The sequence below is a fragment of the Bradyrhizobium jicamae genome, from assembly GCF_018130215.1.
Taxonomy (GTDB): Bacteria; Pseudomonadota; Alphaproteobacteria; order Rhizobiales; family Xanthobacteraceae; genus Bradyrhizobium; species Bradyrhizobium jicamae_A.
On record NZ_JAFCKQ010000027.1, the window covers coordinates 53,865 to 101,916 of the forward strand.

Consider the following 48,052-nt stretch of genomic DNA (forward strand, 5'->3'; position numbering starts at 1 on the left):
GGCAAAACTGGTTGCCGAGCAGCCATTCCCGCGGCGGCGGAAGGCCGGCCACGTCGCCGGCGTCCCACTCGCTGAGGCCATCGGCGGGGCGCGGCTGCGGCTCAGCGTCCTCGATCGGGCCCGGCAGCCCATAGTCCTCTGGGCCGCTGACCGGCGGCGGCGCGCCGGTGTGGCGCCAGCGATCGCGTTCGTCGGCCATCTCCATGCGCCTGACGCCTTCGGCCACCTCCAACGCTATGTGCCTCTCGTAGGCCTCGCGCTCGTCGTCCAAATCGGTGTCGTCGCGAAAGGCCGCGTTCATTCGTCACCCCCGATGAGCCCAAGATCGCGAGCGCGCTGCACCGCCTTGTTGACCGCGGCCGCAAACTCCTTGATCCGCGACAGGCCGACGGTGACGCCCTTCCCGGTCGGCACGCTCTGGCCTTCGCTGTTCGTGTCGAACAGGCGGCAATCCAGAAACTCGTGGCCTTCGTATTGTTTGAGACTGATGACGATGGTCTGCCGGCGGTTGCGGGCCGATTTCCAAAGCTTGCCGATCTCGATCGGCTCGGAAATTTTGCTCATGACCGCGCCTCCGAGAAGGCGGCCGCGATCCGGTCCTGCACCGCGGCCTGGCCGTAGGCCTCGATCAGTGCGCAGTGCTCGGCGAGGTACTGAAGGTTGTCGACGGCGATCTGCTTGGAGATCCAGCCCTCGTCGACGAACCAGCGTTGGTATCCGCAGCACTCGGCGAACTCGTCGAGGGGCGGAATTTCGTGCGCCTCGTTGCTCGGCGCAAAGCGTTCGTGATATGTCATCGCGTGTGCTGAAATGTTTGCGGCCGGTCTTCTGGGGTGCCACCCAGGCCGGCCGTTTTTCGTCAGGCTGCGGTTTCAATCAGGCGAGAGGCCTGCCAGCGCCGGTTCTCACCGACCGTGACGCCTTTTCGGCGTGCCGAAAGCTGAATGAAGCGCGGGCCCCTGCCGTTTGCGATGAGCCGCTGGCCAGTGCTGGCGCTGAAGCTGTTGAGCTCGCACCACTCCCCGAATGTCATGATCCGATCGTCATCGATGCCGGCCTGATGCAGCGTGGCGCGGCTTATCTCGCAGTTCATTTGAAAAATCTCCTGACGGCCTGTGACAGTCAGGATGCGGTTTGGTCATTCTCCAGCAACGCACCATCGGGCCAGCGGCAAAATGCGCCCCTAGCCGTCAAATTCCGGATGCTTGCCCTGCCCCGGAGCATCGTTGGTTTAAGCTTAGAAATACTCACACTTTCAGTGACTTAAGGCCCGTCTTGAGAATGCTTGCCGCATGCGGCGCTATCTGCCTTGCGCACATTTCCCTTGTCCGTTCGGTCACTGCTGCTTTGACGACTTCCTCAATGTTTATGGGCGTTTCTTGAATATTTGACTCCATGCTTGCTGCGGCAGCACGGATGCGCCCAATTTTATACTTGCGCTGCAAAAAAGCCCCTGCGGCACAGGGGCTTTCTTGCTTTTGCGACCGATGCCGGCGATCGCTGGTACTAGCGATCGCTTGTTACAATCTCGATCAGATGCGCCTCCCACTTCCGAAGCGCCTCGGCGATCTCCGGCTCGTAATCGTGATGATCATACACGCCGCCGATCCCGGCCTTGTGCCCGGCGTGGTTCAGGACCATCTCGGCGACGTGCGGCAACACGCCGAGCTTCCCCAGACGAGTGCGTACGGTCCGGCGAAGGTCGTGAAGCCGCCACGGCGCCAACGGTTTGCCCTCGGCAGCGGCGATCCGCGCGTTCAGCGTCAGCGAATAATAAGACCAGGCGTTGAAGCCGTTTGCCCCGCCCCCGAACAGCGTTTCGCGACTGTTGCGTCGGCGGACAGTCCTTACGATCTCGATCGCGGTCGCTGGCAACGTGAGCTCGTGCGGGCGCCTGCTCTTGATGCGCTCCTTCGGGATCGCCAGCTTGCCTTGGTCGGCGTCGATCTCGGACCAGCGGAGCCCGCCAATCTCGTCGCGCCGACAAGCGGTCAGCATGAGCAGCCGGACGATCTTCCCGAAGTCGTCGTCGAGGCAGTGGTTCCAGATGCACCGGATCTCCGCGTCCGTCAGAACGCGATCGCGCGGCGGCTTGCCGTATACGGGGTTGTCGGTGCCAATCGTCGGATTGGCCTTCACGCCGAACCCCTGTCTCATGCACCAAGCGAAAAATGATGAAAGCGCCCCACGGGCCCGGGCGGCCGACGTCGGCCCATGAGCTTTGATCAGGTCTCGGAGCAGCGCCGCCACGTCCTCGAATGTGATCTTGGCGACCGGCTTCCGCTGGAGCGGGGCGCAATGCCGGCGAAGGTACCGCTCCTCGGCGATGTACGTGTTCCGCCGCAGGGTGCCATCCTGCAGCCGGGCGTCCTGGGCAGCCAAATAGAGTTCCGCCAGCTTTTCAAAGGTCCGGGCGTTCGCCTCCTGGTCGGCGCGCCTCTGGGCCTCCTCCTCGTCCGGATCGATGCCGAGCTCGACCTGGGCGAAACGCCTCCGGGCGATCGTGCGGGCGTCCTCGACGGTGACCTTCCGGACGTCCCCGAGGCTCTTCCGGCGCTGTTCCAAGCCGACCCGGTATTGGACCACGTAAGAGGCCTTCCCAGGCCTCAAGCGCACGCCAAAACCCGGCAGGTCCGGATCCCACTGGATGTGGTCGGTCTTGCCGGCGGGCACGGTCAGCTTGCGCACGAAGGTGTCGGTGAAGCGGGTTCGATCGTCGGAAATCCTGAGCATGGGAAGCAGTCCATCCTTTTTTTGGAAGCACGGGGTGCGCGTCAACATGACCTAAGGTGAACGGAACTGATGCCGGCAGTCACATGCTGTTACCGGCTAAGCCATTGATATCTGTGGATGTTGAGGCGTCCTGAATGCTCGTGACGCTTGAGGCTATCTGTTAGCCGGAGATCGACAGCACGTGGCCGAGGCCGGAGATGAACATCGCATCATTGACCGGCGTCGTGATCGCATCGCGCCGGCCGGTGAGCAGCGCGGTCGCTATCGCGCGCTTGTCGCCGTCGAGCGTGGTGCGGATACGCGCATCGATGGCGTCGCGGAGGTTCTGCATGACCGCGGCATAGCGCAGCGCAAACCCGCCGCTTGCAGGCGGCTCCCTGCTCCCGATCGCGCCCATCGCGAAGCCGGAGGCACCGATGCCCTGGAAATAGAGATCGCGGCCGAAATCATAAGAGCCCGGACGTTGCGGCCCGAGCGGCGGCATCAGCCGCGCCTTCAGCTCCACGAAACTGCCGACGTCCGGTGCCGTCCCCTTTCTCACCGAGAGCCTGACACGCTCCAGCTTCGTGGCGTCGCGCGGGCTCTCCATCGAGACCACGCGCAGCACGAAGCGGTCGGTTTTCTCCCTGATGTCGCGCGTCTCGACGAAACCCGTCAGCGCCACCGAGAACATCGGCCGCGCCAGCACGCCGTGCGCGACATACGCCGTCCTCCACGTCGCCATCGCAAAGCCGGCAGCAACCGCCGCAATCATGACCATGGCGGGAAACAGCTTGTGCCGCCGCAGCAGGATCGCCAGCGCGCACAGCAGGATCGCGACGGCGGCCGCGACCGGAAGCACCGGCTCGCGCCCGGCACCGAAATAGAACGCGATACCGGTCCCGAACGCCACCGGCACCCACGGTAACAGTCGCCCGGCACCCGCCTCGGCGCAAACCCATTGCCGCAAGGTCTCGGCGAAAGCCGGCCAGACGTTGACGCGCACGGGCATGTAGCCGCCGGCCGGCGTGACCGCGCGCGGCGGCCACGTCCCTGCATAGCCGCGTTTGCCGCCCGGCGTCGTACCCTGCTCAGCCATTCCGCTTGCGATCCCCCAGGGGCGCAAGGCTACCGGAACCTGCAGTTACACGACTAGTGGAACACAACCAGAACGGATCACTGAGCGGCTCGCGCGCCTAGATCAGCGGTGTCTGTGACGAGACGTGATGACAGGCGATCTTCCAGCCACCGTCCTCGCGTACGATCACCCAGGTGATCTTCACGGCGAGCGACGGCGCATCGCTGTCGAGGAAGAACGACGCGATGCCAGCCATGTTGACGAGATCCGGATTGACCCGGCCGGTCCTCACCTCGCTGAACTGCACGCGCGGCGCAGCCCAGCGCGGCAAGCCGTTGAAATAGGCCTTCACGCCATCGCGACCGCGATAGAGCGTCGGGTTGGACCCGAAGAAGAACGCGCCCTGCGAGTAGAGTGCGGCGAGCGCGTCTGCATCGAGCTTGCTGAAATGCGCGGACCATTTGGCGATGATGTCGGAGGCGATGTCATCGGTGTCATCTGGCATCGGTCGTTTCCCCTTCATCGGCCGCAAATGCGCGATCTAGCCCTTCCCGCCAACTTCCTTCGCAAACGTGTCGCGCAGGCCGATGGTGCGGTTGAACACCAGCCTGTCCGCGGTCGAGTCCGCATCGCGCACGAAGTAGCCCTGCCGTTCGAACTGCATCACGTCGGGCGAATTGCTCTCGGCGATCGCGGGCTCGACGCGAGCGTCCGTCAGGACTTCCAGCGACTGCGGGTTGAGGTCGGCGGTAAAGTTGGCCGCGTTCGGGCTCGGATTGGAGAACAGCTGGTTGTAGATGCGGATCTCCGCCGGCTTCGACTGCGCCGCCGGCAGCCAGTGCATCGTCGCCTTCACCTTGCGGCCATCGGGGGCATTGCCGCCCTTGGTCGCGGGATCATAGGTGCAACGCAGCTCGACGACCTCGCCGGCGTCGTTCTTCACCACGCTCGTGCACTTGATGAAATATGCATAGCGCAGCCGCACCTCGTTGCCGGGCGAGAGGCGGAAGAACTTCTTCGGCGGGTTCTCCATGAAGTCGTCGCGCTCGATGTAGAGCTCGCGGCCGAAGGCGATCTTGCGGGTGCCAGCCTCCGGATTGTCGGGATGGTTGACCGCCTCGAGTTCCTCGACCTGCCCTTCCGGATAGTTCTCGATCACGACCTTGAGCGGCCGCAGCACCGCCATGCGGCGCAGCGCGGTGCGGTTCAGCTCCTCGCGGATGCAGAATTCGAGCATGCCTACATCGACCACGCTGTTGGCCTTCGCCACGCCGATACGCTTGACGAATTCGCGCACCGCAGCCGGCGGCACGCCACGCCGCTTCAGGCCGGCAATCGTCGGCATGCGCGGGTCGTCCCAGCCCGAGACATGGCCGTCGCGCACGAGCTGGGTCAGCACACGCTTGGACAGCAGCGTGTAGGTCAGGTTCAGCCGCGCCATTTCATACTGGTGCGGCTTCGACGGCACCGGCAGCTTGTCGAGCAGCCATTCGTAGAGCGGCCGATGATCCTCGAACTCCAGCGTGCAGATCGAATGGGTGATGCCTTCGATGGCATCCGACTGGCCGTGAGCGTAGTCGTAGCTCGGATAGATCGACCATTTGTCGCCTGTGCGCGGGTGATGGGCGTGCAGGATGCGGTACAGCACGGGGTCGCGCAGGTTGATGTTGCCGGCGGCCATGTCGATCTTCGCGCGCAGCACGCGGGTGCCGTTCGGAAACTCGCCAGCCTTCATGCGGCGAAAAAGGTCGAGATTCTCCTCAATCGAACGGCCGCGGAACGGCGAGTTCTTGCCCGGCTCGGTCAGCGTGCCGCGGCTCAGCCGGATCTCCTCCTGCGACTGGTCGTCGACATAGGCATGGCCAGCCTTGATCAGCCCCTCGGCCCAATCATACAGGCGCTCGAAATAGTCGGAGGCGAAGAAGAGGTTGGTTCCCCAGTCGAAGCCGAGCCAATGGACGTCGGCCTGGATCGAGTCGATGAATTCCTGCTCCTCCCTGGTCGGGTTGGTGTCGTCGAAGCGCAGGTTGCACTGGCCCCCGAACTCCTGGGCGATGCCGAAATTCAGGGCAATCGACTTGGCGTGACCGATGTGCAGGTAGCCATTCGGCTCCGGCGGGAAGCGCGTCACGATCCGGTCGTGCCTGTGGGAGGAGAGATCGGCCTGGACGATGTCGCGGATGAAGTCGCGCCCTGCCTCTGCCGTCGCCGTGTCAGTCGTCATCATGGGTTCCCTGGAGGAGTCTAGCGGACCTTCTGCCAAATTCGCCGGATGGAGCCAAGCCCGCTTCGGTCGGTCAAAAGGCCAGCCGAGGCTTTAGTTATGTCCGGTTCCTGCTATACACCACCGCCGTTCCCGCATACGTCTCGCTTGATCATGACCGATTCCGTCGTTACCCGCTTCGCCCCCTCGCCGACCGGCTTCCTCCATATTGGAGGTGCCCGCACCGCGCTGTTCAACTGGCTCTATGCCAAAAAGCGCGGCGGCAAAATGCTGTTGCGGATCGAGGACACCGACCGCGAACGCTCGACCAAGGAAGCGATTGACGCCATCCTCGACGGCCTGAAATGGCTCGAGCTGGATTGGGACGACGACGTCATCTACCAGTTCAGCCGCGCTGCCCGCCACCGCGAGGTCGCCGAGAGCCTGCTGGCCTCCGGGCGGGCCTACCACTGCTACGCCACGGCCGAAGAGCTCGCGGCGATGCGCGAGAAGGCGCGCGCCGAGGGGCGTACCCGCCTCTATGACGGCCTGTGGCGCGACCGCGATCCGGCCACGGCGCCGTCAGGCGTCAAGCCGACCATCCGCCTGAAGGCGCCGCAGACCGGTGAGACCGTGATCGAGGATCAGGTCCAGGGCCGCGTGGTCTGGCAGAACGAGAACCTCGACGATCTCGTCCTGCTGCGCGGCGACGGCACGCCAACCTACATGCTCGCCGTCGTCGTCGACGACCACGACATGGGCGTCACCCACGTGATCCGCGGCGACGACCACCTCATCAACGCCGCACGCCAGAAGCAGATCTACGACGCGCTGGAATGGGACATCCCGAACATGTCCCACATTCCGCTGATCCACGGTCCCGACGGCTCGAAGCTGTCGAAGCGCCACGGTGCGCTCGGCGTCGATGCCTATCGCGCCATGGGCTATCTGCCCGCGGCGCTGCGCAACTACCTCGTCCGGCTCGGCTGGAGCCACGGTGACCAGGAGATCTTCTCGACGCAGGAGATGATCGACGCCTTCGACCTGCCGGCCATCGGCCGCTCGGCCGCTCGGTTCGATTTCGCCAAGCTAGAGAACCTCAACGGCCACTACATCCGCCAAAGCGACGATCAATCCCTCGTGACCCAGTTCGAGCAGGTGCTGGACTATGTTCCCGAGGGCGCCGCGCTGAAGGCCAAGCTGAACGATGCCACCCGAGCACAATTGCTGCGAGCGATGCCCAGCCTGAAGGAGCGCGCCAAGACGCTGATCGAACTGATCTCGGGCGCCTATTTCATCTTCGCCGACCGGCCGCTCGAGATCGAGCCGAAGGCGGCTGTGCTGCTGACGCCGGAGACGCGCACGCTGATAGGCCGGTTGCGCATAGCGCTCGAAGCCGTCACCGACTGGACGGCGGAAACCACCGAGACCGCAATGCGGAATTTCGCCGAGCAGAACAATCTGAAGCTTGGCGCGGTTGCCCAGCCGTTGCGCGTTGCCCTGACCGGACGCACGACATCGCCGGGGATTTTCGACGTCCTGGCCGTGCTGGGGCGCCAGGAATGCCTCGCCCGGCTGGCCGATCAGGCGGCGTGATCGTCCTGCATGGACCCCTCCCCGGGTCCATCTTGCAGCGCACATAGCAATGAGCTACCCATCAGCGGACGCCTTCTAGACAAGCCGTCCCGCCCCGCCATGCGCCGTCACGACGGCGACCGGGCTAGGCCGGTTTTCGCAACGAATTCATCGGGGATTATCGCGATGGACGCAAAATCCAGCAAGACAGCCACACTCACCCTTGGCAACAAGACCTATGATTTCCCGATCCTGAGCGGCACCGTCGGGCCTGACGTTATCGACATCGCCAAGCTCTATGGCCAGGCCGGGGTGTTCACCTATGACCCCGGCTTCACCTCGACCGGCAGCTGCCAGTCCAAGATCACCTACATCGACGGCGACGCCGGCGTGCTCGAGTACCGCGGCTATCCGATCGAGCAACTCGCCGAAAACGGCGACTTCCTCGAGACCTGCTACCTGTTGCTCTACGGGGAGCTTCCGACCCCGGCGCAGAAGAAGGACTTCGACTATCGCGTGATCCATCACACGATGGTGCATGAGCAGATGGCGCGCTTCTTCCAGGGCTTCCGCCGCGACGCCCACCCGATGGCGATCATGGTCGCCGCCGTCGGCGCGCTCGCCGCGTTCTACCACGACTCGACCGACATCAACGATCCGAAGCAGCGCATGATCGCCTCGATGCGGATGATCGCGAAGGTGCCGACGCTGGCAGCGATGGCCTTCAAATATACGGTCGGTCAGCCCTTCGTTTACCCGAAGAACTCGCTCTCGTTCGCCGAGAACTTCCTCAACATGTGCTTCGCGGTGCCCTGCGAGGAGTACAAGATCAATCCGGTGCTCGCCGACGCGCTGGACAAGATCTTCATCCTGCACGCCGACCACGAGCAGAACGCCTCGACCTCGACGGTGCGCATCGCCGGCTCCTCGGGCGCCAACCCGTTCGCGTGCATCGCGGCCGGCATCGCCTGCCTCTGGGGCCCGGCACATGGCGGCGCCAACGAAGCCGCGCTCAACATGCTCTACGGCATCGGTAAGGTCGACAACATTCCGGACTTCATCGCCAAGGTGAAGGACAAGAACAGCGAAGTCCGCCTGATGGGCTTTGGCCACCGCGTCTACAAGAACTACGACCCGCGCGCCAAGATCATGCAGAAGATGTGTCACGCGGTGCTCAAGGAGACCGGTCACGGCGACGATCCGATGCTCAAGGTCGCGCTGGAGCTCGAGAAGATCGCGCTCAACGATCCCTACTTCATCGATCGCAAGCTTTACCCGAACGTCGACTTCTATTCGGGCATCACGCTGAAGGCGATGGGCTTCCCGACCTCGATGTTCACCGTGCTGTTTGCGGTCGCCCGCACCGTCGGCTGGATCAGCCAGTGGAGCGAGATGATCGAGGATCCGCAGCAGAAGATCGGCCGTCCGCGCCAGCTCTACACCGGCGTCGCGCGCCGCGACTATGTGGCGATCGACCAGCGCAAGTAAGCCTCGTCGTCCTGCCTGACAACGAACGGCGCCGTCACCGGCGCCGTTTTCTTTTGCCGCGCGCGGACGGACGAGGCGTTCGCTAAGCCGGCCTTCGCTCCATCGTCGCGAGCACGATATCGGCGGCGCGGACGCTCGGCGGCTGATCGCCGGTCGACATTTTCGCGTCCAGCGTTGCAAACGCGACCAGCTGCCGCAGCCGCTCGGGCGAATCCACCAGCACTTCGGCAAGCGCCTGCGCGAGATTCTCCGGGGTGCAGTTTTCCTGCAGGAACTCCGGGATGATATCGCTGCCGATCACGAGATTGGCGAGGATCACCGACGACACCCGGATCGCACGCCGCAGGATGAATGCTTCGGCGGCGCCAACGCGATAGGCGGTCACCATCGGAATGCCTGACAGCGCGAGCTCCAGCGTCACCGTGCCGGACTTCGCCAACGCCGCGCGCGCGCGACGGAACGCAGCACGCTTCTCGATTTCGCCGATCGCGATCCTGGGCACGACCGGCCAGTCCGCGACGCCCTCCCGCACCATGCTCTCGAGATGGGGCATGGTCGGAAGCACGAGCTCGAAGGTCATCTGCTTGTCGAGTTGGACGAGCGCGGCGCCGAACAGCGCCAGATGATGCTTGATCTCGCTGCGCCGGCTTCCCGGCAACACCAGCAGGAGCGGAGGGGTCGCATCGCGCCGGGCCTGCTCCCGCGCATTCGGCCGCAGCGAAGCCAGCTGCTCGGTCAGGGGATGGCCGACATAGCTGCATGGCGGGCCACCCAGCTTCTGATATTCCTCCGGCTCGAACGGGAGCAGCGCCAGCACGTGATCGACATAGCTTCGCATCGCCCGTGCCCTTCCCGGCCGCCACGCCCAGACCGAGGGCGACACGTAGTCCACGATCGGGATGGCGGGATTGCGCGCACGGACGCGGCGCGCGACGCGATGGGTGAAATCCGGGCTGTCGATGATGACAAGCATGTCGGGCGGATCATCGAGCACAGCATCCGCCGTGCGGCGGATCAATTGCAGGATCTTCGGCAATTGCTTCACGACCGCGGCAAAGCCCATGATCGAGAGCTCTTCGATCGGAAACAGCGGGTCGATCCCCTCGCGGGTCATGGCGCGGCCGCCGACGCCGGAGAACTTCACGGCATCGCCGAGCCGTTGGCGCACCACCTTCATCAGCGCAGCACCGAGCCGGTCGCCGGACTCCTCGGTCGCGATGAGGAAGATCTTTCGCACCGCGCTGGGGTTGCGCGCTGGCATCAGCTGGCCAGACCGATGACGAAGAGACGCTTGGCGTCGGCGGCCTCGATCAGGGCCTGCGGCTCGGCGGCAAGCGTATTGCCGGCGATCACGGCGATGCCGGCGACGCCGGCCGCGGATGCGCCCTCAACGGTGCGCGGGCCGATGGTCGGCAGGTCGAAGCGCAGGTCCTGCCCGCTCTTCGGCGCCTTCACCAGCACGCCGCGGCCGGACTTGGCGCGGATCCGTCCCTCGGCGCGCAAGCGCGCCACGCGCGCCAGCAGCCCGTCGGTGCCTTCGATGTCCTCGACCGCAACCACGTGACCATCGATCACCACAGCAGCCTGGCCGATGTCGAACGGAGCCAGCGCCTCGAGCACGGCCCGTCCTCGCGCAATGTCGGCGAGCGCGTCGCCGTCCGGGACCGTACGCGTGATGGCTCCCTCCGGCATCAAGAGATCGGGAGCGACGTCCTTGATGCCGACCATGCGGAAACCCTGCTGCTCCAGAATGCGGCCGACGCCGGACAACAGATGATCGTCACCGCCGCGGAACGCACGCACCACATGGCCGAGCACGCGCAGCGTGCCCCAGTCGATCCGGATCTCCGACAGCGCGGGGCGCACCAGCGTGCCGATGAAGATCAGGTCGCGGCAGCCCTCGTCGCGGAACAGTTTGGTCGCGCGCCCGAGCTGGCCGACCGAGATCCAGCGATGACGGAAGCGCTGCGCCCGCGCGGGATCGCAGGCGCCGCGCAGCGCGAACAGCACCGGCGTCATGCCGCGCGCAACCAGCGAATCCGCGACTGCAAACGGCATGGCGCCGCCGCCGGCGATCACGCCGACCGGAGATGAAATCGAAGGAGCCGCTGACGTCATGCTGGCGGCGATCCACTTGTCAGTGCGTGTTGGCGGGAAGGCACAGCGCGCGGTGCTTGCCGCCGTCGATGAAGGCAAGGATCTCCGCGATCGCAGCATCCTCGCCGGCAAGCGGCTGCGCGGCGGCGAGCCGCTCGGCGAAGATGCCCGGGCCGTGGAACAGCTTCTGATAGAACGCGCGCACGGTCGCCAGCCGCTGCTTGGTGAACTGGCGGCGCTTCATGCCGATGATGTTCAACCCCTCCAGCACGGCATACTGACCATTGGCGAGACCGAACGGGATCACGTCGCCGCGCACGCCGCAGACGCCGCCGATCATCACCTGCGGGCCGATCCGGGTGAACTGATGCACTGCGGACAGCCCGCCGATGTAGACGAAGTCGCCGATCTCGCAGTGGCCGCCGAGCGTTGCCGAGGTCGCGAAGATCACGTTGTTGCCGACCACGCAATCGTGGCCGACATGGCTGTTGTTCATGAAGAAACCGCGATCGCCGACCCGCGTCAGCCCGCCGCCCTTGACGGTGCCGACGTTCATGGTGACACCCTCGCGGATGGTGCAGGCCTCACCGATCTCGAGCCGGGTCGGCTCGCCGCGGTAGCTGAGATCCTGCGGCGGGCCGCCGAGCGCAGCGAATGGCGAGATGACGCAGCCGGCGCCGATCCTGGTGTGCCCGCTGACCGTGACATGCGCGGTCAGCTTGCAGTTCTCGCCGATCACGACATCGGGTCCGATGATGCAGTACGGACCGATCTCGGTGCCGGCTCCGATCACGGCGCCATCCGCAATCCGCGCGGTGGGATCGATCATGCTCATAAGGGTACGGGTCCGGGATTCACTAACGGCGCCGAGGCGCTAAACTGTCTGGGTTTTCCGGTCGTTAGCGCGACTTTGCCCGGCCTGTCCAGTGACGTATCCTAACGTCATATTGCAATGCAAAGACCGCGTCGAATGCAATGATCGCACGGCTCAATCCGTCAGCATTGCGCCGACATCGGCCTCGGCGACAACCTGCCCATCGACCTTGGCATCGCCGTGAAACCACCACATCGTCTTGCGTCGGCCGATCGAGCGCATGTGGTACTCGATGGTGTCGCCGGGCAGCACGGGCTTCCTGAACTTGCACTTGTCGATGGTGAGGAAGTACACCGCGCGCGGTTTCTCGGTGCCTTCGACCGACTTGATGCCGATCACGCCCGCGGTCTGCGCCATCGCCTCGATCATCATGACGCCGGGATAGACCGGCCGCTCCGGGAAATGTCCCTGGAAAGCCGGCTCGTTGAAGGTGACGTTCTTGATGCCGATGCCGCTGTAGTCGGCGCGGATCCTGACGACCCGATCGATCAGCAGCATCGGAAAGCGGTGCGGCAGCGTCTTCAGGATATCGTTGATATCCACGAGCTCGAACCTGACCGGCGACTCCTCCATCACTCCTGCCCCTCACCCTTGGACTCACCCTTGGCCTCCGCGGCGTTATCGCGCACCAGGCGCTCCACCGCGATGATCTCCCTGAACCACTGCTTGGTCGGCTTGGCGAAATGCCCGCCCCAGCGGCCGTTCGGCGGAACGTCGTCCTTGACCGCGCTCATGGCCGTGATCTGGGCGCCGTCGCCGATGGTGAGGTGGTTGTTGATTCCCACCTTGGCGCCGAGCGCGACATTGTCGCCGATCGTCAGGCTGCCCGCGAGCCCGATCTGGGCCGCGAGCAGGCAATGGCGGCCGATGGTCACATTGTGGCCGATCTGGACCTGGTTGTCGATTTTGGTGCCCTCGCCAATCATGGTGTCGCGTAACGAGCCGCGATCGATCGTGGAGCCGGAACCGACCTCGACATTGTTCTGGATCAGCACACGCCCGGTCTGCGGCACCTTGATGTGCCCCTCCGAGCTGAAGAAGATGAAGCCATAGCCGTCCTGACCGATGTTGCAGCCGGGGTGGATCAGCACGTTGTTGCCGATCAGGGCGAACTGGATCGTCGTCTTGGCGCCGACATTGCAGTCACGGCCGATCTTGACGTCGGCGCCGATCACGGCACCGGCCCCGATGATGGTGCCGGAGCCGATCTCGACGCGGGGACCGATCACGGCCAGCGGATCGACGATGACGCCGTCCTCGAGCTGGGCTGTGGGATCGATGATCGCCGACGGCGCGATGCCCTCGGTCCCGAACCATGATTGCGGCCGTAGCGAGTCGGCGTGCCACTCCCGCGCGATCTGGACGAAGGCGTGGAACGGCTTTGCGGCACGCAGCACCGCTACACCCTTCGGCACCTGCGCCTCGAAGCGCGGGCTGACCAGGCACGCGCCGGCCCTCGTCGCGGCGAGCTGGTCGGCGTATTTGAGGTTGTCAAAGAAGGCGAGATGCATCGGACCGGCCTCGTCGAGCGAAGCCAGCCCCCTGATCTGCTGCGCACCCCTTTCGGGGTCGACCAAATGCGCCTTCGTCAGCGCGGCGATCTCAGCCAGCGTTGACGAAGGGGGACTCTTGTAGAAGATCGGCTGCGCCATTCCATCCGTCGCAGTCCGGCCGACAAACGATCTTAGAACGTTGTACCGCCGCCAAACCTGAATTCCTGCACGCGGTCATACGCACCCTTGGTGAGCGGGACAGCGTAGTCGAAGCGCAGCGGACCGAACGGCGACTGCCAGATCAGGCCGACACCGACCGAGGTACGGATGACCTTGCTGTCGTCATACTGCAAGCCAAGGCAGGTTCCCGGAGACGGCGGGTTCTGCGTCGGTGGCTTACAGCCGGGCGTGTTGACTTCACCGGTCGCCGCCCACGAGGTCGGCCCCTGGTAGTCGTACAGGCCGCCGGCGTCAGCATAGACCGCGCCCTTGAGGCCAACTTCCTTCGGCAGGAACCAGAACGGCATCTGCAGTTCCGCAGACAGGCCCCAGTACTTGGTGCCGCCGATCGCATCCTGCGTTCCGTAGGGGTTGATGTCACGCGGACCAATGCCGTTCGGCGCAAAGCCGCGCACCAGGTTCGGGCCCATCTGGAAGTGATCGAGCATGCGCAGCTCGTCGCTGCCGTACTTGTTGAGGATGCCGCCCTGGCCGTGGATCACGCCGACGATGTCCGCAACCAGCGGGGTGTAGTACTTCAAATCGGCCGTGGTCTTGATGTAGCTGACGTCGCCGCCGACACCCGCGAAGTCCTGCTTGAAGTCGATATTGAGGCCGTCGGTCGGGTTCTTGTTGTTGTCGAGGGTGTTGTAGTTCAGCGTGTAGCCGAGCGCCGAGGTCAGCGACGCGCCGTTCGCCAGTTCCTTGCGGACCGGCAGCGATGCCTCGCCGTCGGAATAGCACCACAGGCCCTGAGCGCTGGTGTCGGTCGCGGTCTGGCCGTTCAGCGTCTGGGTGCTGCCTGCAGCATACCCGTTCAGGGCCGCGAAGGCCGGGGTCGGGTTGAACGCCAGCAGGCTGTTGCTCGTGTTGTTGTTACAATTCGCCAGCGTCGAGGGCAGCGTGATTTCCTGCTGATAGATCGAGTAGCGCAGTTGCAGCGACAGGTCTTCACGCAGCTGGAAGCCGAGCCGCGGGCTGAAGCCCAGCGTCTTGGTGCCGTACGAGATGTAGCTGTTGGACAGTTGCTGGCGCTGGTAGAAATCGAGGCCGAGCGCGATGCGGTAGTCGAGCAGATAGGGCTCGACAAAGGACAGCGAATAGCCGCGCGCGTACTGGCCGTAGGTCACCGCCGCCTTCGCGAACAGGCCTCGCCCGAGCAGGTTGCGCTCGGAGATGCTGACCTCGGCCAGCGCGCCGTCGGTGGTCGAGTAACCGCCCGAGACCGAGAAGTCGCCGGTGGATTTCTCCTCGAGATCCACGACCAGGATCACGCGATCGCTGGAAGAGCCGGGCTCGGTGGTGATCTTGACCGTCTTGAAGAAGTCGAGGTTCTTCAGCCGGCGCTCGGCGCGGTCGACCAGCGCGCGGTTGTAGGCGTCGCCTTCCGAAATGTCGAACTCGCGGCGAATCACGTAGTCGCGCGTCCGGGTGTTGCCACGGATGTTGATGCGCTCGATATAGGTACGCGGTCCCTCGTCGACCGCGAAGGTGATCGACACCGTGTGATTCTCGAAATTGCGGTCACCGCGCGGCCGCACGACCGCGAAGGCGTAGCCGCGGCGCGATGCCTCGATCTGCATCTCTTCGACCGACTTCTCGAGCGCCTCGGCGTTGTAGAGCGATCCGACCCTGACGCGCGAGAACGAGCTCAGCGCATTCGGGTCGAGCGTTGCGATCGTCGACTGGTAGTTCACGGCCGCGACGCGGTACTGCTGGCCTTCCTCGATCTTGAAAGTGACCTGGAAGCCCTTCTTCTCGGGATCGTACTCGGTCAGCGCCGCCACGACCTGGACGTCGGCATAGCCGTTCTTGAGATAGAACCGGCGCAGCAGGTCTCGATCGGCCTCGACGCGGTCCGGATCGTAGACGTCATTGCCGCCGAGGAAGCTCAGCAGGTTCGATTCGCGCGTCTTGATGACGTCGCGCAGGCGCGACGCGGAATAGGCATTGTTGCCGACGAAGTCGATGGTGCGTACGCCCGTCTTCACGCCTTCATCGATCTCGAACACCAGGTCGACACGGTTGTTCGGCTGCTCGATGATCTCCGGATTGACCCGAACGTCGTAGCGGCCCGAATGGCGGTAGACCTCGACGATACGCTGCGCATCCGACTGCACCATCGGACGCGAGAACGTGCCACGCGGCTTGGACTGGACCTCGGCCGTCAGCTGCTCGTCCTTGATCTTCTTGTTGCCCTCGAAGGCGACGCGGCCGATCACCGGATTCTCGACCACGACCACTACAATCCGGCCGCCCCGCTGGTCGATATGGACGTCCTGGAACAGGCCGGTCTCGATCAGCGCCTTGAGGCCGTCATCGATCGCGGCCTGGCTCAGCCGACCGCCCGGGCCGGCGTGGAAATAGGAGCGGATGGTTTCGAGTTCGACGCGCCGGTTCCCCTCAACGGTGATCGAATCGACGGTCTGAGCGACCGCAGGCGCAGACACGGCTACGGCCGCCAGGGTGGCAGCCACCGGCGCGGCGAACATGACCAAGGCGGCGAACAAGCCCCCCCTCACTCGCATTCCAAACATCATGCGCAACGCGCCCTTATCCTTCCGTGCCGGGCCGTACCCCTACGACCCGACAGATTCCCAACCTGCTGCACAGCTTGTAGCCAACTTTGCCATGGGGGCAAACTTACTACCGCGGTGCAATTCCATTTTCGTTCCAAGACGTTGCCCAAGAGCAACGCCACAAAAAAGCCTACTTCAGGACGCCGCCAGATGCAGGATGTCGTTGTAGGTCGCAAACACCATCAACATCAGCACCAAACCCAGCCCGATTCGGAAGCCCATTTCTTGCGCCCGCTCGGATAATGGACGGCCGCGGATGGCCTCGACCGCATAGAACAGCAGGTGCCCGCCATCGAGCAGCGGAACCGGGAACAGGTTCAGGAGGCCGATCGAGATGGAAAGCACCGCCGCCAGGTGAATCAGGGCCGCCATGCCGATCGTGGCGACCTGCCCTGAGATCTGGGCGATTCGCAGCGGCCCCCCGACCTGGTCCGCGGCCTCACGCCCGGTGAAGATGCCGCCGATATAGGCGATCGTCCGGTCGATCACGAACCAGGTTTCCTTGACGCCCAGCCAGAGCGCGGTGGCGGGATCGACCCGCTCGGTGACGGCGTCGCCGGGTGCGGTCGCCCGGGTGATACCGAGCACACCCAGCCGATGGGAGTTGCCGAAGGGGTCCTTGACCTCGCGCAGCTCGGGCGTGCCGTGCAGCTGCACGGTCGAATCGCCGCGCTTGACCGTGAAGGCGAGCGTGTCGCCGGCGTGGATGCTGACGATCCGCTGCATGTCCGAGAAGCTGCCGATCGTGGTTCCGTCGATCGCGGTCACGACGTCGCCGACCTGGAACCCGGCCGCCGCGGCGGCGCTGTTGGCCTCGACCTTGTCGACGCGCGCGGTCGTGCTCGGCTTGCCGAAGAATGTGAACAGGCAGGTGAAGATCACGATCGCCAGCAGGAAATTCGCAAACGGGCCGGCCGCGACGATCGCCGCGCGCCTGCCGACCGACTTGTGGTGGAAGCTGCCGGCGCGCTCCTCCGCGGTCATTGCCGCCAGCGTCTCCATCGCCGGCGTTGACGCCTCGGTGTCGTCGCCGAAGAACTTCACGTAACCGCCGAGCGGAATCGCCGAGATCTTCCAGCGGGTGCCGTGCCGGTCGTTGAAGCCGGCGAGCTCGGGTCCGAAGCCGAGCGAGAAGGTCAGCACCTTCACACCGACCCAGCGCGCGACCATGAAGTGGCCGAGCTCGTGAAAGAAGACAACAATCGTCAGAACGAACAGGAAGGGAATGATGTAGCCGATGAACCCATGGCTCAACGTATTGAAACTATGCAGAAAAAACTCTGACATCCGATTTCCCTCGACAAGAGCCAGAGGCTCCGTCCCCAACCCTCTAGGTTGCCTTTAAGGCAATTTGAGGCAATAGGGCGGCAGCTCTATTTCGCGCGTTATGGTCAACGGAAATCGCCTCGTCCGCCGAATCCAGCGGTGCCAGATTCCCTGACCGCAGCCAATCATCGATCGTCGCCTCGACGAGGCGCGCGATCGCACCAAACCTGATCTTGCCGGCGATGAACGCGGCGACCGCGATCTCGTTGGCGGCGTTGAAGACCGTGGTCGCGCCATTTCCGGTCCGCAGCGCCTCGTAGGCCAGCCGCAGTCCCGGAAAGCGCCCGTAGTCCGGTGCCTCGAAGGTCAGCTGCCCGATCTTGGCGAGATCGAGCTTCACCGACGGGCCGACGATGCGGTCGGGCCAGCCCAGGCAATGCGCGATCGGGATGCGCATGTCGGGCGTGCCGAGCTGCGCCACCACCGAGCGGTCGGAGAACTCGACCATGCCATGGACGATCGACTGCGGATGCACCAGCACATCGATCTCGTCGGGCGACAGCGCAAACAGATAGGACGCCTCGATCACCTCGAGGCCCTTGTTCATCATCGAGGCGGAATCGATCGTGATCTTCTGCCCCATGCTCCAGTTGGGATGCTTCAGCGCCTGTTCCAGCGTCGCCTGCTCGATATCGGCCGGAGCCCAGGTCCGGAACGGCCCGCCGGACGCCGTGATGATCACCCGCTCCAGCTCCTCACGGTTGCCGGAGCTGAGCGCCTGGAACAGTGCATTATGCTCGGAATCCGCCGGCAGGATGCAGGCGCCCGCCCTTGCCGCGCGCTCCATGAAGAAATCGCCGGCGCAGACCAGGCACTCCTTGTTGGCCAGCGCCACGGTTGCGCCGCGATCGACCGCGGCAAGCGCGGGCTTCAAGCCCGCTGCGCCGCTCACCGCCGCCATCACCCAGTCCGCCGGCCGCGCCGCGGCCTCGATGATCGCGCTCTCCCCGGCCCCGCATTCGATGCGCGTCCCGGCCAGCGCGTCCTTCAGCTCGGACAGCCGGGCCGGATCGGCGATTGCGGCAAATCGCGCGCCGAACTCCCTCGCGAGCCCGGCGAGCGCCTGAACGTTGCTGTTGGCAGTCAGCGCCTCGACCCTGTAGCGGTCGCGCGCACCGCGCAGCAGGTCCATGGTGCTGTCGCCGATCGAGCCGGTGGCACCCAGGACAGTCACCGACCGCACGGCGGATGCCGCGGCCTTGTTGTTACGCAACGGAACTGCGCTCATCTCCTCACCAAACCATAAGACCGCGCCCGACGCCATCGGCACCGCCGCGGAGAAAGCCGAAAATCGCCGCGACAATGACGGCTGCAACAAATCCGTCCAGGCGGTCCAGAAGGCCGCCATGGCCGGGGATGATGTGGCTCGAATCCTTCACGCCGAACCGTCGCTTGACGGCGGATTCGAAGAGATCGCCGAGCTGCGACACCACCGAAAGCACGGCTCCGAGCACCAGCAGCGGCCCGGTCGTGCCAATCTCGAAAGCGGCAAAGCCTGCCGCCACGAGCATGCTCGCCACGAAGCCGCCGATCGCGCCGGCCCAGGTCTTCTTCGGACTAACGCGCACCCACAGCTTTGGTCCCCCGATGCTGCGGCCGGCAAAATAACCGCCGATATCCGTGACCCAGACCACCAGCAACACGAACATCAGCGCGGCAAACCCCTTCACCGCATCGAGCCGCACCAGGACCGACGCGATTTCGGCGGCCGCCGCGTAGAGCAATCCTGCCGCTGCCCAGCCGCGCCGTTCCCCCGACAACAACGCAAGTGCAATAACGCCGACGGCAAGTACGATCAGCGCGGCATCGATCCGGCCGGTCATGATGCAGAGGCCGGCGATGAGCAGCACCGCGATGCCCGGCGTCACGACGCGGATCTCGCGGGCAAGGCCGGTGATCATCAGCCATTCCAGGAACAGGCCGATCGCGGCGAGCGTCACCAGGACGGCCCAGGCGATTCCGCCGGCATAGGCCAGCGCGATGGCGATCGGTGCCAGCACGATTGCCGCGGCCACGCGCGCCACGAGATTGCGCTGGTCCTGCCCGCTTGCTGCCGCCGGTGCGGCTTCGCCCTCGGTCACGAGCCGGTTTTCGCAGCAAGGCCGCCGAAACGACGCTCGCGCCGGCCGTATTCCGCGATCGCGCCTTCCAGCGCCGCCTTGTCGAAATCGGGCCAATGCATCGGCACGAACACGAGTTCGCTATAGGCGGCCTGCCACATCAGGAAATTCGACAGGCGCTGCTCGCCGCTGGTGCGGATGATCAGATCGGGATCAGGAATATCAGGAGCATCGAGATACTGCCCGAGCGTGTCGGCATCGATCGAGCCGGCGTCACGCTTGCCCTCGGCGACCTCGTGCGCGAGACGGCGGGCCGCCGCGGCGATCTCCGCCCGCGAGCCGTAATTGAAGGCGACGACGAGGTTGAGCTTGGTGTTTGCCCTGGTCAGCTCCTCGGCCTCGTTGAGCAGCGCGCAGATATCGGCATCCAGCCCCTCGCGCTCGCCGATCACCCGCACCCTCACGCCGTCGCGGTGCAGCGCCGCCAGGTCATTGCGGATGAAGCGGCGCAACAGGCCGAACAGATCGCCGATCTCGGTCGCAGGCCGCGACCAGTTCTCCGAGCTGAACGAGAAGATCGTCAGATAGAGGATGCCGAGCTCATGGGCCGCCCGCACAACGCGGCGCAGCGCCTCGACACCACGGCGATGCCCTTCGGCCCGCGGCAGGCCGCGCGCGGCGGCCCAGCGCCCGTTGCCGTCCATGATAACAGCCACATGCAACGGATGACCGGGGCTATCCGGTCCGTCGGTTGCAGGGGCGGCGGCTTTCGACATCGGCTGTTTTCCGTGGGCGCATTCAGGCGAATGGGAGACCGGTTCGCACGACGAAGACGCGTCAAACCAACACTCGCGTCAAACCGTGAGGATTTCCTTTTCCTTGGCGGCCAGCAGTTGATCGATCTCCGAGATCATTCCGTCGGTCGCCTTCTGCACATCGTTGGACAGGCGCTCCTGGTCATCCTCGGAGATCTCGTGGTTCTTCTCGAGCTTCTTGATGATGTCGAGTCCGTCGCGGCGCACATGGCGCACCGCGACCTTGGCCGCTTCCGCGTATTTGTGTGCGACCTTGACGAGTTCCTTGCGGCGCTCCTGGTTGAGCTCGGGAATGCGCAGGCGCAGCACCTGTCCTTCGGTCGCCGGCGACAGACCAAGATTGGAATCGACGATCGCCTTCTCGACGGCCTTCACCATCGACTTGTCCCAGACCTGCACCGAGAGCAGACGCGGCTCGGGCACGCTGATGGTCGCCACCTGGTTCAGCGGCATGTGCGAGCCGTAGGCTTCGACCTGGACCGGCTCCAGCATGGAGGCCGCGGCGCGGCCGGTGCGCAGACCGCCGAGCTCGTGCTTCAGCGACTGCGTGGCGCCCTGCATGCGGCGCTTCACTTCGTTGAGGTCAAAACCGGGGGTGGCCATGACGTTCTCCCTTTTCAAGAAACCGGTTGCCGGCGCCTCGGGGCGCAGCGTCAGCCGGCGACGACGGTGCCGTGTCCGGTCCCGCGCAGGATGGCTCCGATCGAACCGGGATCGGCAATCGAAAACACGATGATAGGCAGCGACGTCTCGCGGGCAAGCGCGAAAGCGGTCGCATCCATGACCTTGTAGCCGCCCTCGATCGCCTGCGAATGGGTCAGGCGGTCGAAGCGCTTGGCCTTGGGGTCCTTCTTCGGATCGGCGCTGTAGACGCCATCGACATTGGTGGCCTTCAGAACAGCCTCGGCGCCGATCTCGGCCGCGCGCAGCACCGCGGTGGTATCGGTCGTGAAGAACGGATTGCCAGTTCCACCGCCGAGCAGGACGATGCGCCCCTCGGCGAGATATTTGTGCGCTGCACTGCGGGTGAACAGCTCTGAAATCTCGGGCATCACGAACGCCGACAGCGTCCGGGCCGGAGTCCCCTTGCGCTCGATCGCCGCCTCCAGCGCGAGGCAATTCATCATGGTGGCGAGCATACCCATGGTATCGCCGGTCGGCCGCGAGACCCCGCGCGACGACACCTCGACGCCGCGGACGATGTTCCCGCCACCGATCACCACCGCCACTTCGATGCCGAGCTGGCGGGCGGCGATCAGATCTTCGGCGACGCGGTCGAGGGTGGGCTGGTCGATACCGAATGCGTGGGGGCCGGCCAGATATTCGCCGGACAACTTGATCACAACGCGACGATAAACCGGCTCAGCCATGATGCGATCGCTTCCCTGTCCCGAGCAGACGAGCGTCCGGCGCCTGCACCGGAAGCCCGACGTCAGCGGTTACTTCTTGCCGCTGGCGGCTGCGACTTCGGCGGCGAAATCGCTTTCCTGCTTCTCGATTCCCTCACCGAGAGCATAGTTCACAAAACCGGCGATCTTGATCGGAGCGCCGACCTTGCCCTCAGCTTCCTTCAACGCCTGAGCAACCGACTTGCCGCTGTCATGGATGAAGGCCTGATCCAGCAGGCAGACTTCCTTGTAGTAGGTCTTCAGGCCGGAATCGACGATCTTCTCGATGACGTTCTCCGGCTTGCCCTGCTGGCGGTATTTGTCGGCCAGCACGTCCTTCTCGCGCTTGACGGTCTGAGGATCGAGCCCGGCCGGATCGAGCGCCAGCGGCTTGGCGGCGGCCACATGCATGGCAAGCTGGCGGCCGAGCACCGCGAGCTCGTCGGTCTTGCCGGCGGACTCCAGCGCCACGATCACGCCGATCTTGCCGGCGCCCTCGATGACGGCGTTGTGGACGTAGCTCGACACCACGCCCTTGCTCACCTCGAGCGAAGCGGCGCGGCGCAGCGTCATGTTCTCGCCGATGGTCGCGATCGCATCCGAGATCGCGGTCTCGACCGTGGCATCGCCGATCTTGGAGGCCTTGATCTTCTCGACATCCGCCTCGTGATGCAGCGCGACCTGGGCGATCATCTTGACCAGGCCCTGGAACTGCTCGTTGCGCGCGACGAAATCGGTCTCCGAATTGACCTCGACCAGCACGCCCTTGGTGCCCTTGGTCAGCGCGCCGATCAGGCCCTCGGCCGCGACGCGGCCCGCCTTCTTGGCGGCCTTGGAAAGACCCTTCTTGCGCAGCCAATCCTGCGCGGCCTGCATATCGCCGTTGTTCTCGGTCAGCGCTGCCTTGCAATCCATCATGCCCGCGCCGGTCGACTCGCGGAGATCCTTGACCATCGCTGCTGTGATCGTTGCCATCGTTCAATGCCCTTCTTGCCTGTAGGAAACCGCGGCGCCCGATGGCGCCGCCGTCAGCGACAGGAAATCGTTGTTCGTGGAATAGAAGCGGCGGCCGGACAGGCCGGCCACGCCGCGCAACCTTTATTCCGCTTCGGCGAGCGTCTTGGCCTGGGCAACCCAGGCGTCGGCACGGCTCGGCAGACCGACCTCTTCGCCGATCTTGTGCGCGGTGGCGTGATCCAGCTCGGCGAGCTGCCAGTAATGGAAGACGCCGAGGTCGTTGAGCTTCTTCTCGATCGCACCGGACACGCCGGTGAGCTTCTTGAGATTGTCGGCCGTGCCGCGCGGACCGGCCAGGCCCTGGAAGCCGGACGACACGGCCGCCGGAAGCTCTTCCTGCACGGGCGCAGCAGAGGCGCCGATGTCGATGCCGGCGTCGCCCTGCGCGCGCGAGATGCCGTCGATGGCGGCGCGCGCCACGAGGTCGCAGTACAGCGAAATGGCGCGACCGGCGTCGTCATTGCCCGGCACCACATAGGTGATGCCCTTCGGGTCCGAGTTGGTGTCGACGATCGCGGCGACCGGGATGTTGAGCCGCTGGGCTTCCTGGATCGCGATGTCTTCCTTGTTGGTGTCGATCACGAAGATCATGTCGGGCAGACCGCCCATGTCCTTGATGCCACCGAGCGAACGGTCGAGCTTGTCGCGCTCGCGCTGCAGCGTCAGCCGCTCCTTCTTGGTGTAGGAATTCGCCTCGCCGGACGACAGCACGTCGTCGAGATGACGCAGGCGCTTGATCGAGCCGGAGATCGTCTTCCAGTTGGTCAGCGTGCCGCCGAGCCAGCGCGAATTGACGAAGTATTGCGCCGAACGCTTCGCCGCCTCGGCGACGCCGTCCTGCGCCGAACGCTTGGTTCCGACGAACAGGATGCGGCCGCCCTTGGCGACGGTATCGCTGACGGCCTGGAGCGCACGATGCAGCATCGGCACGGTCTGCGCGAGGTCGATGATGTGGATGTTGTTGCGGGCGCCGAAGATGTAATCCTGCATCTTCGGGTTCCAGCGGTGGGACTGGTGACCAAAGTGAACGCCAGCTTCCAAAAGCTGACGCATATTGAATTCGGGCAGCGACATAGGTTCAATTCTCCGGTTGGTTCCTCCGGAAACGTGTGAGCAGACGAGCCTGACGGCCCGGTTGCCACCGGACGGCCTTTGAGAGCCATGTTTCCGTGTGAGATGGCGCGCTATATAGCGCGATTTGCGCCAGAAGCAAGGAAATACGGCCGGATTTGCGGACGTTTTCGCGCCGTTTGGCCCGCAAATGGCCGGTTTTGCCCGAATTGGGGCCGACACGGCGCCAAGGTCGTGGCCTACTTCGCCAATTGCAATTCCGCGAGCGTCGTGCGCGCGGCCGGCTCATCCAGCGCGAAGAAGTCGGCCGGGCCCGGATTGGCGGCATTTGCGGTCGCGGCCGACGCGATCACGCCGCCGACCAGGCCCCCGACCATCGTCACCCCGCTGACGGACGCGTTGCGCTCGCTCGTATCAGAAAGAAATAGGTGCGGCCCGGCTCGGTCGTAAAATTGTAGGTGGTGTCGCCCGGAAACAGCGCTTCGCTCGCGACGAACTGGTGACGCCCGGCGGGTCGATCAACGAAAACGTAGGTCCCGATCGCCACCCTGCCGATCAGCTCGCCGTCGAGCTTGACCTCGCAGGCGCAGAACGCGCTCAATCCCGTGCGCTTCTCCTGCAGCACGACGATGCGCGAGTGCCCGGCCTTTGGCGGGCCCACCTTTTGCGCGATTGCGGCGTAGTCGGTACCGACCCCGTCACTGACACAGCCCGACAACAACAACACGACAGCCAACAAGGCCGCGCAACGCCCCAACATATCGCCCCCAGAACTCGCCCGGGATCGACCATGTCAGCGACACGATGCGGTTGCAAGGGCGCCCGGCGCGAAGCGTGACCGTGTGATACCGGTGGCGATCGCGCTACAGCGTCTGCACGTCGACGACGCCGGCGACCGCCTTGATCGCGCCGGCGATCTGCGGCGAGACCTTGTAGCGGCCGGGCAGCTTCATCTCTACCTCGGTCTCGAGGTCGAGCATCATCACCAGCGAAACGTCACCGTCGGCGCCAGCGAGCGGCACGGACGCCGCGGCCGGCTTGCCGGCAGGCGGCTTTGCAGCACCTCCCGGCGCGGGCGCCGCCTCCGGCATGTTGAGCCGGCGCGCGATCGAATCGAGCGGCTTGGTGTCGCGCACGAAGATGCGCAGGCCCTTCTGCGTCTTGGCAGCGGCCTGATCCAGCGGCTCGGCATGCAGCACCCTCGCCCGGACGTCCTCGCCCTGCAACTCGGCGCCGAGTTGCAGCAGCACCGCCGCGCCCGGCTCCAGCACGTCGCGATATTGCGCAAGCCCCTCGGAGAACAGCACCGCCTCGAAATGGCCGGTCGGATCCGACAGGCCCATGATGCCCATCTTGTTACCGGTCTTGGTGCGCCGCTCCATGCGCGACACCACCGTGGCCGCCACCTTGCCCGCGGTCGCGCCGGTCTTCACCGCGCGCGAGAACTCCGCCCAGGACTGCACGCGCAGCCGCTTCAGCGCCGTCGCATAGTCGTCGAGCGGATGGCCCGACAGGAAGAAGCCGATCGCATCATATTCGCGGCGCAGCCGGTCGGCAGGCAGCCACGGCTCGACCTGCGGCAGGATGATGCTCGGCGCATCCGCCGCACCGCCGAACATGTCGTTCTGTCCCGACGTCGCGGCCTCATGGCTGCGCTGGCACGCGGCTAGGATCGCATCCGCGCCTGCGAACACCCGCGCGCGGTTCGGTTCGAGCGTGTCGAACGCCCCGGCGGCTGCAAGGCTCTCGATGATGCGCTTGTTGATGGCGCGCGGGCTCACCCGCGCGGCGAAATCGGCGAGCGAGGTGAACGCGCCCTTCTTGCGCTCCTCGATGATCTGCTCCACCGCCTGGATGCCGACGCCCTTCAACGCTGCGAGCGCGTAGTAGATCGTCTTGTCGCCGACCTCGAAGGTCGCACCGGAGCGGTTGATGTTCGGCGCCTCGACCTTGATGCCGAGCCGCTGCGCCTCGGAACGGAATTCGGAGAGCTTGTCGGTGTTGTTGAGTTCGAGCGTCATCGACGCCGCGAGGAATTCGACCGGGTAATGCGCCTTCATGTAGGCGGTGTGGTACGACACCAGCGCATAGGCGGCCGCGTGGCTCTTGTTGAAGCCGTAGTCGGCGAACTTGGCGAGCAGTTCGAAGATCGTATCCGCCTGGCCCTTCGGCACGCCGTTCTTGGTCGCGCCGGCGACGAAGATCGCGCGCTGCTTCTCCATCTCGGCGCGGATCTTCTTGCCCATCGCGCGGCGCAGCAGGTCGGCATCGCCAAGCGAATAGCCGGCCATCACCTGCGCGATCTGCATCACCTGCTCCTGGTAGATGATGACGCCGAAGGTCTCCTTCAGGATCGGCTCCAGGATCGGATGCAGGTATTCCGGCTCCTCGTCGCCGTGCTTGCGCGCGCAATAGGTCGGGATGTTCGCCATCGGGCCGGGTCGATACAGCGCCACCAGCGCGATGATGTCCTCGAAACGGTCCGGACGCATGTCGATCAGCGCACGGCGCATGCCCTGGCTTTCCACCTGGAACACGCCGACCACGTCGCCCCGCGCCAGCATCTGGTAACTCGGTGCATCGTCGATCGGCAGCGTCGCGAGATCGACATCGATGTCGCGCTGCTTGAGCAGCTTTACCGCGACATCGAGCACCGTCAGCGTCTTGAGGCCGAGGAAGTCGAACTTCACGAGGCCCGCGGGCTCGACCCACTTCATGTTGAACTGGGTCACCGGCATGTCCGATTTCGGATCGCGGTAGAGCGGCACCAGCTCGCTCAGGGGGCGATCGCCGATCACGATGCCGGCCGCATGCGTCGAGGCGTGGCGGGTCAGGCCCTCGAGGCGCTGGGCGATGTCGAAGGCGCGCGCCACCACGGGATCCTCGTCGCGGAACGCCTGCAGCTTGGGCTCGCCCTCGATCGCCTGCGCAAGCGTCACGGGTGCGGCGGGATTCTGCGGTACCAGTTTTGTGAGCTTGTCGACCTGGCCATAGGGCATCTGCAGCACGCGGCCGACATCGCGCAGCACGCCGCGCGCCTGCAACGTACCGAAGGTGATGATCTGCGCCACCTGGTCGCGGCCATAGCGCTGCTGCACGTACTGGATCACCTCGCCGCGGCGATCCTGGCAGAAGTCGATGTCGAAGTCCGGCATCGACACGCGCTCGGGATTGAGGAAGCGCTCGAACAGCAGCGCGAAACGCATCGGATCGAGGTCGGTGATGGTGAGGACCCACGCGACCAGCGAGCCCGCGCCCGAGCCGCGGCCTGGCCCGACCGGAATGCCCTGCGCCTTCGCCCATTTGATGAAGTCGGACACGATCAGGAAGTATCCGGCATATTTCATGCGGGTGATGACGTCGAGCTCGAAGGCGAGCCGCCTGGCGTAGTCCTCTTCCGTCATGCCCGGCGACAGGCCGTGCACCTCAAGGCGCCTGGCGAGGCCCTCCTCCGCCTGACGCTTCAGCTCGGCGGCTTCGTCGGCGGCGGCATCCGAGCTCTGCGCGGCACCGACGGTGAAGAACGGCAGGATCGGCTTGCGCGTCTTCGGCCGGAACGAGCACCGCTCGGCGATCTCGACCGTCGAGGCCAGCGCCTCCGGGATGTCGGCGAACAGAACAGCCATTTCCGCGCGGGTCTTGAAGCGGTGATCGGGTGTCAATTGCGAGCGATTGGTCTCGGCGATCAGATGACCGCCGGCGATGCAGAGCAGCGCATCGTGCGACTCGTAATCGTCGGTGCTGGCGAAATACGGTTCGTTGGTCGCGACCAGCGGCAGGCCCTTGGCATACGCCAGATCGATCAGGCCGGCTTCGGTGCGGCGCTCCTTGTCGACGCCATGGCGTTGCAGCTCGACATAGAGGCGGTTGCCGAACAGATTGGCCAAACGGTCGCAGCGCGTGGCGGCCAGCGCCGCCTGGTCGGCGCCGAGCGCCAGTGCGATCGGTCCATCGGGGCCGCCCGTCAGCGCGATCAGGTCCTCGGCGTCGTCGGTCAGCCAGTCGAACTTGATGTGCGGGGTCTGGTTGACCGGCGTCTCCAGGAACGCGCGCGAGTTCAGCCGCATCAGGCTGCGGTAGCCGCGCTCGCGCGCCGCCAGCAGCACGATTCGCGCCGGCCCCGCCGCCAGCACGCTGCGCGCTGTGGGGTCGACGTCGCCGAAATCCACCGCAAGCTCGCAGCCGACGATCGGCTGGATGCCGTAGCCGGCCATCTTGTCGGAGAATTCCAGCGCACCGAACATGTTGTCGGTGTCGGTCAACGCCAGCGCCGGCTGGCGGTCGGCTTTCGCAAGCTCGCCAAGCTTGGCGATCTTGATCGAGCCCTTCAGTAGCGAATAGGCCGAATGGACGTGAAGATGAACGAATCCGGCATTCGACATGGCTGCTCTTGGAAACTCTGCATCAGGGGATCGAGCGAGTGCCAACCCTGACGCCAAGGCCTCAGGCTCGACTCGCCCTGCCATGGTGAGGCCTCGTCCACCTCAAGTCCACGCGGAACGCCGCAAGGCGCTCCGCCCTCCCGCTTATCCCCAGGGCCAGGCTATGCCCCTGTATGAGCTGGCACATTCCTAGAACTGGCTGAACAGCTGGGCCCAGACCGCAAGCATCCCGACGAACAGCGTGATCGACGCGAGCGCTGCCGCCTCTTCCACGAAAATCCTCAACATGGCCGCCTCCCTGAGCTGGAACATATGAAGAACATTGTTCCTTTTTCGTTCTCAGAGTCAAGCGTGGGTAGTGGGTCAGTTTGAAAACTGACCCCGAAAGAATTTGCTTGGTTAATCGTGGCGGGAGTTGGCAGCGAACAGGCCCGCCTCTTCAGTGGCTATGCAGTTTGTGCCAACATATTGAGCATGAGTCGAGAGAGACGAGAACTCGATGACGCGGCGCTCACCGAGCAGGCCAAGGACGCCGCTCAAGAGTATGCCGATACTCAGCGAGAGATCATTCACAAGCCTAAGAACGATGACGAAGACGAGCTTAGGCAGTTGCATGAGCGCGTCCAAGGCGCCCTTAAAGCCTTCTCAATCGTAGAGTTGCGCCAGCTTGTCGAAGAGATAGAGGAGCTAGCCAAAACCCAACATTAAGGCCGCCTCAGTTGGCGGCCTTTTTGCTTTTATTCTCCGGCAACCAGCCCTGCGACTTGTCCCGGACCCATTCCAGCGTTTCATGCTCGCTGGCAAAACCAAAGATGCTGTCCACTTCCCCGCCGCGCCAGAAGTGTGCCGCGTCGCGCCGATCGCGGGATCGGGACCGATGGTCAATCCGGCGAACGCAACCAGCCACGGCCGCAACGAAAAAGCCCCGGACCGAGGCCCGGGGCTTTCCACGCTGCTTGATTGAGCGAGCGATTAGTAGTGCGAGACGACCGGGCCACCGAACTTGTAGTTCAGGCGGACGGTGACGAGGTCGACGTCCTGCTTGATGTTGTCGGTGCGGCTGTTGGCGCCAGCCGGGGTGACCAGGGTGTAGTTGTTGTTGCCCATGAACAGATGGTCGTACTCAACCGCAGCCGACCAGCTCGGAGCGAACGCCCATTCAAGACCGACACCGACGGTGCCGCCCCAGCGGGTGTCGGAAGCGCTGTCAACCAGCGCGCCCGTCGCCGCCGTGAAGCCCTTGTAGTTGCTGTCGGTGACCGCGCCACCGCCCTTCACGTAGAGCAAGGTGGTGTTCCAGGCATAACCGATCTGGCCGGTGAAGAGGCCGAACGAGTCGATCTTGGTGCGGTTGTTGAGACCAGCGAACGCCAGGCTGGCGTTGGAGCCGCTGAAGTCAGCCCAGTTGCCCTGAGCTTCGAGGCCGAACACCCAGCCACCCGACTGCCAGCGGTAGCCGATCTGGCCACCGACCGTGCCGCCGGTCGCGTCATGGCTGCCTTCGCCGAGCGGAGCGAAGGGAACGCCGCCGACCGCGTTGTTGGTCCAGCTGTTGTGGCTCGAACCCCAACCGCCGTTGATACCGATATAGAAACCGCTCCAGTCATAGGCGGCCTGAATCATCGGCGGCGCCTTGGTGTAAGGCCGAGCCGCGAGATCAGCCGCGGAAGCCGGCGCAACCGCGCCGAGCGCGATCAGACTAGCCGTGACAAGCAAAACCTTTTTCATTGTTCCCGTTCCAACTTTTTGTACTGGCCCCCAAGGCCGCGTTACAGGCTCATACCAGCCTCGGACGAAATTGCTGTAACTTCGCTGCAACAGACCGCCCCAAACGGCTTTGTTCAAATTGTAAGTTAATGCTGTGTTACAGGCATTTTTCGCACTTTTCGCCGCACGTTCGCCGCAAAGGTTTCACTATTCAAATCTGCGTGTGCGTCTTGCGGTGTGATGGTGTTGACGGGAACTTGCTCGTCCGGTTTGGATCGTTGCAACACGCGAGTCTTGCCAGCAAGGGAATGCAGATGCGGACAAGGATTTTTGCTGCGGCGTCGGGGATCACGCTCTCGCTCGTGGCGTTCGCCGTCACTCCCGCGCAGGCCGTCGGTGTGCGCTATCCTTTTTGCATGCAGGGCGACCGCTATCCCGGTCTCAGCTATTGCACGTTTGAGACATATGAAGCGTGCCAGGCCACCGCGTCCGGCATTGGCCAAAATTGCATCGCCAACCCCTACTATGCCGGCGACAATGACCCGCGATCCTACATCAACGTCCCTCCGCGGGAGCGCCCTGATCGCGGCTTCTTCGACCTCTTCATCCACTGACAGACGGGCTTGCGACCGCGACGCGGATACGTGAGTTGACGCAGGGCCGCGGCGCGGTGCTTGCTCCGTCCGCGCAAGCGCAGTCGACGAAGATTGCGCGCGCCTGGTCGACGGAGATTTCGGATGCGTAGCCCGGTTCTGGCACTTTCGGCCGCACTCCTGGCCCTGTCCACGGTCGCGACCGCGCCGGCGAGCGCGCAGAAGTACGATTCGACCTCTCCGGTCTGCAAGACCAACTATCGATGGGGCGGCGAGGATACCGACTGCGGCTATATATCGCTCGAGCAGTGCCGGGCGGTGGCATCCGGCCTTCCCGCGATGTGCTTCAACAACCCATATTACGCCGGACCGTCGATCGATCGGCAACGGGCACCTGCGCGACGCAAGCGCGCGCCCTACTAGCCCATCTCGACGACCTGTCCGTTCGACAGCGACACGCGGCGATCCATCCGCGCGGCGAGATCCATGTTGTGGGTCGCGATCAGCATCGCGACCCGTGTCGCCTTCACGAGCTGCATCAGCGCGTTGAAGACGTGATCGGCCGTAGCCGGGTCGAGGTTTCCGGTCGGCTCGTCCGCCAGCAGCACCCGCGGCGCATTGGCGACCGCGCGCGCGATCGCCACGCGCTGCTGTTCGCCGCCCGACAGCTCCGCCGGCCGATGCGTGATGCGATCGCCTAGCCCGAGATAGGCCAGGATCTCGGTCGATCGCTTGACGGTTTCGGAACGTTTCAGGCCGCGGATCATCTGCGGCAGCATGACGTTCTCGAGCGCGGAGAATTCCGGCAGCAGCCGGTGCGACTGATAGACGAAGCCGATGTCGGTGCGCCTGATCCGGGTGCGATCGGTGTCCGACAATTGCGAGGTCGGCGTTCCCGCGACATAGACCTCGCCGTCATCAGGGCTTTCCAGCAGCCCGGCGATGTGCAGCAGGGTCGACTTGCCCGATCCCGACGGCGCCACCAGCGCCACCGATTGCCCGGGCCACAGCGCGAGCTTGGCGCCGTTCAGGATCGTCAGCGTCGCTTCGCCCTGCCTGTATTCCCGCTTGATGTCGTGAAGATAGATGACCGGCACATCTTCCGCCCCCTCCGCCATGTGCGCCCTCACTCGTACCGGAGCGCATCGACCGGATCGAGGCGCGCGGCGCGCCACGACGGATAGAGCGTCGCGAGGAAGGAAAGCGTCAGCGCCATGATCACCACGGCCAGCGTTTCACCGAAATCGACCTCGGCCGGCAGCTTGGAGAGGAAGTAGAGCTCGGGCGAGAACAGTTCGGTGTTGGTGAGCCACGACAGGAACTGCCGGATGGATTCGATGTTCAGGCAGATCAGCATGCCGACGCAAAAGCCGGTCAGCGTCCCGACCACCCCGATCGAGGCGCCGGTGATCAGGAATATCCGCATGATCGAGCCCTGCGAGGCGCCCATGGTGCGCAGGATCGCGATGTCCTGCCCCTTGTCCTTCACCAGCATGATCAGCCCGGAGACGATGTTGAGCGCCGCGACCAGCACGATCATGGTCAGGATCAGGAACATCACGTTGCGCTCGACCTGAAGCGCGTTGAAGAAGGTCGAATTGCGCTGCCGCCAGTCGACCAGGAACACCGGCCGCCCTGCGGCCTCGGTCACCAGCTTGCGGTAGGTGTCGATCTTGTCGGGATTGGTCGTGAATACCTCGATCGAGGAAACGTCGTTGTTGCGGTTGAAATAGGCTTGCGCCTCCGCGAGCGGCATGAACACGAAGGTGGAATCGTATTCCGACATCCCGATCTCGAACACCGCCGTTATCTTGTAGGGCTTGATCCGCGGCGTGGTGCCCATCGGCGTCACGGCGCCCTTCGGCGAGACCAGCGTGATGCTGTCGCCGGCATGCAGCGAGAGCTGGTCGGCGAGCCGGCGGCCGATCGCGACGCCCTGCCCCTCGTCAAATCCCTCCAGCGAGCCCTGCTTGATGTTCTTGGCGATCGAGGTGAGTTTGTTGAGATCGTCGGCACGGATGCCGCGGATGAAGACGCCGGCCGCATTGAACGGCGAGGAGCCGAGCCCCTGCCCGTCGACCACGGGCGCCGCGAGGCGGATACCCGGAACCTGGCTGATGCGGTCGGCGACGTCCTTCCAATCGGTCAGCGGAGACTCCAGCGGCTGCACCAGGAGGTGCCCGTTGAGGCCGAGGATCTTGTCCAGCAGTTCCTTGCGGAAGCCGTTCATGACGGCCATCACGACGATCAGCGTCGCAACGCCGAGCATGATGCCGAGGAACGAAAAGCCGGCAATGACCGAGATGAACCCTTCCTTGCGGCGAGCGCGCAAGTAGCGTCCGGACAGCAGCCACTCGAATGGCGCAAAAGGCGGGGTACGGACTGGTTCTTTCATGGTCTCATCCATCTGTCGATAATCCCATGATTCGGGCCAAATGTGGCCGGATTACCCCGCGGGACGGCGCGCGGTGAATTATTAACCCGCGAGCTTCGCCACCACGTCAGCGGGGCTCATGTTCTCGCGTGAGCCGTCGCTGCGACGCTTCACCTCGACCTTGCCGTCAGCGAGGCCCTTGGGGCCGACGAGAATCTGCCAGGGGATACCGATCAGATCAGCCGCGGCGAACTTCGCACCGGCGCGCTGGTCGGTGTCATCATAGAGCACGTCGACACCCTTCGCCGTCAGCTCGCGGTAGAGCTTCTCGCAGGCGCCATCGACCGCGGCGTCGCCCTGCTTGAGGTTGAGGATCGCTGCGCGGAACGGCGCGACCGCCTCGGGCCACTTGATGCCGGCATCATCGTGGCAGGCCTCGATGATCGCGCCGACCAGGCGCGAGACGCCGACGCCATAGGAGCCGCCATGGATCGGCACGTCGACGCCGTCGGGGCCCGCGACCAGCGCCTTCATGCTGTCGGAATATTTGGTGCCGAAATAGAAGATCTGGCCGACCTCGATGCCGCGAGTGTTGACCCGCTTCTCCGCCGGCACCTCGCTCTCGAACCGCGCGGCGTCGTGGACGTCCTCGGTGGCGGCGTAAAGCGAGGTCCACTGCTTGATGATCGGGTTGAGATCGCCGTCATAGTCGACGTCGTCGGGCGGGATCGGCAGATCGAGCACGTCCTTGTCGCAGAACACGCCGGACTCGCCGGTTTCGGCCAGCACGATGAATTCGTGGCTGAGGTCGCCACCGATCGGGCCGGTCTCGGCCCGCATCGGAATTGCCTTCAGGCCCATCCGTGCAAAGGTGCGCAGGTAGGCCACGAACATCTTGTTGTAGGAGCGCCGCGCCCCGGCCTCGTCGAGGTCGAACGAATACGCATCCTTCATCAGGAATTCGCGGCCGCGCATCACGCCGAAGCGCGGGCGCTGCTCGTCGCGGAACTTCCACTGGATGTGGTAGAGGTTGAGCGGCAGGTTCTTGTAGGACTTGACGTAGGAGCGGAAGATCTCGGTGATCATCTCCTCGTTGGTCGGTCCGTACAGCAGCTCGCGCTTGTGACGGTCGAGGATGCGCAGCATCTCCGGGCCGTAGGCGTCGTAGCGGCCGCTCTCGCGCCAGAGATCGGCGAGCTGCAGCGTCGGCATCAACAGCTCGAGCGCGCCTGCGCGGTCCTGTTCCTCGCGCACGATCTGCTCGATCTTCTTCAGCACCCGGAAGCCGAGCGGCAGCCAGGCGTAGATGCCGGCCGCCTCCTGCCGCATCATGCCCGCGCGCAGCATCAGGCGATGCGAGACGATCTCCGCCTCTTTCGGGTTCTCTTTCAGGATGGGCAGGAAAAACCGCGACAATCGCATGTGGTTACTCGGGAATCAGGGGGGCATCGGAAGAGCTGCAGTGAAACCGGATCGGGTGCAAAAACACAAGGCCGCCAAAAGCCAAAAACCCGTCAAATCAGGCGATTTTCGGCCATTTGATCGCCTTGCGTACGCGCAAAACCGCCCGCCACGCGCGCTCCGCTCTACCTGACTTCGAAATCGTCTTCCAGCGTCACTTTCTTAAAATCGGTCACCAGGGCGCCGATCTGCATGTGCCAGCGGCCGGGAAACGGCAACGATACCTTGTTCACGTGCCAATAACCGTCGGGTCCCAGCGTCGCGCCGTGGTCGATCGGCTCGATGCCGCGCGCCGGCAGGCTCAGCGTCAGCGTCGCCTCCTTGGCGGCAAATGAACTGGCATCGCCGTTCATCAATTGCAGCACGAAATCGTTCTGGCCGACCTTGCCCGGCGCGATCAACACCTGGAACATCGCTGCGTCGGTGTGGATGTGGACCGCGAGTGGAACATTATCGGCCGACATCGCCAGCGCGCGCGGCGGGGGCGTGAAGCTCCAGCCCGCCGCCAGCGCCAGGATCGCAACTGCAAGCGCACATTCGGCCGCGATCGACCGCAGCAAGGACCCTGCGCGGCTGATGCTGCGCGTGACTGATGACGCAAGCACGAACCGGTTCAGCGCCGCCAGCATCAGCAGCAACATGACCAGGGCGAGCTTGAGCGCAAGGATGTTGCCGTATCGCGTGTCGATCAGCGCGCCAAGGCTGTCGAGTTGGACGAATGCGAGCGTCAATCCCGTCAGCGCAATCAGCCCAACCACCGGCATGGCCGCTGCCGTAAAGCTCTTGAGCGCCCACGGCAGCGTCTCGTTTCGTTGCCACGCCAGCGTGGCCAGCGGCACCAGGGCACCCAGCCAATAAGCGAGACCGACGCCGTGGACGAATACCGCCGGTCGTGTCAGCCATTGCGGCGAAGCTGTGGCCGCGTGCCCGCTCGCGGCGAGCGCCAGGCCGACGCCGATGATTGCAACGGCGCTCCAGGTCCGAGCCGTCCGAACCGTCGAACTTCGCCACCCGGTTGCTGCGATCAGCATTGCGGCCGTTGCAATCAACATCGAAGGCCCGAGGCTGGTGGCAAGCGCACTGTCCCACGCCGCGCGCCTCACAAGTCCTGCCAGCGGCAGGTTGAGCAATTCCACGCCCTGCAGGCCGAGCGAGGCGATCGCGCCGACCAGGCCGACGCCGAGCGATCCCAGGATGACGCGACCGCCGGCCGGCGCCCGGGCGATCCATGCGGCGAAGAACACGCCGCCGACGCCGGCGAACAGCCCGAGATAGACCGCAATCCGCGCCAGCCAGATCAGTGGATCGATCTCATCGGCGCCCGAGGGCACCGCGGTGCCGGTTTCGACGCCGATCGAGAACAGCAGCGAGCCGGCGACGGGATGCCCATCCTGCGACACGACGCGGTAGCTGATGACGTGGGTGCCCTGCGGCAAATCCGCGGGCAGCGTGACTTCCACGGATTCGTCGACGGCACGGATCGAGACATCGCGCGGCCTGCCGGCGGCATCGAGCAGACTCACGGCAGTCGGCGCTACCGCCTCGTTGAAGCGGAGCACCAGCACCTTCGGCGCTTGCGCCAGCACGCTGCCGTCGACCGGATCGGCACTGATCAGGACGGCGTGCGCCTGAGCCGCGGTTGCAAGACACACCGCGACAAGCAGCGCGGCAAGGCTCGAGACCAGCCGCATCGGCATCACGACTTCGGCAGCAGCTTGACGCCCGGCGCCGGCCACTTGCTGCCGCGATCCTGACCGCCCTGCCCTTCGGCCGGAATCTCGATCCAGCGGCTGACACCCTGCTCGCATTCCTGGACGACCGGGAAGTACAGCGTGGTGTTGGGCTTCAGCGTGTCCGTGAGGAATGTGTGCATCACGAACTCATCGTAGTTCTGGTCCGAAAGCTTGCCGCCGCTCCAGTCCACCTCCGTCACGCCCTCGGAGAATTTGCGCCCGTGATACTCGTACTCGGTCGCATATTTTCCGCTGATCGATTCGACGTTCCAGCCCGCCTTCGGCATCGGCTTGACCGCGATCACGCCTTCAGGGATCTGCACCCGGATCTTTGTCGTCGCGGAACCCGCGCAGCCATGCGGCACGGCGAACACGGCCTTGTAGGACGAGCCGATCGCCGCCTGCTTCCCCTCGAGCGTGATATGCGCCATCGCCGGCGCCATCGCGAGCGTCGCGACCGCGACGATGGCTGATATGTGCGTCCTCATCTGTGGCCTCACATCTTCTTCATGTCCATGTGACCGGAATGGTCACCTCCAGCAGGCGCCTGGGCACCGACAGCCTGCACATCCAGCGAGACACTGACCTTGCCGGCCTTCTCGAACTCGAGCGTGACCGGCACCTTCTCGCCCTGCTTCAGCGGGCTCTTGAGGTCGAACATCATCAGATGGTAGCCGCCGGGCGCGAGCTTCACCGTCTTGCCAGGCTCGATGGTCAGGCCCTTGTCGAGCGGACGCATCTTCATCACGCCATTGTCCATCGCCATCTCGTGGATCTCCATCTTGCTGGCGACATCGCCGGAGCCGCCAAGCAGCCGATCCGGCGCACTTCCCTTGTTCTCGATCGTTAGGTAGCCGCCGCCGATCTTGGCGCCGTTCGGCGTGGCGCGGGCCCAGGCCTGCGAGACCACGAGATCGCCCGCCTTGACGTCCTCGGCGGAAGCAGGCGCGACGAAGACCAGCGCCAGCATCGCGGCCAGTCCAGCCAGAGTGTTTTTCATGATTGAAGCTCCCTTGTTGTTGCCGATGGCCGGCCAGCTCAGAAGGTGTATTTCCCGGCCAGGACAAAGGTCCTGCCCGGGAACGGGTGGAACAGGAAATACTGCTCGTTGAAGATGTTATCGATGCCGAAATCGAACGCGAAATTCTTCGTCGCGTTGTAATGGATCTTCATGTCGACGACGAAGAAATTGTCGAACGCGCCGTAGACGTGGGAAATGACGTCGGTGTTATCAAGCGTCGAATACTGCTTGCCGCTGTAGCGTGCTGCGACCGTGTAGGCCCAGCTCTCGTTCGGCCGATAGGTCACGCCGACCTTGGCGCGCCAGTCCGGCACATAGGGAACGTGCTTGCCGACGACGGTGGTCGGCAGGCCCGTCAACGGATTGGTGCCGGCCCAGCTCGCATCCGCCAGGATCTTCGAATCGACATGGGTAACGCTGCCGAACAACTGAAGACCCGTGACGAACACATTGTCCTTCTCGGCCGAGAGCTCGACGCCCTGCATCCGGATCGCATCGACATTGCTGACGACGGTGGTCGGCGTTTGCGCGCCCGTGGCCGGATTGGTCACGAGGTTGGTCTGCGAGATGATCGCGTCGTTGGTCCGCTCGGAGAACAGGGTCAGACGGACCCTGCCGTCGACCCATTTGCGCTCGATGTTCAGCTCGCCGGTGAAATCCTGCTCCGGCTTGAGGAAGGGATTTGCAAAGGTGGCGACGCCGCCGACCGTGAGGTTCTGATAGAGCTCGGTCACGGTCGGATAGCGGTAGGCCTCGCCGAAATTGGCGGTGATGTTCCAGTCCTTGTTCGGATCGAACGACACCGACGCCTTCGGCGAGAAGTTGGTCGAGCTGAGCCCGGGCTGGTTGATCGCGGCGGTCGACGTGATCACGCCGGCGCTGGTCGCCGTGGTGTTGAGGTTGAAGCCGTCGAGCGCCTGCCAGCTCTCGAGCCGTCCGCCCAGGGTCAGTTTCAGATCCGGCGTAAGCTTCCAGGCATCCTGCAGCCACAGCGCACCGGTCCGCGTTTCGCCGGAGCCGCTCGAATAGAGCGCCCCGGTACCGGTCGATGACGTCGCGTTCCAGACCGACGATGCATAGACCGGATTCTCCAGATCATAGCGATCACCGTGAATGCCGAAGCTGATCTCCTGCGGCCCGTCAAATCCAAACGGCCGCCAGATTCCCTTGGCGTCGACATTTTGCCAGTTGGTGCCGTCCATCCGGGTGATCTTGCCGTTCGACGAGAAGCCCGTCCCGGCTGCGGCGACCGTGAATGGATTGAGCTGGGTGTCCTGGAGATAGTTGTAGCTCAAGGCCGAGATGTCGAAATCATAGACGCCCTTGGTGTCGCTCTTGAGCGAGACCGCGTTGCTCAGTTGCGTCTGGTCCCAGATGTATTTGGCGGTGGCAAAGCCCGAGATGCCGGCAAAGGTCGCCGCCCCCGTCGCGGCCGAGCGCAGATAGGTCTGGGGATCGGAGACCTGGTGGTTGTTCCAGATGCCGAGCGAATAAGTCGCCCGCACGAGCGGCGTGACATCGTAGGCGAGACGCAGATTGGCCGACGTCTGCTGCGAATGGGCGAGGATGCCGGTCCCCACCACGTCCGCCGGTACGCCCTGCTTGTTAAGCGCGGAGAACGCGCCGGTGGTGCCCGCCGGAAGCGTGCCGTTGGTCGTATAGGTCAGCGGCTGCTGGAACGTGTCGAGATAGTTGGCCGAAACCAGCCAGGACAGCTTGCCCTCGCGGTTGCCGGCCGCGGCACTGGTCTGACTTGTCGGATAGACGTCCTTGGTGCCGTATTGATCCCACGGCATCACCGACACCGTCTCCTTGGCCACGGCAAACGGCTTGTCGGGCATCTTCGACGAGATCAGCAGCACGCCGCCGATCGAATTGCCGGGATAAGCGGCCGCGAACGGGCCGTTGAGGAAATCGATCCGGCCGATCGCCTCCGGCGAGATCAGGTTCCAGCGCGGCGACGCATTGGTATTGTTGTTGCCGATCAGGGCCGAGATCAGGAGATCGTCGTAATAGACCAGCGTTCGCGCGCTCGAATTGACGCCCCAGCTCCGCGTCGCCAGCACGGCCTGGTTGTCGCCGTCGTTGCGTTTCCGCACGAACAGGCTCGGCAGGTATTTGACGGCGTCCTCGGGGTCCTTGAGGTTGATGGTCTCGTCGATCTGCTTCGAGGTGACGCTGAACGATTTCTGCGGCAACTGGAACCGGCTCACCGCAGGCGGCGTCCCGAGCGAACCGTTGCTATCAGCGCCTTCCGTCGTGACGACCACCACCGGACGGTTCTGCGCGGCCGCGGTCGGCACCGTGTGCTGCCGGGCGACTGGCGTCGGACGGACGGGATTGTGCGCAGGCCGCGGGGCTGGCGGATGCGATTCGACCGTGACCGGCGGCAGCACCTTCTCGCCGCTTTGTGCGCTGGCGATCCCGGCAGACGCCAGCAGCGTCGCCGGGATGGCAACGACGCTCACGCCTCCAAGGGCATGATGGCGAAACATGGATTAATCCTGACACCGGCTCTTCGGCCGGCTCGCTCAATGGCACTCGCCGGCTCGCAAGGGCGCCGGCAGCGAGATCGTGGTCAGGACAGGAACGGTGGCGCGCGGGCCTGCGCATGCGATCCGGCCGGAGCGCGGTCGAAGTCGGAAGCGAAATCGTGCCAGGCGAGTTGGCTCGCGGTGCGAACGACAGCCACCGGCTCGATCTGCGGGATATCCACCGGTGCGCCAGTCTGCAGCACGCTGCAGATCGAGCAACAGCCGTCATGGGCCCGATGACCGGTCTGGTCGGATTGCCCATTTCCCGGGCTTGCAGCGCCGTGGCAGATGCTCGCGGCCGCCAGCGGGTCCGACGCAGCAAGGCTCGCCGCCCAGCAGGCGCCGATCGGCGCAAAAATCTGCACCAGCAGCGCAACCATGACTATGGGCAGAAAATTCTTCAGCCGCCGGCGCATCGCAACACCCATCCGTGGCCCATTAAACATCTCGCCTGCCCAAAGTCGAGGGCAGTCGCGACGTCCAAATCGCGGTTTCTCGAGCTCTTCTCTTGTTGCTGCTGTGACGTCATGGCTCAACGAGATGAATGGCGGGATGCAGTGTGCCGAGAAGTCCGACGAGCGCGAGGATGGCCAGACCGAGACCGAGTTCGACCGCGCTGTTGCGTGCGAGCCAGCGCAGCGCCCCGCTCTCGGACAAGGCAAGCCGAGGCGTCAGCCACACCCGGTTGATCGCGGCAAATACCAGCATGATCGCGAACATGATGAGCTTCAGAATCAGCAGCCGGCCATATTCGGTTGCCATCAGCGCGTGCAGCGAGCCGACCAGGAAATAGGCGTTGACGATACCGGTCAGCGTCAGGATTGCCACGCTCGCGATACCCACGATCGAGAACCGCCTCGTCGCCCGGACGATGCTTGCCATCAGCCTCGCGCGACGCGCCGTCGCGTAAAACTGGATCAACGACAGGAGGCCACCAATCCAGGCAGAAGCGGCACAGAGATGCAGCACGTCCGCCGCGACATGCAAGGTGCCGGCTTCGCCAGGCGTTGCGCCGGCATGACCGGTCCACGCCAGGCTCGCGATCAGGCCAAGCGCAGCGACCACGGCGAGCCAATTCCTTCCACCAAGGCGACGATCCCAGGCCAGAGCTGCGCCCAGCACGATCGCCAAAGCGGCGCGGAGCTCGGCGACCTCGCCGAACTGGGTTTCATTCAGGACCGTCAACAGCACGCCCGGCTCACCAAACGGACGTCCGCTCATCGACGCGGCCTGCAGCAAAAGCCAGAGTATTCCCGACAGACCGGCGACGAGCAGGCCGATCCCGGCCACGCATCGAATCTGCGAGCGGAAAACGTCGGCGACCGCGCCTTCTTCGCCAAGCACCGGCTCCGCGATCACCGCCCGAAAGAGCAGCGCGCCGGCCGTGACTGCGGTCGCGGAGAAATGGATCGCGCGCGTTGCGATCATCGGTCCGCCTGACCCAAGCCAGTCCATTGCCTCACCCTGGCTCTACTGACCGACCTGAAACGTGAAGCTCCCGTCCGTCGTGTGTGTATCGACCGACAGAACGTGCCAATTGACATGATAGGTGCCGTTGCCGCCCGGCCGGAGCGGGATCGACATCTGATTGCCACCGACGCGCGCCTTACCGGTGTCCACGCGCTCGCCGGCGGCGTTGGTCACGGTCATGCCGCTGAACGCCGGCTCCAGCTTTTGCGTGAACCACAGCGTCACCTCGCGCGGCGCGCTGGCGACCTTGTTGCCAACGCGCGGTTCGGCGCGATCGAGCAAGGCGTGGGCGTCCGCCCTGCCGGCGGTAAACGACAACAGCAGCGCAACGATCCAGATCAGAGCTGAGCGTCGCATGATCAATTCCTTCCAAACGGACTGGCGGGCTGCACCGCCGCGCCGAAGATCGGCCGACCGATGCCGTTGGGATCGATGTCGTCAAGATAGAGATGGAGTTGCGCGATCACGCCGACATGGGTCCCGCTTTGCCGATTGATCGGGATGAGCGCCTCGACTCCAAGCTGATAGGTGTTGCCGACCCAGATAACGCCGGGATTGATGGTTCCGGTCGTGATCGTACCGGAGGTCATTGTGTTCGCGACCGGGGTCTGGAGCGAGGCCTCGACCAGCGGGATCATGTGATTGACGACATCCGGCAGCCCCAGATCTACAACCGCGGATTTCAGGTAAGGCATGCTGTACTGGATCGTTCCACCCCAGTTCAGCACTGTGGGATGAAATTCGGTGTCGGCGGTCGGCGCGCCGGTGTCCGGATCGATCCCGACGATGGTGGTCGAATGTCTGCCAGGCACGGCGTAGCCTACCTGTCCGGTGACCGCGACCGGGCGCAGCCATGACACGGTGTCAGGCAGATCGCCAAGGCCCTTTCCGAAGAAGACGGTGGGCGTGTAGGTGTTGAACGGATCGGCTCCGACACGATCGGAACCGGTGCCGCCCCATTCGATACTCAGGCCGACCGACATGACGAACTCATGCGCCGGGTCCTTGAAGACACGGTACTTGAAGGTCGTCTCGAGGTTCTGGAAACCGTGGGCGCCGATTCCGGTAGGCCCCCCGGGCGGACTGAGGACGCTGTAAGTCGAGCCAACCGAGATCGCGAAGGCTTCCGTGATGCGCTTGGAGAATTCGCCCGAGAAGTCGCGCTGGCGAACCGACGGATCGTCGCCGGTGTTGAAGCTGTCGACGGTCGGCAACGAGAGCTCGTCGTTGACGCCGGGATCGTCGACGGCGAGCGTGGCTGGAAAGAAGCGATTGCCCACGATCTCGTGGGCTGTGCTTGCCGACAAGGGAACGAGCGCGATGGCGAGCCCTGGCAGGGCCGCGCGCGCGTGACGGATCAGCATTGGAATCTCCGCAGGCATTGATGCGCAAAGGTCTTGGCGGCCGACGGCCGCGACGCTTTACGACAGAGACGGCGGAGCCCGGGCCTGCGCGGGAGAATATCTTGCGGAACCGAGAATGCTCGGCGCGTGGCCCTGCCAGGCGATCCGCGCAAGCGACCGCTCGACGACGACCGGCTCGATCCGCGGGGCATCCACGGGCGCGCCGGTCTGCAGCACGCTGCAGACCGAGCAACAGCCGTCATGGGCCCGATGACCGGTCTGGTCGGACTGTCCATTTCCCGGGCTAGCACCGCCGTGGCAGATGGTGGCGCCGGCGAGCGGATCCGAAGCGGCGAGGCTCGCCGCCCAGCAGGCGCCGATCGGTGCAAAAATCTGCACCAGCAGCGCAACCATGACTATGGGCAGAAACTTCTTCAGCCGCCGGCGCATCGCAACACCCATTCCGAACGAGACTAATCATCCCGGCTACCGGAAGTCGAGACGGCGGCGACGACCGGCTTATTCCCATGGGACGAAATTTGCCGAGTGTGGCACCATTTCAATGGCGGCGGATCGGGCAGCGAAGGCGGCCGTATCCCTTTACCCCATAACGGGTTTTCAAGCCCTCTCTGCAACCGATACTGGTAAAATCCCAATCATTTCGCAAAATGCTCGAAATTTGAACAATCGTTGCCGAAAATGATGACAAGCGAAAAAAGATAGTCTACCAATTCGGCCTCAGGCCAGCCGCAAGGCGTGTCCTGGTGGTCCAAGTCTCGGGAGGAGCCCGACGCGCATAAGCAGCGTCACCCCATCAATCAAGATCAATCCGAATTTTTGGGGCAAATAGGGTCGACACAATTTTTGGAGCAGGGCTTGGAGCCCTGCTCTTTTTTTTGTGTGATGATTTTTGTGTGATGATCGCAACGGCAATGACGTCATCAGCCAGTCCTGTTGAACGCAGCTTCGAGCTCGCAGCGGCGCGCTGCGATGATCTGACGCCGCTGGTCTATGCGCGGTTGTTTCGCGAGCATCCCGAAGCACAGGCGATGTTTCGCACCGAGGGCAGCGCGCCGGTCAAGGGCTCGATGCTCTCGCTCACGATCGAGGCGTTGCTCGATCTCGCCGGCGAACGCAGCGGACATTTCCGGCTGATCGAATGCGAGGTATCGTCGCACGATGCGTACGGCACGCCGCGTGAGCTGTTCGTCGCCTTCTTCGGCGTGATCGCGGCAACGCTGCGCGAGCTGATCGGCGAAGAATGGTCGGCGGAGATCGATGCTGCGTGGCACAAGTTGCTTGGCGACGTCGCTGATATCGTCCAGCAACACGCAGACCAGCAGAGCCGGTAGCGCGGCCGTTCCGATTGTGACACACTCCCTTGATCCGCGGCGCGTGCAACTGACGCCGACGGCCAGAAAAACCAATGAGGGAGCAAGCAACAATGCCAGGGATGGACAATTCGTCGACGACAAGGCGCGACCTTCTGCAAATCGCTGCAGCCGGCGGAGCGGCTGCGGCGCTGTTCGGCGGAATGGGAGTGACCCCCGCGCTCGCGGCTGAAATGGGCCGCTCGGAAAAGCCGCTCAAGGCCGCCTTCTCCAACGCCGGGCTGCAGGCGACATGGTGCGCGCAGGGCAAGCAGGCCGCCGAGTTCTGGGGCAAGCTGTTCAATGTCGAAGTCACCTGGTTCGACGGCCAGCTCGACGCCGTCAAGCAGCGCGCCGCGATCGACAACATGGCGTCGCAGAAGTGGGACTTCGTCGCGATCCAGGCGTTCGGCATCGGCACCCTCACCCAGCCGGTGCAGAAGATGATCGACGCCGGCACGCCGGTCATCGACATGGACACGCTTATTGCTCCTCTTGATCAAATCAACGTGCACTCGTTCCTCGCGCCCGACAACGAGTTCATGGGCGCCTCCGTGACGCAGGCGCTTTGCAACGCGATGGGCGGCAAGGGCAAGATCATCATGACCCAGGGCGCGCTCGGCCATACCGGCGCCCAGGGCCGCGCCAAGGGCTTCAATTCGGTCGTCAAGCAATTCCCCAACATCGAGGTGCTCGACACCCAGCCCGCCGATTGGGACGTCTCCAAGACCGCCCGCCTCTGGGAAACCTATCTGACGAAATATCCGCAGATCGACGCGGCGTTCTTCCACAATGACGACATGGCGCTCGCCGCCTACAACATCATGAAGGCGCACAACCGCACCAGCATCCTGATCGGCGGCGTCGACGCCATGCCGCCGGCGATCCAGGCGGTCAGCGAGGGCCGCATGTTCGCGACCGTACGCAATCCGTCCTGCCGCATCCATGGCGGCGCGATCGTCGCGGGTGTGGCGGCCGTGGTCGGCGGCGAGAAGAGCGGCCAGGGAATCCCGAAGAACGTCGTGACCGACGGTCCCGTCGTCACCAAGGCGAACGCCCCCGGCATGCAGTGGATGGAGGATCACTTCCTGATCTGAGCGGCCTTCATGTCGGAGGGACGTTCCCCGATCCTGGCGTTGAACCAGATCACGAAGGCCTTCGGCGGTGTCGAAGCCCTTCGTGGGGTCGACTTTGCGCTCTATGCCGGCGAGATCCATGGTCTCGTCGGCGAGAACGGCGCTGGAAAAAGCACGCTGATGAAGATCATCGCCGGCGTGCACCATGAATTTTCCGGCCGCTTCATGCTCGACGGCAAGGAGACGCGCTTCCGCTCGACCCGGGATGCGCATGCGGCCGGCATCGGCATGGTGCACCAGGAGCTCAGCGTGGCCCCTGATCTCAGCGTCGCCGAGAACGTCTTCCTCGGCAACCAGCCGACCAGCCGCCTCGGCCTCGTGCAGTGGCGGCGGATGGCGCGCGAGGCCGGAGAGCAGCTCGCCCGCTTCGGCATCAACGTCGATCCGATGACGCGGCTCGGCGACCTGCCGATCGGCCTGCAGCAGTTGATCGAGATCGCCCGCGTGCTGTTCTCGGGCGCGCGCATCATCATCCTGGACGAACCGACCTCGGCGCTCTCCCCGCCCGAGGTCGAACGCCTGTTCACGACGCTGCGGAAGCTGCGCGAGCAAGGCACCAGCATCGTCTTCATCTCGCATTTCATCGAGGACATCCTGCGGGTCTCCGATACCGTGACCGTGTTCCGCAACGGGCGGAAGGTCGCGGAAACAGCTTCCGCCGACACCACCAAGGGCGCGCTGATCGAGGCGATGATCGGCCGCGGCGGCGAGGCGCTGGAGCACAGCTACACCGAGGACCGCATGCTCGAGCCCTCCGGCCACGGTTCGGTGGTGCTGAAGGTCGACAAGCTTTCCCTCGGCCGCAGCCTTCAGGATGTCTCGTTCGAGGCCCGCGCCGGCGAGGTGCTCGGCGTCTACGGCTTCATGGGCTGCGGCCAATTGGAGCTGTCGCGCATCCTGTTCGGCAAGCTGAGGCCGGACGGCGGAGCGTTGATGGTCGACGGCACCGCCAGAACATTCCGCAGCACCGCGGCGGCGCGCCGCGCGGGCGTCGCGCTGGTGCCGGAGAGCCGGCGCGCGATGCTGTTCCACCAGGAGCCGGTCTACAAGAACATCTCGATCAGCGTCCTCGATCGGATCTCCGCCTTGCTGCTCAAGCCGATGACCGAGCGTGCGATCGCCCAGCGCCAGGTCGAGCAATTGCAGATCAGGCCGCCGGTCGTCGGCCTCGATCTCGGTATGCTCTCCGGCGGCAATCAGCAGAAGGTGGCGCTGGCCAAATGGCTGACCTATCCGCCGCGCTTGCTGGTGCTGTGCGAGCCGACGCGCGGCATGGATGTCGGCGCCAAGAACGACGTGATCAACATCGTGCGCGATCTCCGTGCCAGGGGTCTTGCGATCATCGTGCTGTCGACCGAGCCGGAAACGGTGCTGTCGCTGGCCGACCGGATCCTGGTGCTGAAGCGCGGCGCGGTGGTGCGTGAATTTGCGGGCGAAGCGGTCAGCAAGGACCGGCTGCTGGAGGCCGCGTAGAGCATGATCCGGAAAAGTGCGAAGCGGTTTTCCCTCGCGACAGACGCGGAACGCGTTTGCGCGGAGATCATGCTCAAACAAATGGATAGAGCGCGATGACCAACTCATCGCGCTTGAGGGAGACGATCGATGGCAAGCGGTGACGGCACGACGGTTTCGGCGGATCACAAGCGGCCGCACGGACTTGGGTCCTTCCTGCGCTCGCAGATGCGCAACATCGCGCCGTTCCTGACGCTGATCTTCCTCAGCGCCTTCTTCGCGGTCGCAAGCCCGTCCTTCGCCACCATCGACAATGTCGGCAACATCCTGACTCAGGTGTCCGTCACCGGAATCATCGCCGTCGGCCTCACCTTCGTGATCCTCTGCGCCGAGATCGATCTCTCGATCGCCAGCATCGCCAACGTCACCGGCATTGCCGTCGCCTACTTCACGCTGCAGGAATCCTACGTCAACATCGCCAACGTCCCGCTGCCCGGCTTCGTCGCGATCCTGCTGGCGCTGGCGCTGTGCGCGCTGCTCGGCCTCGTCAACGCGCTGGGCTTGACGATGATCGGCATCCCCTCCTTCATCATGACGCTCGCCATGATGCAGATTGCGGCCGGCGTCTCGGCGCTGCTGGTGCGCGGCCAGATCGCCTACAAGGTGCCGTCCCTGATTTCGACGCTGGGCTCGGGCTCGATCGGCGGCATCCCCTGGATCGTGATCGTCGCGGCGGTGATGCTGCTCGGCGGCCATCTGGTGCTGACCTACACACGGTTCGGCCGCTACGTCTACATGGTCGGCGGCAATCGCGAGGCTGCGGAGTTTTCCGGCCTCAACGTCAAGCTGATCCTCGGCTGCGTGATGGTGATCTCGGCGGTATGCTCCGGCATCGGCGGGATGCTCGGGGTCGCGCATTTCGGCAGCGCGCAGCAGAACGAGTTCGACACCTATCTGCTCGACTCCATCGCGGCCGTGGTGGTCGGCGGCACCAGCCTGTTCGGCGGCCGCGGCGGCATCGGCAACACCATCGTCGGCCTGTTCGTGCTCGGCGTGCTCAACAACGGCCTCGACCACGTCAATATCGACAGCTTCCTGAAGATCCTGATCCGCGGCCTGATCCTGCTCGCCGCGCTGATCATCAACGTCTACGCGCAGCGGCTGCGGGAGCAGACGGCGGATTGAAGCTGATGTGATCTGGGAGGATTTGAGCACTGCAAACCAGACACGGTGTCGTCGCGCCGTGCATCCGCATTCTCGCGACACGATTTGTCCGAGCTTTGCATTTCGTTCCGCCCTCTCCTTGAGCAGAGGGCGCAGGGAAAGCCGGGTGCCGATCGCACCCATGGGCCCCGTGCAATGTAGAAAGCACGGGGGTAGGACCACAGGTGTAACCGGGAACAACCCGGCTTTCCCTGCGCGATGGGTTACGGCTTATACGTGCTCTCCCCGGCGAGACTGGGCTCTTTTGTCACCGTCAT

Annotated in this window: 46 protein-coding genes and 1 pseudogene (1 of these 47 running past the window's edge); 9 read left to right on the forward strand and 38 right to left on the reverse strand. The window is 64.5% G+C overall.

Going from position 1 to position 48,052, the window contains the following annotated elements; translation table 11 throughout:
* The 8 genes and pseudogenes from JQ586_RS25395 to JQ586_RS25430 all read right to left on the reverse strand — a co-directional run.
* On the reverse strand, positions 1–301 hold the start of the coding sequence (locus tag JQ586_RS25395) for an AAA family ATPase (protein WP_212397346.1). 1,058 nt of this gene lie to the left of the window's left edge; only the first 301 of its 1,359 coding nucleotides appear in the window; its start codon is at positions 299–301; the stop codon falls past the left edge of the window.
* Complete coding sequence (locus tag JQ586_RS25400; RefSeq protein WP_212397347.1) at positions 298–564, reverse strand: PC4/YdbC family ssDNA-binding protein; 267 nt, start codon at positions 562–564, stop codon at positions 298–300. Before JQ586_RS25400 ends, JQ586_RS25395 begins: the two co-directional genes overlap by 4 nt.
* A complete protein-coding gene (locus JQ586_RS25405; RefSeq protein ID WP_212397348.1) occupies positions 561–797 on the reverse strand; it encodes a hypothetical protein in 237 nt (78 codons plus the stop codon). Before JQ586_RS25405 ends, JQ586_RS25400 begins: the two co-directional genes overlap by 4 nt.
* A gap of 62 nt (positions 798–859) precedes the next feature.
* The gene (locus tag JQ586_RS25410) at positions 860–1,093 is read right to left on the reverse strand and encodes a helix-turn-helix transcriptional regulator (protein WP_249148099.1); all 234 of its coding nucleotides are present in this window, start codon (positions 1,091–1,093) and stop codon (positions 860–862) included.
* Positions 1,094–1,506: 413 nt separating this feature from the next.
* Positions 1,507–2,733 (reverse strand): site-specific integrase, encoded by a 1,227-nt coding sequence (locus JQ586_RS25415; RefSeq protein WP_212397349.1) that lies wholly within the window; start codon positions 2,731–2,733, stop codon positions 1,507–1,509.
* A 163-nt stretch (positions 2,734–2,896) separates the two neighbouring features.
* Positions 2,897–3,811, reverse strand: a pseudogene (locus JQ586_RS25420) (DUF4131 domain-containing protein); the annotation flags it as partial.
* A gap of 97 nt (positions 3,812–3,908) precedes the next feature.
* Complete coding sequence (locus tag JQ586_RS25425) at positions 3,909–4,295, reverse strand: nuclear transport factor 2 family protein (protein WP_212397350.1); 387 nt, start codon at positions 4,293–4,295, stop codon at positions 3,909–3,911.
* Positions 4,296–4,331: 36 nt separating this feature from the next.
* Complete coding sequence (locus JQ586_RS25430; protein WP_212397351.1) at positions 4,332–6,017, reverse strand: glutamine--tRNA ligase/YqeY domain fusion protein; 1,686 nt, start codon at positions 6,015–6,017, stop codon at positions 4,332–4,334.
* Positions 6,018–6,167: 150 nt separating this feature from the next.
* Here JQ586_RS25430 and gltX point away from each other — a divergent pair, with 150 nt between their 5' ends.
* Together gltX and gltA are read left to right on the forward strand one after the other, a co-directional pair.
* The gene (gene gltX, locus JQ586_RS25435; protein ID WP_212397352.1) at positions 6,168–7,589 is read left to right on the forward strand and encodes a glutamate--tRNA ligase; all 1,422 of its coding nucleotides are present in this window, start codon (positions 6,168–6,170) and stop codon (positions 7,587–7,589) included.
* Positions 7,590–7,754: 165 nt separating this feature from the next.
* Positions 7,755–9,056, forward strand: coding sequence for a citrate synthase (gltA, locus tag JQ586_RS25440; RefSeq protein ID WP_212397353.1), 1,302 nt, complete (start codon positions 7,755–7,757; stop codon positions 9,054–9,056).
* Positions 9,057–9,138: 82 nt separating this feature from the next.
* Here gltA and lpxB read toward each other — a convergent pair whose 3' ends face one another.
* From lpxB to dnaE, 17 genes are all read right to left on the reverse strand, one after another.
* Entirely contained in the window at positions 9,139–10,317 is a 1,179-nt protein-coding gene (gene lpxB, locus JQ586_RS25445; RefSeq protein ID WP_409411009.1) for a lipid-A-disaccharide synthase, read from the reverse strand.
* Entirely contained in the window at positions 10,317–11,174 is an 858-nt protein-coding gene (locus JQ586_RS25450; RefSeq protein WP_212397354.1) for an LpxI family protein, read from the reverse strand. The genes lpxB and JQ586_RS25450 overlap by 1 nt, the downstream gene beginning before the upstream one ends.
* 19 nt (positions 11,175–11,193) lie before the next feature.
* Positions 11,194–11,988: an acyl-ACP--UDP-N-acetylglucosamine O-acyltransferase gene (gene lpxA, locus JQ586_RS25455; RefSeq protein ID WP_212397355.1), complete on the reverse strand. Its 795-nt coding sequence runs from the start codon at positions 11,986–11,988 to the stop codon at positions 11,194–11,196.
* A gap of 153 nt (positions 11,989–12,141) precedes the next feature.
* Positions 12,142–12,600, reverse strand: a complete 459-nt coding sequence (gene fabZ / locus JQ586_RS25460; RefSeq protein ID WP_212397356.1) for a 3-hydroxyacyl-ACP dehydratase FabZ — start codon at positions 12,598–12,600, stop codon at positions 12,142–12,144.
* On the reverse strand, positions 12,600–13,679 hold the full coding sequence (lpxD, locus tag JQ586_RS25465) for a UDP-3-O-(3-hydroxymyristoyl)glucosamine N-acyltransferase (protein ID WP_212397357.1): 1,080 nt from the start codon (positions 13,677–13,679) through the stop codon (positions 12,600–12,602). Before lpxD ends, fabZ begins: the two co-directional genes overlap by 1 nt.
* Before the next feature lie 32 nt (positions 13,680–13,711).
* On the reverse strand, positions 13,712–16,279 hold the full coding sequence (bamA, locus tag JQ586_RS25470) for an outer membrane protein assembly factor BamA (protein WP_212397358.1): 2,568 nt from the start codon (positions 16,277–16,279) through the stop codon (positions 13,712–13,714).
* 174 nt (positions 16,280–16,453) lie between these two features.
* Entirely contained in the window at positions 16,454–17,605 is a 1,152-nt protein-coding gene (gene rseP, locus JQ586_RS25475) for an RIP metalloprotease RseP (RefSeq protein ID WP_212397359.1), read from the reverse strand.
* Between the two features lie 43 nt (positions 17,606–17,648).
* Positions 17,649–18,872: a 1-deoxy-D-xylulose-5-phosphate reductoisomerase gene (gene dxr / locus JQ586_RS25480; protein ID WP_212397360.1), complete on the reverse strand. Its 1,224-nt coding sequence runs from the start codon at positions 18,870–18,872 to the stop codon at positions 17,649–17,651.
* A 4-nt stretch (positions 18,873–18,876) separates the two neighbouring features.
* The gene (locus JQ586_RS25485) at positions 18,877–19,725 is read right to left on the reverse strand and encodes a phosphatidate cytidylyltransferase (RefSeq protein ID WP_212397361.1); all 849 of its coding nucleotides are present in this window, start codon (positions 19,723–19,725) and stop codon (positions 18,877–18,879) included.
* On the reverse strand, positions 19,722–20,480 hold the full coding sequence (locus JQ586_RS25490) for an isoprenyl transferase (RefSeq protein ID WP_212397362.1): 759 nt from the start codon (positions 20,478–20,480) through the stop codon (positions 19,722–19,724). The genes JQ586_RS25485 and JQ586_RS25490 overlap by 4 nt, the downstream gene beginning before the upstream one ends.
* A 78-nt stretch (positions 20,481–20,558) precedes the next feature.
* Positions 20,559–21,122 (reverse strand): ribosome recycling factor, encoded by a 564-nt coding sequence (gene frr, locus JQ586_RS25495; RefSeq protein WP_212397363.1) that lies wholly within the window; start codon positions 21,120–21,122, stop codon positions 20,559–20,561.
* Positions 21,123–21,172: 50 nt separating this feature from the next.
* The gene (gene pyrH, locus JQ586_RS25500; RefSeq protein WP_212397364.1) at positions 21,173–21,889 is read right to left on the reverse strand and encodes a UMP kinase; all 717 of its coding nucleotides are present in this window, start codon (positions 21,887–21,889) and stop codon (positions 21,173–21,175) included.
* A 69-nt stretch (positions 21,890–21,958) separates the two neighbouring features.
* On the reverse strand, positions 21,959–22,882 hold the full coding sequence (tsf, locus tag JQ586_RS25505; RefSeq protein ID WP_212397365.1) for a translation elongation factor Ts: 924 nt from the start codon (positions 22,880–22,882) through the stop codon (positions 21,959–21,961).
* A 123-nt stretch (positions 22,883–23,005) separates the two neighbouring features.
* Complete coding sequence (locus JQ586_RS25510; protein ID WP_212397366.1) at positions 23,006–23,998, reverse strand: 30S ribosomal protein S2; 993 nt, start codon at positions 23,996–23,998, stop codon at positions 23,006–23,008.
* A gap of 236 nt (positions 23,999–24,234) precedes the next feature.
* A complete protein-coding gene (locus JQ586_RS40655) occupies positions 24,235–24,372 on the reverse strand; it encodes a hypothetical protein (RefSeq protein WP_249148100.1) in 138 nt (45 codons plus the stop codon).
* 2 nt (positions 24,373–24,374) lie between these two features.
* Positions 24,375–24,722 carry a DUF2846 domain-containing protein gene (locus tag JQ586_RS25515; protein WP_312017022.1) on the reverse strand — a complete coding sequence of 116 codons (348 nt, stop codon included), beginning with the start codon at positions 24,720–24,722 and terminating at the stop codon, positions 24,375–24,377.
* A 136-nt stretch (positions 24,723–24,858) separates the two neighbouring features.
* The gene (gene dnaE / locus JQ586_RS25520) at positions 24,859–28,377 is read right to left on the reverse strand and encodes a DNA polymerase III subunit alpha (protein WP_212397367.1); all 3,519 of its coding nucleotides are present in this window, start codon (positions 28,375–28,377) and stop codon (positions 24,859–24,861) included.
* 474 nt (positions 28,378–28,851) lie between these two features.
* Here dnaE and JQ586_RS25525 point away from each other — a divergent pair, with 474 nt between their 5' ends.
* On the forward strand, positions 28,852–29,085 hold the full coding sequence (locus JQ586_RS25525; RefSeq protein ID WP_212397368.1) for a hypothetical protein: 234 nt from the start codon (positions 28,852–28,854) through the stop codon (positions 29,083–29,085).
* A gap of 264 nt (positions 29,086–29,349) precedes the next feature.
* On the opposite strand, the gene JQ586_RS25530 is transcribed toward JQ586_RS25525, so the two are convergent.
* A complete protein-coding gene (locus JQ586_RS25530) occupies positions 29,350–30,105 on the reverse strand; it encodes an outer membrane protein (RefSeq protein ID WP_212397369.1) in 756 nt (251 codons plus the stop codon).
* 293 nt (positions 30,106–30,398) lie between these two features.
* Between JQ586_RS25530 and JQ586_RS25535 the strand changes: the two genes are divergently transcribed.
* Positions 30,399–30,698 carry a DUF3551 domain-containing protein gene (locus tag JQ586_RS25535; RefSeq protein WP_212397370.1) on the forward strand — a complete coding sequence of 100 codons (300 nt, stop codon included), beginning with the start codon at positions 30,399–30,401 and terminating at the stop codon, positions 30,696–30,698.
* A 123-nt stretch (positions 30,699–30,821) separates the two neighbouring features.
* Positions 30,822–31,100: a DUF3551 domain-containing protein gene (locus JQ586_RS25540; protein ID WP_212397371.1), complete on the forward strand. Its 279-nt coding sequence runs from the start codon at positions 30,822–30,824 to the stop codon at positions 31,098–31,100.
* Here the strand turns inward: JQ586_RS25540 and JQ586_RS25545 are convergent.
* From JQ586_RS25545 to JQ586_RS25600, 12 genes are all read right to left on the reverse strand, one after another.
* Positions 31,097–31,795 (reverse strand): ABC transporter ATP-binding protein, encoded by a 699-nt coding sequence (locus tag JQ586_RS25545; protein ID WP_212397372.1) that lies wholly within the window; start codon positions 31,793–31,795, stop codon positions 31,097–31,099. The genes JQ586_RS25540 and JQ586_RS25545 overlap by 4 nt on opposite strands.
* A gap of 8 nt (positions 31,796–31,803) precedes the next feature.
* Complete coding sequence (locus JQ586_RS25550; RefSeq protein ID WP_212397373.1) at positions 31,804–33,084, reverse strand: lipoprotein-releasing ABC transporter permease subunit; 1,281 nt, start codon at positions 33,082–33,084, stop codon at positions 31,804–31,806.
* Positions 33,085–33,153: 69 nt separating this feature from the next.
* The gene (gene proS / locus JQ586_RS25555; RefSeq protein WP_212397374.1) at positions 33,154–34,473 is read right to left on the reverse strand and encodes a proline--tRNA ligase; all 1,320 of its coding nucleotides are present in this window, start codon (positions 34,471–34,473) and stop codon (positions 33,154–33,156) included.
* A gap of 164 nt (positions 34,474–34,637) precedes the next feature.
* Positions 34,638–36,209, reverse strand: coding sequence for a copper resistance protein CopC (locus JQ586_RS25560; protein ID WP_312017020.1), 1,572 nt, complete (start codon positions 36,207–36,209; stop codon positions 34,638–34,640).
* Positions 36,209–36,733 carry a YcnI family protein gene (locus tag JQ586_RS25565; protein ID WP_212397375.1) on the reverse strand — a complete coding sequence of 175 codons (525 nt, stop codon included), beginning with the start codon at positions 36,731–36,733 and terminating at the stop codon, positions 36,209–36,211. The genes JQ586_RS25560 and JQ586_RS25565 overlap by 1 nt, the downstream gene beginning before the upstream one ends.
* A gap of 8 nt (positions 36,734–36,741) precedes the next feature.
* Positions 36,742–37,245 carry a copper chaperone PCu(A)C gene (locus JQ586_RS25570; RefSeq protein ID WP_212397376.1) on the reverse strand — a complete coding sequence of 168 codons (504 nt, stop codon included), beginning with the start codon at positions 37,243–37,245 and terminating at the stop codon, positions 36,742–36,744.
* Between the two features lie 38 nt (positions 37,246–37,283).
* On the reverse strand, positions 37,284–39,761 hold the full coding sequence (locus JQ586_RS25575) for a TonB-dependent receptor (protein WP_212397377.1): 2,478 nt from the start codon (positions 39,759–39,761) through the stop codon (positions 37,284–37,286).
* Between the two features lie 83 nt (positions 39,762–39,844).
* A complete protein-coding gene (locus tag JQ586_RS25580; RefSeq protein WP_249148114.1) occupies positions 39,845–40,246 on the reverse strand; it encodes a DUF2946 domain-containing protein in 402 nt (133 codons plus the stop codon).
* 79 nt (positions 40,247–40,325) lie between these two features.
* Positions 40,326–41,228 carry a copper homeostasis membrane protein CopD gene (gene copD / locus JQ586_RS25585; protein WP_249148117.1) on the reverse strand — a complete coding sequence of 301 codons (903 nt, stop codon included), beginning with the start codon at positions 41,226–41,228 and terminating at the stop codon, positions 40,326–40,328.
* Between the two features lie 42 nt (positions 41,229–41,270).
* Positions 41,271–41,627: a copper resistance CopC family protein gene (locus tag JQ586_RS25590; protein ID WP_212397379.1), complete on the reverse strand. Its 357-nt coding sequence runs from the start codon at positions 41,625–41,627 to the stop codon at positions 41,271–41,273.
* Between the two features lie 2 nt (positions 41,628–41,629).
* The gene (locus JQ586_RS25595; RefSeq protein WP_212397380.1) at positions 41,630–42,634 is read right to left on the reverse strand and encodes a hypothetical protein; all 1,005 of its coding nucleotides are present in this window, start codon (positions 42,632–42,634) and stop codon (positions 41,630–41,632) included.
* Positions 42,635–42,691: 57 nt separating this feature from the next.
* Complete coding sequence (locus tag JQ586_RS25600) at positions 42,692–43,063, reverse strand: DUF2946 domain-containing protein (protein WP_212397381.1); 372 nt, start codon at positions 43,061–43,063, stop codon at positions 42,692–42,694.
* A gap of 482 nt (positions 43,064–43,545) precedes the next feature.
* Between JQ586_RS25600 and JQ586_RS25605 the strand changes: the two genes are divergently transcribed.
* The 4 genes from JQ586_RS25605 (at position 43,546) to JQ586_RS25620 (ending at position 47,756) form a co-directional block, all read left to right on the forward strand.
* On the forward strand, positions 43,546–43,965 hold the full coding sequence (locus JQ586_RS25605) for a globin (protein ID WP_212397395.1): 420 nt from the start codon (positions 43,546–43,548) through the stop codon (positions 43,963–43,965).
* Between the two features lie 101 nt (positions 43,966–44,066).
* Positions 44,067–45,080, forward strand: coding sequence for a sugar ABC transporter substrate-binding protein (locus tag JQ586_RS25610; protein ID WP_409334542.1), 1,014 nt, complete (start codon positions 44,067–44,069; stop codon positions 45,078–45,080).
* Between the two features lie 9 nt (positions 45,081–45,089).
* A complete protein-coding gene (locus JQ586_RS25615) occupies positions 45,090–46,592 on the forward strand; it encodes a sugar ABC transporter ATP-binding protein (protein ID WP_212397383.1) in 1,503 nt (500 codons plus the stop codon).
* A 129-nt stretch (positions 46,593–46,721) separates the two neighbouring features.
* Positions 46,722–47,756 (forward strand): ABC transporter permease, encoded by a 1,035-nt coding sequence (locus tag JQ586_RS25620; protein WP_212397384.1) that lies wholly within the window; start codon positions 46,722–46,724, stop codon positions 47,754–47,756.
* Positions 47,757–48,052 lie beyond the last annotated feature (296 nt).

What these genes read in the sequence shown, in the direction of transcription:
- JQ586_RS40655 (WP_249148100.1), bottom strand. Translation starts at nt 24,372, where the DNA reads ATGGTCGGGGGCCTGGTCGGCGGCGTGATCGCGTCGGCCGCGACCGCA.
- JQ586_RS25490 (WP_212397362.1), bottom strand. Translation starts at nt 20,480, where the DNA reads ATGTCGAAAGCCGCCGCCCCTGCAACCGACGGACCGGATAGCCCCGGT.
- lpxB (WP_409411009.1), bottom strand. Translation starts at nt 10,317, where the DNA reads ATGCCAGCGCGCAACCCCAGCGCGGTGCGAAAGATCTTCCTCATCGCG.
- JQ586_RS25595 (WP_212397380.1), bottom strand. Translation starts at nt 42,634, where the DNA reads ATGCTGATCCGTCACGCGCGCGCGGCCCTGCCAGGGCTCGCCATCGCG.
- pyrH (WP_212397364.1), bottom strand. Translation starts at nt 21,889, where the DNA reads ATGGCTGAGCCGGTTTATCGTCGCGTTGTGATCAAGTTGTCCGGCGAA.
- JQ586_RS25580 (WP_249148114.1), bottom strand. Translation starts at nt 40,246, where the DNA reads ATGTTTAATGGGCCACGGATGGGTGTTGCGATGCGCCGGCGGCTGAAG.
- rseP (WP_212397359.1), bottom strand. Translation starts at nt 17,605, where the DNA reads ATGTCAGAGTTTTTTCTGCATAGTTTCAATACGTTGAGCCATGGGTTC.
- JQ586_RS25615 (WP_212397383.1), top strand. Translation starts at nt 45,090, where the DNA reads ATGTCGGAGGGACGTTCCCCGATCCTGGCGTTGAACCAGATCACGAAG.
- lpxD (WP_212397357.1), bottom strand. Translation starts at nt 13,679, where the DNA reads ATGGCGCAGCCGATCTTCTACAAGAGTCCCCCTTCGTCAACGCTGGCT.
- JQ586_RS25425 (WP_212397350.1), bottom strand. Translation starts at nt 4,295, where the DNA reads ATGCCAGATGACACCGATGACATCGCCTCCGACATCATCGCCAAATGG.
- lpxA (WP_212397355.1), bottom strand. Translation starts at nt 11,988, where the DNA reads ATGAGCATGATCGATCCCACCGCGCGGATTGCGGATGGCGCCGTGATC.
- proS (WP_212397374.1), bottom strand. Translation starts at nt 34,473, where the DNA reads ATGCGATTGTCGCGGTTTTTCCTGCCCATCCTGAAAGAGAACCCGAAA.
- JQ586_RS25550 (WP_212397373.1), bottom strand. Translation starts at nt 33,084, where the DNA reads ATGGATGAGACCATGAAAGAACCAGTCCGTACCCCGCCTTTTGCGCCA.
- bamA (WP_212397358.1), bottom strand. Translation starts at nt 16,279, where the DNA reads ATGATGTTTGGAATGCGAGTGAGGGGGGGCTTGTTCGCCGCCTTGGTC.
- JQ586_RS25415 (WP_212397349.1), bottom strand. Translation starts at nt 2,733, where the DNA reads ATGCTCAGGATTTCCGACGATCGAACCCGCTTCACCGACACCTTCGTG.
- JQ586_RS25620 (WP_212397384.1), top strand. Translation starts at nt 46,722, where the DNA reads ATGGCAAGCGGTGACGGCACGACGGTTTCGGCGGATCACAAGCGGCCG.
- JQ586_RS25605 (WP_212397395.1), top strand. Translation starts at nt 43,546, where the DNA reads ATGACGTCATCAGCCAGTCCTGTTGAACGCAGCTTCGAGCTCGCAGCG.
- JQ586_RS25570 (WP_212397376.1), bottom strand. Translation starts at nt 37,245, where the DNA reads ATGAAAAACACTCTGGCTGGACTGGCCGCGATGCTGGCGCTGGTCTTC.
- JQ586_RS25560 (WP_312017020.1), bottom strand. Translation starts at nt 36,209, where the DNA reads ATGCCGATGCGGCTGGTCTCGAGCCTTGCCGCGCTGCTTGTCGCGGTG.
- fabZ (WP_212397356.1), bottom strand. Translation starts at nt 12,600, where the DNA reads ATGGAGGAGTCGCCGGTCAGGTTCGAGCTCGTGGATATCAACGATATC.
- JQ586_RS25590 (WP_212397379.1), bottom strand. Translation starts at nt 41,627, where the DNA reads ATGCGACGCTCAGCTCTGATCTGGATCGTTGCGCTGCTGTTGTCGTTT.
- JQ586_RS25410 (WP_249148099.1), bottom strand. Translation starts at nt 1,093, where the DNA reads ATGAACTGCGAGATAAGCCGCGCCACGCTGCATCAGGCCGGCATCGAT.
- JQ586_RS25525 (WP_212397368.1), top strand. Translation starts at nt 28,852, where the DNA reads ATGAGTCGAGAGAGACGAGAACTCGATGACGCGGCGCTCACCGAGCAG.
- JQ586_RS25400 (WP_212397347.1), bottom strand. Translation starts at nt 564, where the DNA reads ATGAGCAAAATTTCCGAGCCGATCGAGATCGGCAAGCTTTGGAAATCG.
- gltX (WP_212397352.1), top strand. Translation starts at nt 6,168, where the DNA reads ATGACCGATTCCGTCGTTACCCGCTTCGCCCCCTCGCCGACCGGCTTC.
- JQ586_RS25575 (WP_212397377.1), bottom strand. Translation starts at nt 39,761, where the DNA reads ATGTTTCGCCATCATGCCCTTGGAGGCGTGAGCGTCGTTGCCATCCCG.
- JQ586_RS25535 (WP_212397370.1), top strand. Translation starts at nt 30,399, where the DNA reads ATGCGGACAAGGATTTTTGCTGCGGCGTCGGGGATCACGCTCTCGCTC.
- JQ586_RS25545 (WP_212397372.1), bottom strand. Translation starts at nt 31,795, where the DNA reads ATGGCGGAGGGGGCGGAAGATGTGCCGGTCATCTATCTTCACGACATC.
- JQ586_RS25430 (WP_212397351.1), bottom strand. Translation starts at nt 6,017, where the DNA reads ATGATGACGACTGACACGGCGACGGCAGAGGCAGGGCGCGACTTCATC.
- JQ586_RS25540 (WP_212397371.1), top strand. Translation starts at nt 30,822, where the DNA reads ATGCGTAGCCCGGTTCTGGCACTTTCGGCCGCACTCCTGGCCCTGTCC.
- JQ586_RS25510 (WP_212397366.1), bottom strand. Translation starts at nt 23,998, where the DNA reads ATGTCGCTGCCCGAATTCAATATGCGTCAGCTTTTGGAAGCTGGCGTT.
- tsf (WP_212397365.1), bottom strand. Translation starts at nt 22,882, where the DNA reads ATGGCAACGATCACAGCAGCGATGGTCAAGGATCTCCGCGAGTCGACC.
- JQ586_RS25565 (WP_212397375.1), bottom strand. Translation starts at nt 36,733, where the DNA reads ATGAGGACGCACATATCAGCCATCGTCGCGGTCGCGACGCTCGCGATG.
- JQ586_RS25610 (WP_409334542.1), top strand. Translation starts at nt 44,067, where the DNA reads ATGGACAATTCGTCGACGACAAGGCGCGACCTTCTGCAAATCGCTGCA.
- dxr (WP_212397360.1), bottom strand. Translation starts at nt 18,872, where the DNA reads ATGAGCGCAGTTCCGTTGCGTAACAACAAGGCCGCGGCATCCGCCGTG.
- frr (WP_212397363.1), bottom strand. Translation starts at nt 21,122, where the DNA reads ATGGCCACCCCCGGTTTTGACCTCAACGAAGTGAAGCGCCGCATGCAG.
- JQ586_RS25450 (WP_212397354.1), bottom strand. Translation starts at nt 11,174, where the DNA reads ATGACGTCAGCGGCTCCTTCGATTTCATCTCCGGTCGGCGTGATCGCC.
- copD (WP_249148117.1), bottom strand. Translation starts at nt 41,228, where the DNA reads ATGATCGCAACGCGCGCGATCCATTTCTCCGCGACCGCAGTCACGGCC.
- JQ586_RS25600 (WP_212397381.1), bottom strand. Translation starts at nt 43,063, where the DNA reads ATGCGCCGGCGGCTGAAGAAGTTTCTGCCCATAGTCATGGTTGCGCTG.
- dnaE (WP_212397367.1), bottom strand. Translation starts at nt 28,377, where the DNA reads ATGTCGAATGCCGGATTCGTTCATCTTCACGTCCATTCGGCCTATTCG.
- gltA (WP_212397353.1), top strand. Translation starts at nt 7,755, where the DNA reads ATGGACGCAAAATCCAGCAAGACAGCCACACTCACCCTTGGCAACAAG.
- JQ586_RS25530 (WP_212397369.1), bottom strand. Translation starts at nt 30,105, where the DNA reads ATGAAAAAGGTTTTGCTTGTCACGGCTAGTCTGATCGCGCTCGGCGCG.
- JQ586_RS25405 (WP_212397348.1), bottom strand. Translation starts at nt 797, where the DNA reads ATGACATATCACGAACGCTTTGCGCCGAGCAACGAGGCGCACGAAATT.